The sequence below is a fragment of the Pseudomonas sp. FSL W5-0299 genome (assembly GCF_005930655.1).
Taxonomy (GTDB): Bacteria; Pseudomonadota; Gammaproteobacteria; order Pseudomonadales; family Pseudomonadaceae; genus Aquipseudomonas; species Aquipseudomonas mandelii.
The window spans coordinates 56,429-114,099 of record NZ_RXHX01000014.1; the positions used below are offsets into that span (position 1 = coordinate 56,429).

Annotated in this window: 26 protein-coding genes and 1 pseudogene (2 of these 27 running past the window's edge); 12 read left to right on the forward strand and 15 right to left on the reverse strand. The window is 62.3% G+C overall.

Annotation, left to right across the window (positions count from 1 at the left end; genetic code table 11):
- Together FHL16_RS18245 and FHL16_RS18250 are read right to left on the reverse strand one after the other, a co-directional pair.
- Positions 1 to 2,357, reverse strand: partial view of a hemagglutinin repeat-containing protein gene (locus tag FHL16_RS18245; RefSeq protein WP_077748883.1) — the 5' portion only. It extends 2,155 nt beyond the left edge of the window; 2,357 of the gene's 4,512 nt are visible here — the first part of the coding sequence; it begins with the start codon at positions 2,355 to 2,357; the stop codon falls past the left edge of the window.
- A 105-nt stretch (positions 2,358 to 2,462) separates the two neighbouring features.
- Complete coding sequence (locus FHL16_RS18250; protein ID WP_077748884.1) at positions 2,463 to 4,190, reverse strand: ShlB/FhaC/HecB family hemolysin secretion/activation protein; 1,728 nt, start codon at positions 4,188 to 4,190, stop codon at positions 2,463 to 2,465.
- Positions 4,191 to 4,442: 252 nt separating this feature from the next.
- Between FHL16_RS18250 and FHL16_RS18255 the strand changes: the two genes are divergently transcribed.
- Both FHL16_RS18255 and FHL16_RS18260 read left to right on the forward strand, forming a co-directional pair.
- Positions 4,443 to 5,564 carry an HlyD family secretion protein gene (locus FHL16_RS18255; protein WP_077748885.1) on the forward strand — a complete coding sequence of 374 codons (1,122 nt, stop codon included), beginning with the start codon at positions 4,443 to 4,445 and terminating at the stop codon, positions 5,562 to 5,564.
- Entirely contained in the window at positions 5,561 to 7,153 is a 1,593-nt protein-coding gene (locus FHL16_RS18260; RefSeq protein WP_077748886.1) for a DHA2 family efflux MFS transporter permease subunit, read from the forward strand. Before FHL16_RS18255 ends, FHL16_RS18260 begins: the two co-directional genes overlap by 4 nt.
- Here FHL16_RS18260 and FHL16_RS18265 read toward each other — a convergent pair whose 3' ends face one another.
- The 3 genes from FHL16_RS18265 to FHL16_RS18275 form a co-directional block, all read right to left on the reverse strand.
- Positions 7,154 to 7,594: a carboxymuconolactone decarboxylase family protein gene (locus FHL16_RS18265; protein ID WP_077748887.1), complete on the reverse strand. Its 441-nt coding sequence runs from the start codon at positions 7,592 to 7,594 to the stop codon at positions 7,154 to 7,156.
- Positions 7,595 to 7,767: 173 nt separating this feature from the next.
- Positions 7,768 to 9,210: a mechanosensitive ion channel domain-containing protein gene (locus tag FHL16_RS18270; protein WP_010458478.1), complete on the reverse strand. Its 1,443-nt coding sequence runs from the start codon at positions 9,208 to 9,210 to the stop codon at positions 7,768 to 7,770.
- 115 nt (positions 9,211 to 9,325) lie between these two features.
- Positions 9,326 to 10,192, reverse strand: a complete 867-nt coding sequence (locus FHL16_RS18275) for a pirin family protein (RefSeq protein WP_077748888.1) — start codon at positions 10,190 to 10,192, stop codon at positions 9,326 to 9,328.
- Between the two features lie 262 nt (positions 10,193 to 10,454).
- Between FHL16_RS18275 and FHL16_RS18280 the strand changes: the two genes are divergently transcribed.
- Entirely contained in the window at positions 10,455 to 10,994 is a 540-nt protein-coding gene (locus FHL16_RS18280; RefSeq protein ID WP_077748889.1) for a PaaI family thioesterase, read from the forward strand.
- 234 nt (positions 10,995 to 11,228) lie between these two features.
- Positions 11,229 to 12,032, forward strand: a complete 804-nt coding sequence (gene dkgB, locus FHL16_RS18285; protein WP_077748890.1) for a 2,5-didehydrogluconate reductase DkgB — start codon at positions 11,229 to 11,231, stop codon at positions 12,030 to 12,032.
- Positions 12,033 to 12,035: 3 nt separating this feature from the next.
- Here dkgB and FHL16_RS18290 read toward each other — a convergent pair whose 3' ends face one another.
- From FHL16_RS18290 to FHL16_RS18320, 6 genes and pseudogenes are all read right to left on the reverse strand, one after another.
- Entirely contained in the window at positions 12,036 to 15,218 is a 3,183-nt protein-coding gene (locus FHL16_RS18290; RefSeq protein WP_077748928.1) for a response regulator, read from the reverse strand.
- 36 nt (positions 15,219 to 15,254) lie between these two features.
- Positions 15,255 to 15,875 (reverse strand): response regulator transcription factor, encoded by a 621-nt coding sequence (locus FHL16_RS18295; RefSeq protein WP_042932214.1) that lies wholly within the window; start codon positions 15,873 to 15,875, stop codon positions 15,255 to 15,257.
- Between the two features lie 142 nt (positions 15,876 to 16,017).
- Positions 16,018 to 16,428: a chemotaxis protein CheY gene (locus FHL16_RS18300; RefSeq protein ID WP_077748891.1), complete on the reverse strand. Its 411-nt coding sequence runs from the start codon at positions 16,426 to 16,428 to the stop codon at positions 16,018 to 16,020.
- Between the two features lie 103 nt (positions 16,429 to 16,531).
- A pseudogene (locus FHL16_RS18305) lies at positions 16,532 to 16,867 on the reverse strand (cation transporting ATPase C-terminal domain-containing protein); the annotation flags it as partial.
- A gap of 378 nt (positions 16,868 to 17,245) precedes the next feature.
- Positions 17,246 to 18,583 carry a lysine N(6)-hydroxylase/L-ornithine N(5)-oxygenase family protein gene (locus FHL16_RS18315; protein WP_077748894.1) on the reverse strand — a complete coding sequence of 446 codons (1,338 nt, stop codon included), beginning with the start codon at positions 18,581 to 18,583 and terminating at the stop codon, positions 17,246 to 17,248.
- A 122-nt stretch (positions 18,584 to 18,705) separates the two neighbouring features.
- Positions 18,706 to 19,188, reverse strand: coding sequence for a sigma-70 family RNA polymerase sigma factor (locus FHL16_RS18320; protein WP_042932216.1), 483 nt, complete (start codon positions 19,186 to 19,188; stop codon positions 18,706 to 18,708).
- 323 nt (positions 19,189 to 19,511) lie between these two features.
- On the opposite strand from FHL16_RS18320, the gene FHL16_RS18325 reads away from it, so the two are divergent.
- From FHL16_RS18325 to FHL16_RS18335, 3 genes are read left to right on the forward strand one after another with little or no spacing between them, the layout of a single operon-like run.
- Positions 19,512 to 20,684 carry an efflux RND transporter periplasmic adaptor subunit gene (locus tag FHL16_RS18325; protein ID WP_077748895.1) on the forward strand — a complete coding sequence of 391 codons (1,173 nt, stop codon included), beginning with the start codon at positions 19,512 to 19,514 and terminating at the stop codon, positions 20,682 to 20,684.
- On the forward strand, positions 20,685 to 22,658 hold the full coding sequence (locus FHL16_RS18330; RefSeq protein ID WP_077748896.1) for a MacB family efflux pump subunit: 1,974 nt from the start codon (positions 20,685 to 20,687) through the stop codon (positions 22,656 to 22,658). It abuts the gene before it with no gap.
- Between the two features lie 7 nt (positions 22,659 to 22,665).
- On the forward strand, positions 22,666 to 24,060 hold the full coding sequence (locus FHL16_RS18335; RefSeq protein WP_077748897.1) for an efflux transporter outer membrane subunit: 1,395 nt from the start codon (positions 22,666 to 22,668) through the stop codon (positions 24,058 to 24,060).
- A gap of 105 nt (positions 24,061 to 24,165) precedes the next feature.
- Here FHL16_RS18335 and pvdP read toward each other — a convergent pair whose 3' ends face one another.
- Positions 24,166 to 25,794 (reverse strand): pyoverdine maturation tyrosinase PvdP, encoded by a 1,629-nt coding sequence (gene pvdP / locus FHL16_RS18340; RefSeq protein WP_077748898.1) that lies wholly within the window; start codon positions 25,792 to 25,794, stop codon positions 24,166 to 24,168.
- Between the two features lie 242 nt (positions 25,795 to 26,036).
- On the opposite strand from pvdP, the gene pvdM reads away from it, so the two are divergent.
- The 5 genes from pvdM to FHL16_RS18365 all read left to right on the forward strand — a co-directional run bounded on the left by pvdM (position 26,037) and on the right by FHL16_RS18365 (position 34,259).
- Entirely contained in the window at positions 26,037 to 27,386 is a 1,350-nt protein-coding gene (gene pvdM, locus FHL16_RS18345) for a pyoverdine-tailoring dipeptidase-like protein PvdM (RefSeq protein ID WP_010458449.1), read from the forward strand.
- Positions 27,387 to 27,416: 30 nt separating this feature from the next.
- On the forward strand, positions 27,417 to 28,697 hold the full coding sequence (gene pvdN / locus FHL16_RS18350; protein WP_077748899.1) for a pyoverdine-tailoring periplasmic protein PvdN: 1,281 nt from the start codon (positions 27,417 to 27,419) through the stop codon (positions 28,695 to 28,697).
- A 73-nt stretch (positions 28,698 to 28,770) separates the two neighbouring features.
- Complete coding sequence (gene pvdO / locus FHL16_RS18355; protein ID WP_077748900.1) at positions 28,771 to 29,649, forward strand: dihydropyoverdine dehydrogenase; 879 nt, start codon at positions 28,771 to 28,773, stop codon at positions 29,647 to 29,649.
- A 234-nt stretch (positions 29,650 to 29,883) separates the two neighbouring features.
- Positions 29,884 to 31,533, forward strand: a complete 1,650-nt coding sequence (locus FHL16_RS18360) for a cyclic peptide export ABC transporter (protein WP_077748901.1) — start codon at positions 29,884 to 29,886, stop codon at positions 31,531 to 31,533.
- 260 nt (positions 31,534 to 31,793) lie between these two features.
- Positions 31,794 to 34,259 (forward strand): TonB-dependent siderophore receptor, encoded by a 2,466-nt coding sequence (locus FHL16_RS18365; protein WP_077748902.1) that lies wholly within the window; start codon positions 31,794 to 31,796, stop codon positions 34,257 to 34,259.
- Between the two features lie 258 nt (positions 34,260 to 34,517).
- Here the strand turns inward: FHL16_RS18365 and FHL16_RS18370 are convergent, their stop codons facing one another.
- From FHL16_RS18370 to FHL16_RS18380, 3 genes are all read right to left on the reverse strand, one after another.
- Positions 34,518 to 35,474, reverse strand: coding sequence for an alpha/beta hydrolase (locus FHL16_RS18370; RefSeq protein ID WP_077748903.1), 957 nt, complete (start codon positions 35,472 to 35,474; stop codon positions 34,518 to 34,520).
- A 128-nt stretch (positions 35,475 to 35,602) separates the two neighbouring features.
- Positions 35,603 to 47,365, reverse strand: coding sequence for a non-ribosomal peptide synthetase (locus FHL16_RS18375; RefSeq protein WP_077748904.1), 11,763 nt, complete (start codon positions 47,363 to 47,365; stop codon positions 35,603 to 35,605).
- Positions 47,365 to 57,671 carry the 3' portion of a non-ribosomal peptide synthetase gene (locus FHL16_RS18380; RefSeq protein WP_077748905.1) on the reverse strand. 661 nt of this gene lie beyond the right edge of the window, so the window shows 10,307 of its 10,968 coding nt (coding positions 662-10,968); its start codon lies off the right edge, out of view; its stop codon occupies positions 47,365 to 47,367. The genes FHL16_RS18375 and FHL16_RS18380 overlap by 1 nt, the downstream gene beginning before the upstream one ends.

A 57,671-nucleotide genomic window follows, 5' to 3' on the forward strand; every position in this document is an offset into this window, starting at 1 on the left:
AAATCGATGCCACTGCCGGCGCGGTCGAGGCCGCCGGTGTAGTAGAAGCCGCCGCTGGTGCCGGTTTTATCGGTCGAGGTGCTGTGGCTGTTCTGCTCGGCCAGCAGCGAGACGTTCTTGCCGGTCAGTGTCGCGTCGCCGTGTGTGGCGTTGACCTCGGCGCCTTTGAGCGTCAGGTCGCCGCCAGCCGCCAGTTGCACAGTGCCGCCGCTGAGGCTTGAGCCCTGCTGCTTGATGTCGTTGCCGGTCACGGTTTTCTGCTTGTCTTCGTAATGCACACCGGCACGATACTGCCCGGCGTCCGGGCTGTTTTCCCTGGCGTAGGCATCGAAGCCACGCGTCTCGGTGGTTGTGCTGCTGTCGCGAGTGTCTTGCGCGGAATGCACCTTCACATCCCCCGCCGCGTCAGCACTCAGGTTGCCGCCAGCCTTGACCGTGGAACCGGCCACCTCAATGTCCTTGGCGCTCTTGAGCCTAAGGTTGCTGTCCGAGGTCAGCTCGCTGCGCACCGTGCTGCTGTCCTTGGCGTTCTGCCGGGTTTCGTCCTTGGTGATGCCGAAGAACTTGCTGTCTTTGTCGTGGCTATTGGTGTGAGAAGTGTCCTGTACGCCATCGATCACCAGCGAACCCTTGTCGCTGATGACGCTCGATTCGGTGCCGCCGCGTACCTGGCTGCCGCTGATCCGCACGTCGTCCGCCTTGACGATCAACTTGCCGGCCGCGTTGATTTTGCTGCCCTGGTTCTGGGTCTTGCCCTGATCGGCGTCGCCGGTCTTGCCAAAGAAACCGCCGCCCACCAGATCGCCCGAGTAACGGTTGTCGCTGGTGCGCTGAGTGCGGCTCGCACTGGTGATTTCCACCTGTTTTCCCGCGAGGTGGATGTCAGCGGCGCTGCTCAACTCAGCCCCTTCGGAACGCAATAACGCGGCGGTCTGCAGGGCGATGTTGCCGCCCTCCAAGTGGCTGGTGATGCTGCGCTGCTCTTCGCTGCTGGTGTTCCAATCGGCTTTCCACAAGTGTTTGCGGTGGTTGCCCTGATCGGTCTGGGTGTGGCTTTCGGTGGCGGCGCTCAGGCGTAAATCGCCGCCGCTTTGCACACTCAGATTGTTCGCCGCTTTGACCTTGGCCGCTTTCAGCTCGGTGTCGCCAGCGGACGACAAGTGCGCGTCGCGGCTGGCGAGAATCTGGCTGCCGTGCTGGCGTGAATCGCTGTCGGTCTGCGTGCGATCGTAGGTTTCCCAGGTGATGCCGATGGTGCTGTTGTTCCAGTTTTCGCGCGTCTCCTGGAGACGGCGGCTTTCGACGGTGCTCAAGGTCAAGTTGCGTCCGGCGTCGAGTTTGACGTCGCGACCGCTGACGTCGGCGGCGGCCAGGGTCAGGTCCTTGCCGCTGTGCAAGCGGACGTCACCCTGGCTGCTGCGAACGCCTGCCCGGATTACCTCAAGGCTGTCGGGGACGGCTTGGCCGCTGATGCTCAAATCCCCTGCAGAGCGAATCTGCACACCCTCGCGACCCGCGACCTGCACCGGCCCGACCCGCACGCCGGCGCCTTCAGCGGTGCTGACGATGTTGATGCGACCCGCTTGCATGGCGCCAAACAGGCTGGCGTCGATGCGGTGGTCGGTGGTGTTGCCGGCCGGGTCCACGGTTTTCACCTGGCCCGAGGCGTAATCCACTTGATTGCGGCCGACGGTGAGGTTCAGCTGATGCCGAGCGTTGAGGCTGCCCTGGCTGTCGATGCGCGGGGCGATCAGGTTGATCGAGCCCTCATGGTTTTGCAGGCCCGCGCCCTGAATCTGCAACGTCCCGGAGGCCTCACGGGTGCTCAGGGCTTGCAGCTTGCCGTCGTTCAATTCGGGATGGCCGACCACCAGATTGGCGTTCGGTGTGTTGATGAAACTGCCGCCGTTCACCGAGATGCCGTTGGGGTTGGCCAACACATAATCGGCGGCGCGGCCGAAGATTTCCTGGGCACCGTTGATGGCCGAGGCGTTGCGGCTGACCACTTCGTTGAGGATCACGCTCGCGGCCTGGCCCTGGAGCTGCGGGTTGGCGGCCAGTTGCCCGGCGAGTTGGGATTGCCCGGCCTGCAAGGCGTTGTTCAACACCAGGCCCTGGCGATCAACGTTGTAATCGAGGAACTGGTTATGCGACAGGCCCGAGCCGTTGGGTGCAACGATATTGACGATCGGCACGCCGCCCTGGGTTTGCAGTTGTGCGGTGCCGCCGGGGCCCGGTGCGACCACCACGCCACCCGCGAGGGCGTTTGGCAGATGGGCAATCAGGAACAGGCTGGCAATCGCCCAGCGCAGTTTTCCCCGAGGGGAAAGATGGAACGCAAATGTTTGTTCAGGCATAGGAACCTCTCAATAAAAGTGCGGCATCACGTTGCGCGTTGGGATGATTGCCGAGGCTGTCGCGCACAGATCCGACGGCTGAATGTGTGTCGGGTGAGTCGGTGGTCATATCTGCAACCCCATGCGCATCAGCCAGGTCTCTGGCTCATGCCTTAAACCGCTGGGGGTGTTGAGGCTGCGTTGGTAATCGACGTCCACTTGCAGGTTTTTCCAGCTCAGGTTGACCCCGGCGCTGGCCCCGCTCAGGCGTTGCCCCTGGGTGCCGTAGTCGGCCTTGATCCAGCCGTTGTCCAGCCCCAGGCGCGGAGTGACTTGCACCGGCCAATCGCTGCGCAACGGCAGGCGCAAGGTGTTGCGCCAGATCGCGCCGCTGGCACCGGACGCACTGTTGACCCGGTAACCGCGCACGGCGGAATCATCGGTGCCGAGCAGTTGTTCGATGGCCGGCAGCGGATCGGGGCTGTACTGAATGTTCAACTGGCTTTGCCACTGCCATGTCTGCTGACCAAACTGGCCGTTTCGCCATTGGCTGAGACCGGCGCGGTACTTGCGAAACTGCGCCTTGGGCAGGTCGTTGACCTGGCGCTGGGCATCGTCATCGGCACCGAACCAGCGCAGGCCCTGGGCGTAATTGACGTCCAGGTTCCACACGGCGCTGTTGAGCCAGAACAGGTTCAAACCGGCTTCGGCCACGGTCAGGGTCGGGCTCTGGATACCGAGGCGAATGTTCTCCAGATAACTGTCGACGTCCTTGTGGGCCAGTTGCAGGTTGGCGCTGAACTGATGGCTCTGATCGCGCCACAACACCCGGTCGGCGCGCACGCTGAGCTGGTCGGTGATGCCGCTGCTGTGGAATTTCAGGGTGCTGAGCTTGAACGGCGCGCGGTATTCGGCATGGCTGGCGAATATGCTGTAGGTCCAGTAACCGTAGGGAATGGCGTAATAAACGCTGGCGTTGCGGCTGTAGCGATCACCGCGATTGAGGGTGTCGCTGGCACTCACGTTGAGGGCGTCATTGAGCTCCAGCGGACTGTCGAGGCTCAGGCTCAGGGTGTCGCGATCACGCCCGGTGCTGGCGCTGCCGAGGTTGTCGACGCCCAGGCCCAACGCCCAGCGAGACTGGCCGCTGCTGCGCGAACGCAGGATGATCCGCGAGGCGCCGGGCTGCGAGCCGGGGGCTATATCGGCCGTCAGGTCAAGCGAACGCAAGCGGTTCAACTGATCCAGGCCTTGCTCAAGATCGCGCAGGTACAGCGGCTTGCCGAGCATTCCGGGGAAGGCGCCACCGAGGGACACCGGCAGGCGCTGGTCGGCCAGTTCGATGGACTCGACGTAACCTTCATCGACCACGATATCCAGCGATTGCCCGGCGACCGGAGCGCTGCGCAGGTACGGCCGACTGGCGATGTACCCCGCGTCCACATACAGGCCGGTGATGGTCGCCAGCAGATGGTTGATCTGGCCGACGCCCATGCACGACGACAGTTGCGGCTTAATCCGCTCGTCGAGGGTCTTGCTGCTGATCAGGGTGACGCCACCGACACGCGTGCCACTTAGGGGCCAGCAGCGTTCATCGGCGGGCACACTGGCGGGGACGGCCGGCGCGACCGGCGCAGGACCAAAGCTGCCGCGCTCCAGTTGCCGGCGACGCTGCTCCAGTTGCAGCTGTTGCAGATCGCGCTGTTGCTGTTGTTGCTGGCGCAGCACTTCCTGGCCTGGGGCGGAGGGCTCTGCCGCCTGGAGTGCAGAAGCACTCAGGCACAACAACGAAGCCAACAACAGCGTGCAAGGCGAGCAACAACGGCGAGGCACAACGCGAAACGAATACGGCACTCAACATCCCTGTCATCATCAAATGGCTTAATGCCACCTCATCAATGCGAGTGATAGTCAGATCGTTCCTACACAAATGCAAGACGCGTCCTACACCGCTTACATTTCTTAAACAATTGGTTTCCTTGTCGTTCCTGTTCGTTCCCGCTGTCATCGCCCTGACGACTGGCAACAGAAATCATTTGCCACAAAATATTACCTGCGTCATATTACACGCGTAATAAAGACCCGCTTCCCATAGGTATTCACTCAATGACCAGCATGCCCAGCCTCGAACCCGACGTCGCTGTCCCGGTGAGCACACCCAAGTCTCCCCTGCTCAAACGGTTGGTCTTGCTGACGGCGGCCATCGCTGCCCTGGTGTTTGCCGGGCTGTACGCGACGCATTGGTGGACCACCGGGCGTTTCATTGAAGAAACCGACGATGCCTATATCGGCGGCGACGTGACAGTGATCGGCCCGAAAGTCGCGGGGTACATCGAAGAAGTGCTGGTCACCGACAATCAGAAGGTCAAGGCCGGCGATGTGCTGATCCGCCTCGACGCCCGTGACTACCGCGCCAACCTGGCCAGGGCCGACGGCGCGGTGGCCGCCGAAGAAGCGTTGCTGGCCAACCTCGACGCCACCGAACAACTGCAACACGCGGTGATCGGCCAGGCCCGCGCCGGCATCGATGCCGCCGGCGCCGAAACCGCTCGCTCACGGGACGACAATGCGCGCTACAAAAAACTGGTTGGCAGTAATGCGGTCTCGGTGGAAAGCGCCCAACGCGCCGACGCGACGTTCAAAACGGCTCAGGCCCTCAGTTCGAGGGCCCAGGCCGAACTGCTGGCGGCGCAGCGGCAGCTCAACGTGATCGCAACGCAAAAGCAGCAGGCCCGTGCCGCGCTGATGCAGGCCCATGCCGAACGTGATCTGGCGCAACTGAACGTGGATTACACCGAACTGAAGGCCCCAGTGGACGGCGTAATCGGCAATCGTCGGGCGCGGGTCGGCGCTTATGCCCAGGCCGGTTCGCAACTGCTGTCGGTGGTACCGTCCAGTGGTCTGTGGGTCGATGCCAACTTCAAGGAAGATCAACTGGCGCGCATGAATCCGGGGCAGCGGGTGGTCATTCATGCCGACGTGCTTTCCGGGCAGGCGTTTCATGGTCATCTGGACAGCCTCGCGCCGGCCAGTGGCTCACAGTTCAGCGTGCTGCCGCCGGAAAACGCCACCGGCAACTTCACTAAAATCGTTCAGCGGGTGCCGGTGCGCATCGTGCTTGATCCGGCCGATGGCGTGCTCGGCCACCTGCGTCCGGGCCTGTCGGTCACCGCCGAAGTGGACACTCGCAAGGAACCTGCAACCCCGGCCGTGGCCCGCGCGCCATGAGCCGCGCCCTCGCCGCCCCCGCGCAACCGTTCAATGCCGCGAACATGGCGACGGCGACCAAGGTTTTCGCCTTTGCCTCCATGTGTATCGGCATGTTCATCGCGCTGCTGGATATCCAGATCGTCTCCGCTTCGCTGCGTGACATCGGCGGCGGACTCTCGGCCGGCACCGATGAAACGGCGTGGGTGCAAACCAGTTACCTGATTGCCGAAATCATCGTGATCCCGCTGTCGGGCTGGCTGTCGCGTGTGTTCTCGACGCGCTGGCTGTTTTGCGCTTCTGCGGTGGGATTCACCTTGGCCAGCCTGCTCTGCGGCGCGGCCTGGAACATCCAGAGCATGATCGCCTTCCGTGCCCTGCAAGGCTTTCTCGGTGGTTCGATGATCCCGCTGGTATTCACCACCGCGTTCTTTTTCTTCACCGGCAAACAACGGGTGATCGCGGCCGCGACCATCGGCGCAGTGGCTTCGCTGGCACCGACCCTGGGGCCGGTGATTGGTGGCTGGATCACCGACATTTCATCCTGGCACTGGCTGTTCTACATCAACCTGGTGCCGGGGATTTTCGTCGCGGTGGCGGTGCCGATGCTGGTGAAAATCGACCAGCCGGAACTGTCGCTGCTCAAGGGCGCCGACTACTTGAGCATGGTGTTCATGGCGCTGTTTCTCGGTTGCCTGGAATACACCCTCGAAGAAGGTCCGCGCTGGAACTGGTTCAGCGACAGCACCATTTTGACCACGGCATGGATCAGTGGCCTGGCCGGCCTGGCTTTCATCGGGCGAACCTTGCATGTGGCCAACCCGATCGTCGATTTGCGCGCCTTGAAGGACCGCAACTTCGCCCTCGGTTGTTTCTTCTCGTTCGTCACCGGGATCGGCCTGTTTGCCACCATTTACCTGACGCCGCTGTTCCTCGGCCGGGTGCGCGGCTACGGTGCGCTGGACATTGGTCTGGCAGTTTTCTCCACCGGAGTGTTCCAGATCATGGCGATTCCGCTGTACGCCTTTCTGGCCAATCGCATCGACCTGCGCTGGATCATGATGAGCGGCCTTGGTCTGTTCGCGCTGTCGATGTGGGATTTCAGCCCGATCACCCATGACTGGGGGGCCAAAGAACTGATGCTGCCGCAAGCCTTGCGCGGAATCGCCCAGCAATTGGCCGTGCCGCCAACGGTGACATTAACCCTCGGCGGACTGGCGCCGGCACGGCTCAAACATGCCTCGGGGCTGTTCAACCTGATGCGAAACCTGGGGGGCGCCATCGGCATTGCCGCGTGTGCGACCATCCTCAACGACCGCACCAACCTGCACTTCACCCGGTTGGCGGAAAACCTCAACAGCACCAACGAAGCGCTGAACCAATGGCTGTCCCAGGTCGGCAATAACTTCGCCGCCCTCGGCCAGAGCGGCGACGCCGGCGTCACCGCCAGCCTGCATCAACTCTGGCTGCTGACCTACCGCGAAGCCCAGACCCAGACCTACGGCGACGCCTTTCTGATGATTATGGTGTGCTTCATCATTGCCACGGCGATGGTGCCCTTGATGCGCAAGGTGCAGCCACCGGCCGCACCGTCAACAGACGCTCACTGATCAGGCTTGAGGCATTTTGCGGAAACCCACCGCCAGGCGATTCCAGGCGTTGATGGTGGTAATGGCCACGGTCAGGTCGACCAATTCCTTCGGGCTGAACTCGGACGCCGCCAGTTCGTAGTCCTCATCCGGCGCGTGAGTCTGGCTCAGCAGCGTCAGGGACTCGGTCCACGCCAGCGCCGCACGTTCACGCGGGGTGAAGAACGGCGTTTCACGCCAGGCCGACAATGTGTACAGACGGCGCTCGTCTTCACCGCCCTTGCGCGCATCGGCGCTGTGCATGTCCAGGCAGAAGGCGCAGCCGTTGATTTGCGAGGTGCGCAGCTTGACCAGTTCGATCAGGGTCTTTTCCAGCGGCAGCTTCGAAACCGCGCCTTCCAGCGCGATCATGGCTTTGAGTGCGTCAGGGGACGCGGTGTAGAAATCGAGGCGAGGTTTCATGGTGGACTCCAATACCAAATGGGGGTGGAGCCAAGTTAATCCCCCACACCCCTCTCACAAATAACCAATATCACCAAAGTCAAGGAGACCATTGGATGTGCCGATGATGGATTGGCGAGCTGAAACGCGGTTTTCCTGCTCACGAACCGCGCAGTGCTCATCCCCGAAGCCCCCTACGCCCGACTGCGCAACCAGCGCAAAAACCCTTTCTTCTCCACCACCTTCGGCACTTCCTGGGTCAGGGCCTGCGCCTTGTGCAAGCGGAAATCCAGCAACGCCGTCATCGCTTCGCTGATGTCATGACGCGCATCCAGGCACGGTTTGAGGTAGTCCTTCTCGATGCGATACAAGCTGCAGGCGGTCTTGGCGCTGAACTCCGCCGGCAGCGCGGTATCGGACAAAATCCCGCCCTCGCCGATCACCTCGCCCGGGCCCATGCGCCCGGATTCGAACTTGACCCCGCCCCGGCTCAACTGCACCGAGACCACACCCGATTCGATGATAAACAGGTGATCGCTGACCTCACCCGCCGGCAGGATCATGTCACCGGCGCGGAAGGTTTGCAGGGTCATGTTCTGGCTGAAGGTGTCTTTCTCTTCCTGACGCAGGGTCGAGAAAATGTTCGAACTGTCCAGCAACGCCCGTGGCCGTGACAGGACGGCAGGCGCGTTGGATTCGACGCTCGACAACAGGCTGACACCAGACGCCTGCAAGTGCCGGTACGCCAGGTCGAACAGCAGATTGCGCACCATGCGTTTCTGATCCATGGAGACCACGAAGCCACTGATTTCGTACTCCACGCCACTGGCGCTCGAGCCTTTCAACGCCACACTTGGTGCCGGTTTGCTCAGCAGATAACGGCAACCCTGCATCGCCCGCTCCAACGCGTCGAGCACCGTTTGCGGGCGCGCGTGCGGGCTCAGTTGCAGGCTGATCGAGACGCCGAACATATCGCTCGGCCGGCTGAAATTGATGATCTTGGCCTTGGCCGCCAGCGAGTTGGGAATCACCACCATGCTGCCCTGGGACGTTTGCAGGCGCGTGGCGCGCCAATCGATGTCGGTGACCCGGCCTTCGGTGCCGTCGATGGAGATCCAGTCATCCAGTTGATAGGGTTTGGTGGTGTTGAGGACGATCCCGGAGAACACGTCGCTGAGGGTGCTTTGCAAGGCCAGGCCGACGATGATCGCCAATGCACCGGAGGTCGCGAGCACGCCTTTGACCGGCAGTTCGAGCACATAGGCCAGGGCGGCGATGACGGCGATCAGAAAGATCACCGCACCGAGCAGATCCTGCAGCAACCGCCCCGTGTGCCCGACCCGTTGCATCATCACTGCACCGATCAACACCGTCAGGGTGCGCGCGCCGAACAGCCACCAGCCGATCTGCAACCCCGTGGCCGCCAGGTGCAGCGGTACGTTATCGGCCCAGGGTGCCGGCTCCAGCGGGTTCATGCCTTCGTTGAACAACAAGACACTGAACAGCGCAAAAATCACCAGCCGCACGACCAGTTTCCAGTTGCTGCCGTTGGCACTGATCAAGCGCCACAAGCCGAGATCAATCAGGATCAGGACCAGCGCGCTGATCAAGGGGTGATTGGTAAGCAGTGACAGCATCAAACAACTCCAGCCATGTACGGATGGGCACAGTGTAGGAGTAAATGCGGATCTGATAACACCTCAAAAAACTGCGGGATGAGTGTTGGCACAGCCCAGCGTCAAGACAATGAGCTCAATCGCTCATCTGGCCGAAACGGCCCGACTGGAAGTCAGCAAAGGCCTGATGAATCTCTTGCTCGCTGTTCATCACGAACGGGCCGTGACCGACAATCGGTTCGTCGATCGGCTCGCCGCTGAGCAGCAACACCACGGCGTCATCATTGGCTTCCAGGCTGAGCTGATGGCCATCGCGTTCGAACAACGCCAACTGCCCTTCGCGCATAAGTTCCAGGCCGTTGACCTCAACCGTGCCGCGCAACACCACCAGCGCGGTGTTACGGCCTTCATGCAGGTCGAGGGTCAACAACTTGCCGCCGTTGAGGCGCAGGTCCCAGACGTCGATCGGCGTGAACGTGCGCGCCGGACCGGTGTGCCCCTCAAACTCGCCCGCGATCAAGCGCAAGCTGCCAGCCTTGTCCTTGAGCGGGAGGTTCGGGATGTCGCCATCGAGAATCGTCTGGTAACCGGCATCGGCCATTTTGTCCCTGGCCGGCAGGTTGACCCACAGCTGCACCATTTCCAGGGTGCCGCCGGTCCTGGCGAACTCTTCGGAGTGAAATTCCTCGTGGAGAATCCCCGACGCCGCGGTCATCCATTGCACATCGCCGGGGCCAATCCTGCCGCCGCTGCCGGTGGAGTCGCGGTGCTCCACTTCGCCCTTGTAAACGATGGTCACGGTTTCGAAACCGCGGTGCGGATGCTGACCCACGCCACGACGCTCGGTGGTCGGGGTGAATTCGGTGGGGCCAGCATGATCGAGCAGCAAAAACGGGCTGATGTGTTTGGCCAGGTTGTCATAGGAAAACAGTGTGCGAACCGGGAAACCGTCGCCGACCCAGTGGGTGCGCGGGCTGGTGTAAATACCGATGATGTTTTTCATCCTGCCTCCAAATTCGTTGTTTGACGCAATGGACTCAGCTTAAGACCGAACGCTTCAATGCACTAGACGGCAAAAATCAGCCTGAGCGTTCTACCTGGAGAACGATGGCAAAGGTTTCGACAGGGCCGGTAATCGGCGAGGAATTGCGCCTGGGCGATAGCGTGTGACGACTCGACACGCGGGGCTGGCGGAGTTTTTATTTCGGACATAATATCGATCGGGATTACAACCATAATATCCGCTCTCGTTCGAGGAACTCATCATGCAAAGCCCCACCCGCGACGCCACCCTCGCCCAATGGATCGCCCAGGAACAGGCCATGCGCTCGCGTCTGGCCGGACCGGGCAGCCTGTCCATGGCTGAGGTCAGCGCGCTGTCACCCGCCGAGTTTTTCCAGGGTATCGGCGACGGCGCACTGCCTTCACCGCCCATCGGCGCCTTGATGGATTTCATCCCCATCGAATGGTCGGCCGGGCTGTTCATTTTCCAGGGCACGCCGGATTCGCGGCACTACAACCCGCTGGGCAGCGTGCATGGCGGCTACGCGGCGACCTTGCTGGATTCGTGCATGGGCTGTGCGATTCATACACAGCTCAAGAAGGGCCAGGGGTATACGACGCTGGACTTGCGCATCAGCTACGTCCGGGCGTTGACCGGCGCCAGCGGACCAGTCCGGGCCGAAGGGAAAATTGTGCATCTGGGCCGCTCCACCGCGCTGGCCGAGGGGCGGATTTATGATGTGGATGGGCGGTTGTATGCGACGGGGTCGACGACTTGCATGATTCTTGAGGCTCGGGGGTAAGTTCCGAGACCGAGTTGTGGCCATCGCGAGCAGGCTCGCGCCTACAAACGCAACGCCGCCCCTGTAGGAGCGAGGCTTGCCCGCGAAGACGGCAGACCAGACACCCTCAATCCTCCAGGCGGCCCCCCGATTCATGACTTGCGGTAAACATTGCTTTGCCCATCCAGCGGTTTTTCCCAGGGAGGCAGCCGGGGATACTCCTGTCCATTCCCACTGCAACCCTTGGAGTCATTGATGTCTATTCCCGCATTCGGTCTTGGTACCTTTCGTTTGCAAGGCCAAGTGGTCATCGATTCGGTGAGCACCGGCCTCGCGCTGGGTTACCGAGTGATCGACACCGCGCAAATCTACGAAAACGAAGCCGAGGTCGGCGAGGCCATTGCCGCCAGCGGTATCGCCCGTGAAGAATTGTTCATCACCAGTAAAATCTGGATCGCCAATTTCGCCAAAGACCGGTTGATCGACAGCCTCAAAGAGAGCCTGCGCAAACTGCAGACCGATTACCTGGACCTGACGCTGATCCACTGGCCGTCCCCGGACGATCAAGTGCCGGTCGAAGAGTTCATGGGCGCCTTGCTCGAAGCCAAGCGACTGGGCCTGACCCGGCAGATCGGCGTCTCCAACTTCACCGTCGAGCTGATGCAAAAAGCGATTGCAGCGGTCGGTGCCGAGAACATCGCGACCAACCAGATCGAGCTGCACCCGTACCTGCAAAACCGCAAGGTCGTTGAGTTTGCCCGGCGCCAGGGCATCCAGATCACGTCCTACATGACCCTGGCCTACGGCGAAGTGTTGAAAGACCCGGCCATCCAGCAAATCGCCGCTCGTCTTCAGGCTACCCCGGCCCAAGTCACGCTGGCCTGGGCCATGCAGTCGGGGTACGCGGTTATCCCCTCTTCCACCAAACGCGCCAACCTGCAAAGCAATCTGAAAGCCTGTGACCTGCAGTTGAGCGAAGCCGACATGGCGTTGATCGCCAGCCTGGATCGCGGCCATCGATTGACCAGCCCCAAAGGTATCGCGCCGCACTGGGATTAAGTGTCAGCCCGTCTCAAGGCTCTGATCGAGACTTCGCATGGCGTCCTGCAATTGATCGACGGCTTCGTCGATCGATGTCGCACGACCTTCGGCGCAGGCACGTTCCAGCGCCTTGCACCTTTCGATCAACCGTTGGGCACGGACCATGCGCGCACCGCCCTTGATACGGTGCGCCAGGTCTCGCAGCCCCGGGAGATTGTTGTCGGCGTGTGCTTGAAGCAGATGTTCGCGGTCGTTGCGATTGGTTATTGCCAGTTCACGCAGCAATTGATTGATCAACGTCCGGTCTTCTCCGACGTATTGCTCCAGCTCGCTCAAATCGATCTCGGATGATGGGGGTTGTTCGTTCGTCGTCTCTGCAAACCGGTCGGCCAACCAACTACTCAGATCCGCCAGCCGAATCGGCTTGAACAGACAATCGTCCATGCCCGCCTCCAGGCACCGGACCTTTTCCTCAGGCTGCGCATTGGCGGTAAAACCCAGGATCAGCGTCGGCAGCAGGCCATACGCGCGCTCTTCATCGCGTATCTCACCGGTCAATTCATAACCGCTGAGCTTCGGCATATTGCAGTCAGTGATGACCACATCAAACTCGTGTGTACGCCACAGTTCCAGCCCTCGCTCGCCCTCTTCGGCCTCCATCACGCGATGCCCCAGGTAGCTCAGCTGGCTTGAGAGCAACAGGCGATTGGCCGGGTAATCGTCAACCACCAGAATGGTCAGTGGCCGCGTGGGTATCGGTGATCCGCTGTCGGCTGATGCACAGGGTGGTAACGGCTTCAACGCCATCAGCGAAAGGCTGATGTCGACTTGCGAGCCTTGGCCGAGGACGCTGCGCAGCACCAGCCGCCCCCCCATCATTTCGCACAACGCCTGACTGATCACCAACCCCAGCCCGGACCCCATGCTCGCGGATTGCTGGCTGTTACCGGCCTGAACGAACGGACTGAACAAGCGTTTCTGGTCAGCTGCGCTGATGCCGATGCCGGTGTCTTCAATGCGCACATTGACCCCCAGATGCCCTGACAATCCGGGCACCACACTTAACGTCAAACTCACCTCACCCTCACGGGTGAACTTGATCGCGTTGCTCAACAGGTTGGACAGCACCTGCTTGAAGCGCGTGGGGTCGATCAGCACCTCACGGTCGCTGCGCGGGTCCAGATCGACGCGCCACGCCAAGTGCCTTTCCCGGGCAAGTCCTTCAAAGACCCGACAGATCGACGCCACCAGATCACGCAAATTGGCACGTTCGGGCATCAGCGATAAACGCCCTGACTCAATGCGCGCGATATCCAGAATGTCGCCGATCAACGCCAGCAACTGCTGAGCAGCCGTAGCGGCGACCTCAAGGGATCGGCGATCGGCAACGCCCTCTTCAGCCCGCTTCCAGGCCATTTCCAGAAACCCGATCAGGGCACTCATCGGTGTGCGGATTTCATGGCTCATGGTTGCCAAAAAAGTGGTTTTGGCACGGTTGGCATCGTCCGCAACGTCCTTGGCCTGCTGCAACTGCTGCAGCCACTGCTGGCGTTGGCGAATTTGCCGACGCTGCCAGGCGATCCATCCCAAGGCCAGCAACAACAACGCCCCGGCCGCCGCAAACCCCTGCAAAATAGCTCGCCGATGGCGCAGCCAATAACTGTCATCGACCACCGCATCACTGCTCCAGCGGGCGACCAGATCGTCCATTTCCTCGGGCGAAATGCTCAGCAAGGCCTTGTTCAAAATCGAGTTCAACACCGATTCATCACGGCCGGTTGCCATCGAGATGCGCGCCGGTTCATCGCCCACGGTACTGCTGATGCGTAAACGTCCCTGGTAATACCGAGCAATCAGGTAACGGGTCATGAACAATGAACTGAGCGCGGCATCGGCCTGTCCCTTCGCCACCGACTCCAGACCTTCGGCCGGATTTTGTACGTCCACCATCTGCACCTGCGGTGACCGCGCCTGAATGAACGCGCGCATGGGGTGACGGGGATAAATCGCCAGGCGCTTACCGGCCAGATCGCCCAGCGTCTGTGGACTACCGGAGGTGGTCGCACTGACCAGCGTGTAGGGATTGACTGCATAGGACCGGGTAAAGTGCAGCCCGGATACGCCTTCGGTCGTGGGAATGATGGCGGGCAAGATGTCAATCTCGCCGGCCTTGAGTCGCTGGATCTGCTGGTCCAGGGATTGGCCTCGCAACACGTTGAAATTCAAACCGCTGCGCTGGCTGATGAGCGTCAGCATTTGCGCCGCCAACCCGCTGAATCGGCCCTCGGGATCGTAGAACGTCAAGGGCGCAAAATTCTCCACAACCCCCACATTGACCGTCGGATGCTGATCCAGCCAGCGCTGTTCACTCTCACTCAGATCCACGCGTTGCTGTCCCGCCACTTTCGCCCTGCCGGCGCTCCAGCGCTGCTCGATGATCGAGCGCTGCTCCATGGGGATCGCCACCAGCGCCTTGTCGATGAGGTCCTTCAGCGCCAGGTTGTCCCGAGCCAGCGCGAAGCCGAACGGGTTAGCGTCGAGGCTGGCCGGCCCCATCAGTTGAATGTCATTGAGGTAGTTATTGTTGATCAGGTAATTGGCGCTGAAGATGTCTACGAGGGATACGTCAACCTGCCCATACGCCACCGCCCCGAGCGCATCGAGCGTCGAAGGATAACGTTGCAGGCTGGCCTGGGGATAGAACGATTCAACGGTCTGCGCCGGCAGGTAATCATCGGCCATGGCAATGCGCTTACCCGCCAGATCCACGGGCATGTGCTCGTCCCGTCGGGTGACCAGCATCGGCTGGTCTTCAGCATAAGCGCTGGACAGGATCAGCTCGGGGTCGGCCAGTTCAAAGTTGTTCGAAGTGCCCAGCAGATCCAGTTCGCCGAATCTAAGCGCCTCCATGGCCGCTTCTCGGGTGACATAACGCAGCACTTCGATCTGTACGTTCAGCAGTTGCGCAACGAGTATGGCGTAATCGGCGGTGATGCCTTCCAGCTCGTCGTGATTGCGCGTCACTTCGAACGGCGGGTAGTCCGGTCCGCTCACCCCGAGGCGCAACACACGCTTGTTGCGCAGCCATTGCCGGTCTTGTTCATCCAGATCGACCGCGTAGCCCTCCACCGTGGACCGCCCCAGCAACTGCAAACGCTCAGGCTCGCCGGCGATAGCCGATACCGCCGGCACGAGACACAACATGAGGCTCAGCAGCCATACACGCACGGTCAGGCGCACTCAGATCAGGTTATTGCGTATGGCGAAGTCCCGCAGATGCACTGCCGCCACAACCCCCAGTTTTATGACCAAGCGCGTTTTGTAGGTGCTCACGGTTTTGTGGCTCAGGTTCATGGCTTCGGCGATCGCTTTGTTGGAAAAGCCTCGGGCAAGGTATTGCAAGATGGTCAACTCGCGGTTGGACAGTGTATCGATCAACTTTTTTTCGCTGTGTTGCAGCGGGTTCATCGGTCTGGACAGCAACTGCGAAAAGTAGGTGTAGCCCGCCATCAACGCGTGCACAGCCTTTTGCAATTGCTCCAGGCTGTTGTTTTTTGAGACATACGCCAACGCGCCGCCGCGCATGCATCGCTCCTGGAAAAACAGTGGATCGAGCGAGGTGAACACCAGCACTACGCATTTCCAGTCGCAGGCCTTGATTCGCTCCAGCAGGTCCAGGCCGTTGCCGCCGGGCATCACCAGATCCAGGATCAGCAGATCCACTTGTTGCTCACGGAGTGTGGTCAACGCTTCCCCAACGCTGGCCGCCTCATGAATCTGCTTGAAGCCTTCCCGCCCAAGTACAAGTTTCACTGCGGCGCGAACCACCGGATGATCGTCCACAATCATCGCTCTCTTCATGGCAACTCCCTGTGCAAAAACTCAACGAATGCCCGTCGGATAACGCCGGGGCAGACGCAACGGCTGCGCCAGGACTGTTGCATGGGAGAAAGGCAGAATCTACCTGTCAGAAATGACAGTACCGACGAACGGTATGCGGCAATCACCCGGCGTACCGCTGATTACGCTCCTGCGACGATGGATCAATGATCGCCAGCAACGTCTGAATACAGCGCAGATCAGGCAGCGCCGCGTGACTCACCTGAACCTTGGGTTGCGAGTTGGCCGGGATCGTCGGCAACTGTGCCCGTTGGCCGTCGAAAATCAGTGCGTGGCGAACCTGCCGGTTATCGAGAAAATAGCTGAGCAAATCCAGTTCGCCTGCCGCCAGCGCGGCATTGACGACCACCAGGTCGAACGGCTCGCAACCGTACTCGACCAGGGTCAGCATTGAAGCAAGGTCCTGCACCGGCGCCACGCGGTAATAATCGAGCTGATTGAACAGCCGCTCGATCAGCATCCGGTGAAAGTGTTGCTCGTCGGCGATCAAGATGCGCAAGGCTTTATTCGGCATCGTAGCCTCATGTGTGAATAGCTGATTTTTGAAGCGGCGAGGCTACGGGAGGCGCACAGATGTTTCTGTAGGACTTTTCCTAAAAGACCGCAGTTTCCGGCCATTACTGCCATCCAAACCGCCGAATGTAGAAACCCTTCACCGCCTGAGTCAGCCCCATGTACGCCAGCAGAATCAGCGGCAGGAACACGAAATACAGCGACGGCAACGCCTGAAGCTTGAAGTAGTGCGCCAACGGCCCCATCGGCAGGAATATCCCCACGGCCATGATGACCCCGGTCATGACCATCAACGGCATGGCTGCGCGGCTTTGCAGGAACGGGATTTTCGGCGTGCGGATCATGTGCACGATCAAGGTCTGGGTCAGCAGCCCGACCACGAACCAGCCGGACTGGAAGAGCGTTTGATGGACCGGGGTATTGCCGTCGAACACGTACCAGGCCCAGAGCTGGCCGCGATCGGGATTTCCGCTGCTCGCTTATCGGCGAGACAACGGCAACAGGCTGCGCGTTATCTTGCCGGGAAGGTGCCGGTTATCGAAACCGGCCGACTACTGTCACTCGAACAAGTCCCCACTGAGGGTCTCCGCTATTGATGAAAACGCGCGAAGCTTACGCCCCGATTTCTGGAGAGTAAACGAAGGAACGGCGGCGGGTGGGGGAATTGCGGGGTTCTTCAGGAAGGGTTCAGCTTTCAATATTTGTGGTGTTCTTCAGGGCCCATCGCGAGCAGGCTCGCTCCCGCATCAGGCCTGCAAACACAGGTCCATTGTGGGAGCGAGCCTGCTCGCGATGACGGGTCAACAGACACAGAAAATTTAGCTGGCAGTGGCCAACAACAAATCCACCACCGACCGGCTATGCCCACGATGCTTGCCATGGTCATACAACGACCCGGCAATCTCATCCGCGCGTATCGGCAGGATCGACAACAGCGTGTCGCTCAAACCGTGGCTCGCCTGGCAGAAGCCCTGCATATAGATGCCGGCCTTGCAGCGCTCGTCGGTGATCAGCTTGTAGTTGCGATCCACCTCGAAATCACCCAGGTATTGCTCCAGCGGCGCCAGCAGTTTGCGGTGCATCTGGCGCTCGTAACCGGTGGCCAATACCACGGCATCGTACAGACGAACCGAGACTTCACCGGTGGCATTGTTGCGCACCGCCAGCTCGATGCCGCGCTCGGTGGCGGTGGCTTTTTCGATGGTGGTCAGCGTACGGAAGGTGTGACGCGCGATACCCGAGACTTTCTGGCGATAGAAGATGCCGTAGATGCGTTCGATCAGGTCAATGTCCACCACCGAATAGTTGGTGTTGTGGTACTCGTTGACCAGACGCTCACGCTCGCTGCTCGCCTGCTGGAACACCAGGTCGGTGAACTCCGGCGAGAACACTTCGTTGACGAACGGGCTGTCATCCGCCGGCTTCAGCGCCGAGCCACGCAGGATCATGTCGACCTGCACCGACGGGAAGCTGTCGTTCAAATCGATAAAGGCTTCCGCCGCGCTCTGGCCGCCGCCGATGATTGCGATGCTCATCGGTTGATTGTTCACGCAAGGCTGTTTGGCCATCTGCGCCAGGTACTGCGAGTGGTGGAACACGCGGCCGTCATCCTTGAGCGCCTTGAACGCTTCGGGAATGCGCGGCGTACCGCCGGCACTGACCACCACCGAACGGGTGGTGCGCACGTGTTGCTGCCCTTGGGTATCGCGAGAGATCACCCGCAGCGCCTCGACCTGCTGGTTGTGCAGCACCGGCTCGATGGTCAGCACTTCTTCGCCGTAGCGGCTCTGGGCTTCAAACTGGCCGGCGACCCAGCGCAGGTAGTCGTTGTACTCCATGCGGCACGGGTAGAAGGTGCCGAGGTTGATGAAGTCCACCAGACGTCCGTGATGCTTAAGGTAGTTAACGAACGAATACGGGCTGGTCGGGTTGCGCAGGGTCACCAGGTCCTTGAGGAAGGAGATCTGCAACTCGCTCTGGGTCACCAGGGTGTTGCCGTGCCAGCGATAGTCCGCCTGCTTGTCGAGAAACAGAACATCCAGCTCGCCCTGGCTCGGCCCGCGCTCTTGCAGAGCGATGGCCAGCGCCAGGTTCGAAGGGCCGAAACCGACGCCGATCAGGTCGTGAACGATGGGCGATGCAATTGCCTGTGTCATTTCCAGTGTCCTCTGGATGAACCCCTCAACAAGGGGAATAAGCCTAAGTGACCTGATGCAGGACAGCAGGTCGTCTGTTGAGTAGGAACGAGGACAATGAAAAAAAATTTAGAGAGAAGGGATCAATGGGCGTCCCACTGTCGCATCCGCACGCGGCAATGCTTCATGGCATTGACGATGTGCTTCTCCACCAGCGCGCGCGAGATACCGAGGTGCTCTGCAATTTCCGGGTGCGACAGGCCGTCGATCTTGCGCAGCAGAAAACTTTCGCGACAGAGCCGCGGCAATTCCGCCAGGGCACGCTGGAGCATTTCCAGGCGCTGGCCATGATCGAGGCAGTTGTGCGGGGACGGGGTGAAGTAGCGCTCTTCGTTGTCGAGCACGTCCAGCGATTCAACCTGGCGCAAGGCGTTGCGGCGATGATCGTCGATTACCAGGTTCAGCGCGGTGCGATAAAGGAAGGCCCGGGGCTGCTCGATCGGTGTGTCACTGGAACGCTCCAGCACCCGCAGATAAGCGTCATGCACCACATCTTCGGCCACCTGACGGTTGCCTAGCCTGGCGTTCAGGAAACACACCAGCTCGCGATAGTAGTTTTCCAACATGACTCCCGGCCGCACAGGGTGCGGTTTCTATCCTTGAGCCACTTCCGCGACCGCACAAATGGGCAATGGCAAGATGGTGGCAGTTCGAGTCGCGTAATTTATAGTAATTCTCATATAGATTTAAAGTGTTGCTTTGACTTACCTGATAAATAGTCATGCGCTACACCTGTAACGGTATGTGTGTCAGCACCTAAATTCCCCGCGACATTCCTCGTTTACAGGACAGCTCCCCGTGTCTGTCGGCCCCCCGACAGCGTTCGCCTGCCGCCGCTTTTCGTGCGCAGGATGAACGACGGGCCGATACCCATTGGCCGGAACCCTGCATGAAACGTCCCCGACAGACCCGACGCGCCCTGCTTGTAGCACTTTGTCTGATCCCCGTTATCGCCATCGCCGCCTGGCAAGTGATCCCACCGGGCCGGGATAAATTCGCCACCGTGCAAGTCAGTCGTGGCGACATTGAAAGCAGCGTCACCGCGTTGGGCACCCTGCAGCCCCGGCGTTATGTCGACGTGGGTGCGCAGGCGTCCGGGCAGATCCAGAAGATTCATGCGGAGGTCGGCGACGTGGTCAAGGAAGGCCAACTGCTGGTGGAGATCGATCCGTCCACCCAGCAGGCCAAGCTCGACGCCGGCCGGTTCTCCATCGAGAACCTCAAGGCGCAGCTCCAGGAACAACGAGCCCAGCATGAACTGGCCCGGCAGAAATTCCAGCGCCAGCAGAACCTCAAGGCCGGCGGCGCGACCCGCGAGGAAGACGTGCAAACCGCCCAGGCCGAACTGCGTGCCACCCAGGCGCGCATCGACATGTTCCAGGCGCAGATCCGTCAGGCCCAGGCCAGCCTGCGCAGCGATCAGGCCGAACTCGGTTACACGCGGATTTACGCACCGATGGCCGGCACCGTGGTCGCCCTCGACGCCCGGGTCGGCCAGACCCTCAACGCCCAGCAGCAAACACCCTTGATTCTGCGCATCGCCAAGTTGTCGCCCATGACGGTGTGGGCCGAAGTTTCGGAAGCCGACATCGGCCACGTCAAACCCGGCATGACCGCCTGGTTCACCACCCTCAGCAGCGGCAACCGGCGTTGGAGCAGCACCGTGCGGCAGATTCTGCCGGTGCCGCCCAAGCCACTGGACCAGACTAGCCAGGGCGGCGGCAGCCCGGCCAGTTCGAGCAAAAGCGGCAGCGCGCGCGTGGTGCTGTATACGGTGTTGCTGGACGTCGATAACGCCGACAACGCGCTGATGGCGGAAATGACCACCCAGGTGTTCTTCGTTTCGGATCAGGCAAAAAACACCCTGACCGCGCCGGTCGCAGCGCTGCAGGCCGGCACTGAAGCGAATAGGCAAATTGCCCAGGTCGTCGCTGAAAACGGCAGTATCCAGCAGCGCGACGTGCGCACCGGCATCAGCGATCGTCTGCGGGTGCAGATCCTCGACGGTTTGCAGGAAGGCGATCACCTGCTGATCGGCACGGCCGACGGGAGTGGCGGCTGAATGCAGACGCCTCTGATCGACCTGCAGGACATCCGCAAAGCCTACGGCGGCGGCGATTCACCGCAAGTTCACGTGTTGCGCGGCATCGACCTGTCGATTCATGCCGGGGAATTCGTGGCGATTGTCGGCGCGTCCGGCTCCGGCAAATCGACGCTGATGAACATCCTCGGTTGCCTCGACCGTCCGACCTCGGGCGAATACCGTTTCGCCGGGCAAAACGTCGCCGCCCTCGACAGCGACGAGCTGGCCTGGCTGCGCCGCGAAGCCTTTGGCTTTGTGTTCCAGGGTTATCACCTGATCCCGTCCGGCTCGGCCCAGGAAAACGTCGAGATGCCGGCCATCTACGCAGGCCTGCCCGCCGCCGAACGCCATGCCCGCGCCACCGCCCTGCTCGACCGCCTGGGCCTGGCGTCGCGCACCGGCAACCGCCCGCACCAGCTCTCCGGCGGCCAGCAACAACGGGTGTCGATTGCCCGCGCCTTGATGAACGGCGGCCACATCATCCTCGCCGACGAACCCACCGGCGCCCTCGACAGCCACAGCGGCGCCGAGGTCATGACCCTGCTCGACGAACTGGCGAGCCAGGGCCACGTGGTCATCCTCATCACCCACGACCGTGAAGTCGCGGCCCGGGCCAAGCGCATCATCGAAATCCGCGACGGGCTGATCATCAGCGACAGCGCGGTGGACAACCCTCAAGCACAAACCTCGGCCAACCCCGGTGCGCTGCAAGCGGTGGATCTGCGCAAGCGCCTGACCGAAGGCGCCGAAGCGACCGGGGCCTGGAAAGGCGAACTGATCGACGCCGTACAAGCGGCGTGGCGGGTGATGTGGATCAACCGCTTTCGCACTGCGCTGACGCTGCTCGGCATCATCATCGGCGTGGCGTCGGTGGTGGTCATGCTGGCCGTCGGCGAAGGCAGCAAACGCCAGGTCATGGCGCAAATGGGCGCCTTCGGCTCAAACATCATTTACCTCAGTGGCTCATCACCCAACCCGCGAACACCGCGGGGCATCGTCACCCTGAATGACGTCGCGGCGGTGGGAAGCCTGCCGCAGGTGACGCGGATCATGCCGGTCAACGGCCAGGAGGCCGGGGTACGTTTCGGCAACCTCGACCACTTGAGCTACGTCGGCGGCAACGACACCAATTTCCCGGCCATCTTCAACTGGCCGGTGGTGCAAGGCAGCTATTTCACCCAGGACGATGAACGTAACGCCGCCGCGGTGGCAGTGATTGGCCACAAGGTGCGGACCAAGTTGCTCAAGGACGTGGCCAACCCGATCGGCCAGTACATCCTGATCGAAAACGTGCCGTTCCAGGTGGTCGGCGTGCTCGCCGAAAAAGGCGCCAGCTCCGGCGACTCCGACAGCGACGACCGCATCGCCATCCCCTACTCCGCCGCCAGTGTGCGGCTGTTCGGCACGCATAATCCCGAATACGTGGCTATCGCCGCTGCCGACGCACGCAAGGTCAAGGAGACCGAAATCGCCATCGAGCAATTGATGCTGCGCCTGCACAACGGCAAGAAGGATTTCGAACTGACCAACAACGCCGCGATGATCCAGGCCGAAGCGCGCACGCAAAACACCTTGTCATTGATGCTGGGCTCGATTGCCGCCATCTCGCTGCTGGTCGGCGGCATCGGGGTGATGAACATCATGCTGATGACCGTGCGCGAGCGCACGCGCGAGATCGGTATCCGCATGGCCACCGGCGCCCGTCAGCGCGACATCCTGCGCCAGTTCCTGACGGAAGCGGTGATGCTTTCGGTGGTCGGCGGTCTCGCCGGGATTGCCCTGGCGCTGACCGTCGGCGGCGTGCTGATTCTCAGCGAAGTCGCGGTCGCGTTCTCTTTGATAGCGGTGCTCGGCGCCTTCGCCTGCGCCCTGGTCACCGGTGTTGTCTTCGGCTTCATGCCGGCCCGCAAAGCTGCCCGACTCGACCCGGTCACGGCTCTTACCAGTGAATGATCTCTCCATGAAGCCGCAACTGAGTTTACTGACCCTCTGCCTGTTGCTCGGCGCCTGCGGCACGCCCGCCCAGCGCCCGGACAGCGGCCTCCAGCCGCCCGACGCCTGGCAATCGCCGCACACGCAAGACGCCACCCGCAACCACCTGCAATGGTGGACGCAGTTTGGCAGCCCGCAGCTGGATCAACTGATCGAACAGGCGCGGGTCGGCAGTTACGACCTGGCCGCGGCCATCGCGCGGGTGCGCCAGGCGCAGGCCGAGACGGTGGTTGCCGGTGGCTCGCTGCTGCCGGAGGTCAAGGCTGGCCTCAACGCCAATCGGCAAAAACTGCTGCGCGGCAACGGTTACAGCCAGCTCGACGCCGACAGCGAGAACAAGGCCGTCGATTACTTCAACGCCAGCCTCAGCGCCACTTACGAAATTGATTTCTGGGGCGGTCAACGGGCCTCCCGTGACAGCGCGCAATTCGCTTTGCAGGCCAGCGAGTTTGATCAGGCCACCGTGGAATTGACGCTGCTCAGCGGCGTCGCCAACACCTACGCGCAGGCCTTGTCGCTGCGCGAGCAAAGCCGAATCGCCGAGCTGAACCTGGCCAACGCGCAGAACGTATTGAAACTGGTGCAGACGCGATTCGATTCAGGCTCCGCAACGGCACTTGAGCTGGCGCAGCAGAAGAGCCTGGTGGCCGCGCAACAACGGCAGTTGCCGCTGGTGCAGCAACAGGCTCAAGACGCGCTGATCGGTCTGGCCGCCCTGCTCGGCCGGCCGGTTCAGCAACTGGCGCTGGGGCAGGAGGGCTTTGATCAGCTGTCATGGCCGACCATCGCGGCCGGCGCCCCCAGCGAACTGCTCACCCGCCGCCCGGACATCGCCCGCGCCGAAGCGCAACTGGCCGCCGCGCAAGCCGACGTCACCGTCGCCCGCGCGGCGATGCTGCCGAAGGTGACGTTGAGTGCCGAACTGGGGTCGGGAGCGAACCGGGCGGCAGATATTCTGCGCAGTCCATTCTACAACCTCACCGCCGGATTGCTTGCGCCGATCTTCAACAATGGTCGCTTGGGCGCCGAGCGCGACAAAGCCACGGCCCGCCAGGAAGAGCTGCTGGGAACCTATCGCGGGGCGATCATCAACGGCTTCGCCGACGTGGAAAAAGCCCTCAACAGCATTCGCGGGCTGGATGCACAGCGACAGTGGCAAAGCGAGGAACTGAGCCAGGCGCAGACCGCCTTCAATTTCGCGCAAAGCCGTTATCAGGCCGGAGCCGAGGATTTGCTGACCGTGCTGGAGACCCAGCGCACGCTGTATGCGGCGCAGGATCTGAATGTGCAGCTGCGGTTGTCGCGGTTGCAGGCGAGTATTGCGCTGTACAAGGCGTTGGGTGGCGGGTGGCAGGTTCTGTGATTTGAGATGCCAGTGAGGGCCTCTTCGCGGGCAAGCCTCGCTCCTACATGATGCCCTTGTAGGAGCGAGGCTTGCCCGCGAAGAACGATAACCCGGTCTATCGGTTTAGCTGGTAATCGGCTTGGCCTTCAAATGCCGCGCATACCAAGGCCGCTGCGGCACTTTGCGGAACAGGTCCGCCAGCTTTTTATCGTCTTCACCAAAGGTGATGCGCAACGCCAGTTTCATGGTTTCCGGGTCCATCTCGACCGACTTGCCCATCTGCAACCCCGGCGTCGTGCTGCAACCATGGGTGCTCGGCCCCAGCCACGGATCAGCCACCTCGACCCAGCGCCCCGGCGCAAACCACGCCACACCGTTGACCTCCAGCCGACTCACCTCCCCCGGATGAAAACGCTCGTGGGCGCGAAACCAGTCTTCCAGGCGATCGTCGATCCAGCCGTGAAAATGCCAGAACACCGGGTTCACGTGGGATGAAAACGGGTCGCCGAGGAAGTCGTTTTCCGGCGCATACCAGCGCGCGGAAAAGTCCGCCGGATCCCTCGCGAACGGCACCGGCTGGCCATTGGACGGATCACGCGGCACCGACGCCCAGCGCATGTGCAGCCAGTCGTGCAGCCCCAGCTCGACCTCTGAACCGAACTGCCCAAGGGTGAGTTTCGACAGATAACGCGGATCCCGATAGCGCGACTCCCAGACCTGGAAGTTGCTGTGATACGTCTCAGCGGTCTTGATGTCGCTGACCCATTGCGAATATTCGGCATCGTCGTCGGCCTGCCAGGTCGGTGGCAATGCGGTGCCGTCATGGTTGTCGCAGTAATTGGCGAAACCGATGCGATCCCGGGCCAGTTCCGGCTGCGGCAGTGGAAAATGCTGCCATGACGGCAAATCCTGCATCGAACGCGCCGTGCCCAGCATGTGCCGGTGCATGAAGAAAAAGTCCACGCCCGAACCATTGCGATCCTTTCGCGTGCCACGGGCATCGCGCTCCTTGTCCCGCGGGCCGGGCTGCCAGCCAATACCGCGCAGGGCGTTGCGCTTGTCTTCGGAGAGGGTGTGCCACTTGTCCCGGGAGGCATGCCAGAGCTGGTGAAACAGCCGATGTTCGGCGGACACCAGCCACGCCAGCAGCGGCGCGTTGAGACCGGTTCGCTCGCGAGCTTCGGGAAACACCCGCTTGACCGCGATGAAGCGATTGTCTTGTGCGGTCATCATCAACGGGCGATCGAGGTTCAACACCCGGCCACTGAGGGTGCCGCTGCCTGCGTTGCCGAAACCGGCCCAGACTTCGTCCAGCGACATGCTGAATTCGTAATCTGGCGTGCCACTGGCGGCGGTGGCACTGACCAGCCGCCAGCTCAGCTCGGCCGGTTTGGCGTCTGCCAGATCGCCCAGCACCCGGTAGCGCGGCTCATCGCTGGAGCGTAAACGCTGGGCGGTGTCGAGGAATCCGATCAGGCCGCGACCTTTGTGGCCGACGTCGAGAAACACTTCCAGCCCGTCCCGTGGCAAGCCTTCGATACCGGCGTCACGCCCTTCGAAACGAATCTGCCAGACGCCACGCAAGGTGTTCGCCAACTGCTGGCCGGCGACATCCGGCACATCGAATGAAGCTTCGCCGGGGGTGATCGTCGGATCCGGTTTCGTCCATTCGCGATGCCCATAAAAAGCCGCAGGCACGGCGGCGCCGGTGAGCGCCAGGCCTGCCATGAACCATCGTCGAGAAATCGTCATTGCCCTACCTGTGTCAGCCATGAAGCAGGCTTTATCCAAGCTAGAACGTTTGTTGCCTGCAAAAATTTAAAAGCTTCGCGGGCGAGCCTCGCTCCTACAGGTCCTGCATCAACCCGTAGGAGCGAGGCTTGCCCGCGAAGAGGCCATCAGTCCCACTAAATTTCCAACCGGGCCACTCGTTCTTCCCAGATAGCAAAGGCCCCTGCGCCCGCACCGGGGCGACGAACCTGACTGAGACGGCAATGACAAAACCACGTTCGAAAAAGGCTCTCTATATCGGCCTGCCGCTGGCCCTGGCGATCAGTGCCGGGGCAGGCTATGCAGCCTGGGATTACTGGTTCAAGGACAATCCAGGCTACCCGGCCAAGGTGATGAAACAGGCCGATGAGTTGCAAGAGCGCATCCTCTCGTTCGACAGCCACGTCACCGTACCGCTGGACTTCGGCACCGCCGGCAATGAAGCGGACAAGGACGGCACCGGGCAATTCGACCTGGTCAAGACCGGCCGCGGTCGCTTGTCCGGCGCGGCCCTGACGATTTTCGGCTGGCCGGAAATCTGGAACGGCGCCAACGCCCCGCATCGCCCCACCGCCGGCTTCGTCGACGAAGCCCGGTTCGAGCAGGAAACCCGCTACAAAATCATCAGCACGATGGTTCGCGACTTCCCCAACCAGGTTGCCATTGCCTACACCCCGGACGATTTCCGTCGCCTGCACGGCGAAGGCAAGTTCGCGATCTTCATGAGCATGCTCAACGCCTACCCGCTGGGCAACGACCTGACCGCGCTGGACACCTGGGCCGCTCGTGGCATGCGCATGTTCGGTTTCAGTTACGTGGGTAACAACGCCTGGGCGGATTCGTCCCGACCGCTGCCGTTCTTCAATGATTCGCGCGACGCCCTTGGGGGCCTGTCGGAGATCGGCAAACAAGCGGTGCATCGTCTCAACGATCTGGGCGTGATCATCGACGTGTCGCAGATGTCGACCAAAGCCCTGGAGCAAGTCGCCCAGTTGAGCCGCACGCCGATGGTCGCCTCGCACTCGGCACCCCGCGCCCTGGTGGACATCCCGCGCAACCTCAGCGACCAGGAAATGCAGCTGATCAAGAACAGCGGCGGCGTGGTGCAGATTGTCGGCTTCCCGACCTACATCCGTCCGCTGAGCCAGGCCACCCAAGACAAACTCAACGCCCTGCGTGCACGCTTCGACCTGCAACCGCTGCAAGGCCTGGAGATGGCGCTGATGCCGGGCGACCCGGTGATCACCGTCTGGTCCGAACAACGTTTCGGCGAGTACGCCAGCCAGCTCTACGCCATCGTCGACGAAGAACCGAAAGCCACCCTCAAGGACTACGGCGACGCGATTGATTACGCGGTAAAAAAAATCGGTATCGACCACGTCGGCATCAGTTCCGATTTCAACGACGGCGGCGGTCTGGAGGGCTGGAAGGATGTCAGCGAAGCTCGCAACGTGACGGCCGAGCTGATCAGTCGCGGCTACAGCGAGGCCGATATCGCCAAGCTTTGGGGCGGGAATTTCCTGCGGGTCTGGGACCAGGTGCAGAAGTCGTCCAGACCGGTGGCAAAAAACTGATGTCCTCTTTTGCAAAAGCGAACCGAGCTCATGACTAACCGCCGTTCATTTCTCAAGCAGGCCGGTATTCTCGCGGCTGGCCTGCCCCTGAGTGCTGCCGTGAATCTGCCGGCACTGGCTGCCAATCCACCGCCGCTGTCCAAGGACAAATGGGCGCAATTGCGTTCGTTGTTCGACCAGGATCCGGACTACCTGCACTTCGCCAATTTCCTGGTGACGTCCCACCCACGTCCGGTGCGTGAGGCGATTGAACGCCACCGCGCCAACCTCGACCGCAACCCGGGGCTGGCAATGGATTGGGACTTGGGCGAAACCGAAAAACGCGAGCACGCGGTGCGCGTCTGGGCCGCTCATTACCTCAAGGCCAAGCCTGAGCAAATCGCACTGACCGGCAGCACCACGCAAGGCCTGTCGCTGATCTACGGCGGTATCCATGTGCGCCCGGATCAGGAAATCCTCACCAGCGAGCACGAACACTACGCCACCAATTACGCTCTGGGCTATCGCCAGCAAAAGGACGGGGTCAAGGTGCGCAAGCTCAAGCTGTTCGAGAACAGCCAAACCGTGTCGGCGGATGAGGTGCTGGGTTCGATTGCCAAAGGCATTCGCCCTGAGACCCGCGTGCTGGGAATGACCTGGGTGCAGTCCGGCAGCGGCGTGAAGCTGCCGATTGGTGAGATCGGCAAGCTGGTGGCGGAGCGCAATCGCAATCGTGAGGAAAAGGACCGCATCCTGTATGTGGTCGATGGCGTGCACGGTTTCGGCGTCGAAGAGCTCGACTTCCCAGACATGCACTGCGACTTTTTCATCGCCGGCACCCACAAATGGATGTTCGGCCCGCGTGGCACCGGGATCATCTGCGCCCGTTCGGCCGAGCTCAAGGATGTGACGCCGACGATTCCGACCTTCTCCGAAGCGACCACGTTCTCGACCATCATGACCCCCGGCGGTTATCACAGCTTCGAACATCGCTGGGCCCTGGACGAGGCGTTCAAGCTGCACCTGGAACTGGGCAAGGCCGAGGTCCAGGCGCGCATTCACGCCCTCAATACCTATGCGAAAAACCGGCTGTTGGAACACCCGCAGATTGAATTGGTCACGCCCAGGAGCCCGGACCTGTCGGCCGGGTTCACCTTCTTCCGGGTCAAGGACCGCGACTGCGAAAAAATCGCAGCCCAGTTGATGAAAAACCGCGTGGTTTGCGACTCGGTGGACCGCGACGTCGGCCCGGTCATCCGCATCGCGCCCGGCCTGCTCAACACCGAAAACCATATCGACCGCGTCATGGCCTTGCTGAGCAAAACCGTCTGATGCGGCCCCTTGTGGCGAGGGAGCTTGCTCCCTCGCCACAGAGACGCCAGTTTTCTTTGAATCGAGACGACAAATGAACCGAGATCTATTAACCGTGCCTCTCAAGGCCCTCGCCTTGTCCGCCCTCCTCGCCGGTCTGCTGCCAACCACCGCCCAGGCGGCCACCACCCCGCAACCCGGCAAAGTATTCAAGGACTGCCGCGATTGCCCGGAAATGGTCGTGCTGCCCGCCGGTACGTTCACCATGGGTACGCCGGACGATGAAGTCGGTCGCGAGCCCGACGAAAGCCCGATGCACGAGGTGACCTTCGCCAAACCCTTCGCCATGAGCCGCTTCCAGGTCACCGCCGGTGAATGGGACAGCTACGTGCGCGAGAGTGGCGTGACCATCGCCAATGGCGATACCCGGCCGGGTCGCGAGTGCGTCGCCAGCAAACCGCGTTACCCGCAAGGCCCGCGTCAGCCGGCGGTGTGCATGAATTTCGATGACGTGAAGAACTACGTCGCCTGGCTCTCGAAGAAGACCGGGCAGAAATACCACATGGTCAGCGAAGCTCAACGCGAATACGCCGCGCGCGGCGGCACCAAGGGTCCGTTCCCCTTCCCGTTCGATGAAGGCAAGGAATACAGCATCAGCCAACACGCCAACACCTACGGCCCGGCGGACGGTTACAGCTACAGCTCGCCGGTCGGCAGCTATGCACCGAATGCGTTCGGCCTGTACGACATGCACGGCAATGTCTACGAATGGGTCGAAGACTGCGAACACCCCAACTACGTCGGCGCGCCCACCGATGGCAGTGCGTGGGTAGAACCCAACTGCGAAGCGGTGCGCATTCGCGGCAACGACTGGGGTGAAGCGCCAGTGTTCTCCCGCTCCGGCAACCGCAACAGCCAGTACCCGCAAGAGCGTGGCGACTGGATAGGTTTCCGTATCGTGCGTGATCTCTAAACCATAATCCCGATCCTGTGGGAGCGAGCCTGCTCGCGAAAGCTGTTTAACAGTCGACATGGATGTCGGCTGACTCACCGCTTTCGCGAGCAGGCTCGCTCCCACAAGGTTTAGTGTGGTGTCAGGTATTTTCGCTATGCCCGGCGAACGCCGCCAGTCGGCGACCCTGTAAATTAACCCTTCGATCAGACGTTCTACTGGGTATCTGCCTTTACACCCAAGGAACTGTCTTCCATGACCCAGCCTCCCCGTGGCGCCATCGGCGAGTTGTTCGCCCTGTTGAAACCGTTTCGACTCATCGTCGCCGCGTCCATTTTCCTGGGCATGGTCGGCGGCTTGAGTGTCACGGTACTGCTGGCGACCATCAACAACGCCCTGCATTCGGACACCGGCCTGACCCAAGGCGTAGTCGCCTTGTTTGCCGGCCTGTGCCTGCTGGCGCTGCTGAGCTCGATCTGCTCGGACATCGGCACCAACTACGTCGGCCAGCACATCATTGCCAGGCTGCGCAAACAGCTCGGTGAAAAAGTCCTGTCGGCACCCATCGAGCAGATCGAACGCTATCGCAGCCACCGCTTGATTCCGGTCCTGACCCACGACGTCGATACCATCAGCGACTTCGCCTTCGCCTTCGCCCCCCTGGCGATTTCCCTCACCGTGACCCTCGGTTGCATGGGTTACCTGGCCATCCTGTCGTGGCCGATGTTCCTGATCATGGTCGCCGCGATCCTGATCGGCACCGCGATCCAGGCTTACGCCCAGAGCAAGGGTGTGCAGGGTTTCATGGCCGCCCGTGACGCTGAAGACGAGCTGCAAAAGCACTACAACGCGATTGCCGATGGCGCCAAGGAACTGCGAATCCACCGCCCGCGTCGCCAACGCATGTTCGTGTCGGGGATCAAGGCGACAGCCGATTTCATCTGCAAGACCCAGGTGCGCTCGGTCAACACCTTCGTGATCGCCAAGACCTTCGGCTCGATGCTGTTCTTCGTGGTCATCGGCCTGGTGCTGGCGCTGCAATCCTTCTGGCCAAACGCCGACAAGACCGTGATGAGCGGCTTCGTGCTGGTGCTGTTGTATATGAAAGGCCCGCTGGAGCATTTGATCAGCACGTTGCCGATTGTCAGCCGTGCGCAGATCGCCTTCCGCCGGATCGCCGAGTTGTCCGAGCAGTTTTCCACCCCTGAGCCGCACTTGCTGCTCAGCGATCAGGGCAACGTCAAGCAAGCCGTGCACGAACTGAAACTGGCCGATGTGCGTTTCGCCTTCCCGGCTGTCGAAGGCGCTGCACCCTTCCAGTTGGGCCCGGTCAACCTGACGATCAAGCAAGGCGACATCACGTTTATTGTCGGTGAGAACGGTTGCGGCAAGACCACGCTGATCAAGTTACTGCTGGGCTTGTACACGCCGCAACAGGGCGAGATCCGGGTCAACGGCGAGGCGATTGATGCGCAAAATCGTGATGACTATCGCCAGTTGTTCACCACGATCTTCGCTGATTATTACCTGTTCGATGACGTGGTCCAGGGCGACACGCACATCCCCGAAGACGCCAACAAATACCTGCAACGCCTGGAAATCGCGCACAAGGTCAGCGTCAAGGACGGCAATTTCACCACCACCGACCTTTCCACCGGCCAGCGCAAGCGCCTGGCGCTGGTCAATGCCTGGCTCGAAGAACGCCCGGTACTGGTGTTCGATGAATGGGCGGCCGACCAGGACCCGACCTTCCGCCGGATTTTCTACACCGAGCTGCTGCCGGACCTCAAGCGCCTGGGCAAAACCATCATCGTGATCTCCCACGATGACCGTTACTTCGACGTGGCCGACCAGTTGGTGCGCATGGAGAGCGGCCGGGTCGTCACCGAGCTGGCACCGGCCTGACCCTGCGGGAGCGAGCCTGCTCGCGATAGCGGTGGATCAGTCACCTTCAATGGTGAATGAAATACCCCCATCGCGAGCAGGCTCGCCCCCACCGTTGTTTCTCTTAACTGGCCGACATTTGGGCGAACCCCTCGCCACGGTTTCTTCTTTCTGAAAATTAATTGACGTCTTTCTTTCCGGTTTTTGCTTCGCGCCGCGTCTAATAATCATTCTTATTAACAAAAACTCTGCACCCCACTTTTCAGGAGCTCAGGTAAGTAATGCGACCTCTACCACGCCGCACACCTCTCGCGCTGGCCGTACAGCGCCCGACATTGCATCGCACCCTGTTTACCAGCGTGCTGCTGACCGCCACCTTGCTGGGGAGCTCGATGGCCAATGCTGCACCTGTAAAAGTGAACATTGCCGTCCAGCCGCTTTCCAACGCGCTGACCGAGCTGGGCATGCAGACCAACCTGCAGATCCTCTACAGCCCGGATCAGGTGGCGGGTATCAAGTCCCGTGCAGTGTCAGGTTCGCTGGAGCCGTCCGAAGCCCTGAGTGCCCTGCTCAAAGGCACCGGCATTTCGTTCCAGATCAACGGCAACAGCGTCACGCTGGTCTCCGGCGGCGGGTCGGGCCTGCAACTGGGCGCGACCACGATTTCCGGCCAGGCCCTGGGCCTGACCACTGAAGACACCGGTTCCTATACCACCGGCGCCACCACCACCGCGACCAAGCTGCCGCTGACCCTTCGCGAAACGCCGCAATCGGTGACCGTGGTCACCCGCCAGCAGATGGACGATCGCGGCGTCACCAGCGTTGCCGACGCCTTGCGCAATACCCCCGGCATCACGTCGCAGAAGTACGACAGTGACCGTACCGAATTTTCCGCCCGTGGCCAGGCCATCACCAACTTCCAGTACGATGGCGTCAACACTATCTACGACGGTGTGTACGGTGAAAACCCGAACAACAGCGACGACTCGGCCAGCCTCGACCACATCGAAGTCATCAAAGGCGCTACCGGCCTGATGACCGGCACCGGCGATCCGTCCGCCACGGTCAACCTGATCCGCAAGAAGCCGACCAAGGAATTCAAGGCCTCGGTCAGCGCCACCGCCGGCCGCTGGGACAAGTACCGTGCTGAAGGTGATATTTCCGGTTCGCTGACCGATTCCGGCAACGTCCGCGGTCGCTTCGTCACCACATACCAGGACGCCAACTCCTACCTGGATCACTACAGCCAGAAGAAAGACCTGTTTTACGGCGTACTCGAAGCCGACCTGACCGACGACACCCTGCTGACCTTCGGCATCGACAAATCCAGCGCCACCCCGCGCGGTTCGTCGTGGACCGGTAACCCGACATATTTCGCCGATGGCGGCCGTACCGAGTTCCCGCGTCACTTCAACCCGGCGGCCGACTGGAGCCGTCGTGATTTCGACAGCACCACCTACTTTGCATCGCTGGAGCAAGCGCTGGCCAATGACTGGAAACTCAAAGTCAGCCTGGACCAGAAAACCACCGACCATGACACCCAACTGGCCTCGGCCAGCGGCGGCAACCCGGACCGCGCCACCGGTGAAGGCATGTTCCTTTACTGGGGTCGCTGGGAAGGTCATCGCGTGCAGAACACCGCTGACGTGAACGTCTCCGGCCCCTTCAGCCTGGGCGGTCGCGAGCACGAACTGGTCGCCGGTGTCATGGCGTCCCACTCGCGCCAGACCGGTTCGACTTACGACACCAGTGCGTTCTCCCAAGTGCCCGGCAGCATCTATGACTGGAACGGCGAACTGCCGAAACAGGAATTCCCGAAAAACGGCAAATACGAACGTACCCAGAGCCAGAACGGCGTTTACCTGGCCACGCGCCTGCGCCCGACCGATGACCTGTCGTTCATCCTCGGCACCCGCCTGAGCACCTTCAAGTACAACGAAGACTACAACTACAACCCGGGCGCCAACCAGACCGACACCCACGCCAGCTACAAGGAACACGGCGTCGTCACCCCGTATGCCGGTGTGGTTTACGACCTCAACGACACGTACTCCGCGTACGCCAGCTACACCAATATCTACCAGCCGCAAATCTACAAGGACGCCAACGGCTCGACCCTGCAGCCGGTTGAAGGCAACGCCTACGAGACCGGTCTGAAAGCGGCCTACTTCGAAGGCAAGCTGAACGCCAGCCTGGCCTTCTTCCGCATCGAACAGGACAACGTCGCTGAATCGATCGGCACCAACCCGGTCACCAACGAAGGTATCTACAAAGCCATCGACGGCGCGACCACCAAGGGTGTGGAGCTGGAAATGGCCGGTGAACTGGCCGAGGGCTGGAACCTGTCCGCGGGCTACACCTACGCCCGGACCCGTGACCAGGACGAGCAACGGATCTTCGGCTACCCGCTGTCCACCACCCGTCCTGAACACGTTGTGCGTACCTTCACCACCTACCGTCTGCCGGGCGTGATGAACCAGTTCACCGTCGGTGGCGGCGTGAGCTGGCAGAGCGCGTTCTACGGCAAGATCTACAGCGCCAGCGCGGGCGACTACACCCAGATCAAGCAAGGTGGCTACACCCTCGTGGACCTGATGACCCGTTACCAGTACGACGACCATCTGAGCTTCACCGTCAATGCCAACAACGTATTCGACAAGAACTACCTGACGGGCCTGGGCAACTTCGACACCACGTTCTACGGCGAGCCGCGTAACGTGCAGGTCACCGCGAAGTATGATTTCTGAGTCGTGAGCTGAAATGAAAAATGCCCGTGTCGTCAGATGCGGGCATTTTTTTTGGCCAGGGATTTTGTGGTGAATGGGAGTCCGCCTTCGCGGGCAAGCCTCGCTCCTACAGGTTGGCACCATGCCACAACTCGACGCCAACCTGTAGGAGCGAGGCTTGCCCGCGAAGGCAATTGTCGCCCCACCAGAAATCCCCTGAACCGGACACAAAAAAACCGCCACCCCTGATCCAGGCATGGCGGTTTTTTTCATGGCAATTCAGATCCGCGAACGCACCCACCCCGCCACTTCCGAGTGAATCCCTTCCACTTCCCCCAGCAACCCCGCCATGCGCATGAAGTCATGGGTCATCCCCGGCTGTTCCAGCAATGTCACTTCATTCCCCGCCGCACGCAACCGCTCGGCATACGCCAGCCCTTCATCATGCAGCGGATCGTGCCCGGCCAAGTACACCAGCGCCGGTGCCAAGCCTGATAAATCCGCCGCCAGCAACGGCGAGCAACGCCAATCCGCCAGGTCATCCGGCGTGCGCCCGTAATGCGCATAGAACCAGTCCAGCGTCGGCGTCTCCAGCAAATAGCCCTCGGCAAAATCCCGGTGCGAGGCGCGTTTCGTCGTCGCATCCGTCACCGGATACAGCAACACCTGGGCCTTGGGTTTCAGCGCCAGTTCCTCAGGTTCACGCACTGCCATGATCGACAACACCGTGGCCAATGTTGCGCCCACGCTGTCACCGACCAGCGCCACCCGGTTCGCATCCAGCCCACGCGCAGCGCCCTCGCGCACCAGCCAGTTGCCCGCATCGCAAGCGTCCTGCACCGGCGTCGGGAAACGCCATTGCGGCGCCAGTCGGTAATCCACGGTCAACAACGCAAACCCGCCTTGCGAGGCCAGTCGCCGGCACAGCGCATCATGGGAATCGAGGCTGCCGACCACATAGCCGCCGCCATGAAAATACAGCAACACCGGCTGCAAGCCGTCGACCGCTTGCGCATCGCGATACACCCTTGCCGACAGACTGTGGCCATCCCGCGCGGCAATGGTGAAGTCCTCGCAGGCCACGCTGTCCAGCGGCACATCGAGAAACCCCGAGGAGGCTTCAAAATCGATCCGTGCCTGTTGCGGAGTCTGTTCATGCATCGCGCGACTTTTACCGGTCATCCGGCCCAACTCGGCGAGTTCGAGAAATGCTTCAAGTTCTGGCAATACGGCCATGGGACGAATCCTTTAAATAAACAAGTAAAAAAATGCGAGAAAAGCCGTGATCTGTAGGAGCGAGGCTTGCCCGCGAAGGCGTCCTTGAGATCGCCTTCGCGGGCAAGCCTCGCTCCTACAAAAATGAGTTACGCAATGGCCAAACGGCGTTCCAGTAAGTCCTCAAGCTCATCAAGCAACTCATCACCACGCAACAACTCGTAGTGCCCGCCGGCCAACAGGCGATCAACGCCATGACTGCCGACCTGGCCCTCGAACACCCGACGTTCGTCGTCGCGCCCGGCCACCCACCAACGATGGGCCGAGGCCTTGATCGTCGGCAGTTGCCGATGCGCCAGCGCCAGTTGCTTGAGGCGTGAGCCGGTGGCAAAGATCTGCGTGAGCTCCCCCGCGCCCAATGCGGCTTGTTCATTGGAACCGTGCAAGGCGGCTTCAATCACGGCGGTGGAGCCCTCGCGTTCACTCAAGCCAGCGGCTTTGCGCGCAATCAACGCCTGAGCCTCATCGGCGGGCAAACCGAGCACAAACTTCAGGAAATCACCGAGGTCCTCGCGCCAGTCCCCCGCCTCTGCGGTGCCGGCCACGTAGCTGTCGACCAACCCGGCAAACGCCACGGTTTCACCTTGGCCTTCCAATTCGTGGGCAACCAACTGCGTCAACGCGCCGCCCAACGACCAGCCCAGCAAGTAATACGGTCCTTTGGCCTGTTGACTGCGAATCCGCTGCGCATAGGCTTGCGCCATGGCGAGCAGCGATTCGTCCTGCCAGTGCGGGTCAAGCAGCATGCGGCATTGCACGCCGTACACCGTGCGCCGTCCTTCCAGACGCCGGGCCAACGGTTCGTAGTCGAACACCGTGCCGAAACCGGCGTGCAGGCAGAACAGCGCCGGCACATTCGGGATCCGCGCATTCAGCGCCAGCAAAGGGTCCGGCGCAGACGTGGGTTCGGTCACCTGATAACCACTGAGTTCGGCAATGCACGGTTTCTGCATCAGATCCCGCAGCTTCAACTCGAAGCCCAGTTGCGGCTGACTGCGCACCCGCGAGATGACTTTGAGCACCTGCAACGAGTCGCCGCCCAGTTCGAAGAAGTTGTCGTCGATGCCCACTTGCGGCACGCCGAGCACCTCTTGCCAGATCGCGGTCAGCGCCTTTTCCAGATCGTTGCGTGGCGCGCGATAACCACCGAGCGCCCATTCAGGCATTGGCAGTGCGCGACGGTCGAGCTTGCCGTTGGCCGACAGCGGAAAGCGTTCCAGCACCAGGATCCGTGGCGGCACCATGTAGTCAGGCAGTTGCGCTTGCAGCTCAGATTTCAAGCGACGATCCAGCCCTACAGCACCGGCCGCCACCACATAACCGACCAATTGCTTGCCGGTCGGCGTGTCGTGTACCACCACGGCGGCATCCTGCACCCCAACGCATTCGCGCAGACGCGCTTCGATCTCGCCCGGCTCGATGCGGAAACCACGGATCTTCACTTGCTGGTCAAGACGCCCCAGATAGTCGATCAACCCGCACTCGCGCTGGCGCACCAGGTCGCCGGTGCGGTACATGCGGCCACCGGCCTCGAACGGATCGGGGATGAAACGCTCGGCGCTCATGCCGGGATGCTGGTGGTAACCGCGCGCCAGGCATTCGCCGCCCAGGTACAACTCGCCGCTGACACCGACCGGCAGCGGATTGAGGTCGGCGTCCAGCACATACACACCACGCCCGGCCACGCCACGCCCAATCGGCGCATACGCCGCGTCGCAGGTTTCGCTGGCCTCGGCACGCCACAGCAGCGGCGTGACCACGGTTTCGGTCGGGCCATAACCGTTGACCAGACGCTGCGGACGCAAGGCGCGCTTGACCTGCTCGAAGCTCGCCTCCGGCACCGCATCACCGCCAAAGCAATACACCTCGACCGCCGGTGGATTGCCAAGGCGTTCGGCCACTTCGGCCATCTGTTGCAAGTAGGCCGGCGGGAAGCAGGCGACGGTGACGCCATGACGCTGCATCACTTCGAGGGTTTGCTCCGGGGTCCATAAACTGTCCTCGCGGATCACCAGGCTGCCACCGGCCAGCATCACACTCAGCCAACGCTCCTGCGCACCGTCGAAGGCGAACGACATGAAGTGCAGCTCACGGCTGCGCGGTGCCAGTTCGTAGAGCTCGATGATGCCGCGGCAATGCCGGGCAATCGGCCCACGTGCCACCGCCACGCCTTTGGGCTGGCCCGTGGAACCGGAGGTGTAAATCAAATACGCCAAGTGCCCAGGCAACGGCTGGGAAACCGGGCATTCAGCGTGGTCGGTAACGCTCAACTGGTCGAGCAGCAGACGCGGCGGGCTGTCGGCCAGGGTCAGTCGATCCCCCAGATTGCTGTCACAGAGCAACAGGCTGGCCGCCGAATCGCTCAACATATATGCCAGCCGCTCGGCCGGGTACGCGAGGTCCAAAGGCAGATACGCCGCCCCTGCTTTAAGCACCGCGAGGAACGCAACGATGGTGCGCTCGGAACGCGGCAACGCCACCGCCACCAGACTTTCCGGGCCGATGCCGCGACCGATCAGTTGCTGCGCCAACCCATTGGCCTGCGCCTCAAGCTGTGCATAACTGACGTGCCGACCTTCGCAGATCAAGGCGATTTTCTGCGGCTGCGCTTTGACGTGTTGATTAAACGCGTGAAGCAAATCAGCGCTGTCATCTGACACCTGCGGCAGACTCAAACGCGCCTCAGGCAAGCCAATATTGCCAAGCAGACGCGTAGCATCCTCCGGCAACGCACGCAGCAATCCTTCCAACTGCGCACGAATCCGCTCGACTTCCACGTCACTGAAGCGATCACGCAGGAACAGGTACTCAACTTCCAGGCCTTCTTCGTTGGCGCTGACCATCAAGTCCATCGGGAAGTTGGTCACCCCGCCACTGCCGACTTCGGCAAAGCGCAGCTCGCCTTCCTCACCGCCTTTCAGGGCGCGGTCCACCGGATGGTTTTCGAACACGATGATGCTGTCGAACAAACCCTGGCCACCCTGCCCGGCCCAGCGCTGAATGTCCGACAACGGCGTGTGTTCGTAGTCACGCACCATCAGGTTGTAATCCTGCAAGTCGCGCAGCCACTCGCCCACCGGCTGTTGCGGATCAAGGGTCTGAATCACCGGCAAGGTGTTGATGAACAGACCGAGCATGTCCTGCGCACCGGCCAACCCGGTCGGGCGCCCCGCCACCGTGGCGCCGAACGCGACACTGCGCTGGCCGCTGTGGCGTTGCAGCAGCAACAGCCACGCGCCTTGCACCAGCGTGTTCAGTGTCACGCGTTGACGCTTGGCGAAGCTGTGCAGTTTGCGCGTCGCCTCGGCGTCGAGGTGGCTGTACATCACGCCGTGGCCGGAACCTTCGGCACCGGAAGCTTTGGCCAGAATGGTCGGTTCTTCGAGCAGCGCCAGGCGCTCACGCCAGAAGCCTTCGGCTTGCGCGCCGTCCTGGCGTTGCAGCCAGGCGATGTAGTCGGCGTAGCGCCCGGTCAGGGTCGGCAGGCTGTCGTTGTGGTACAGGCGCAGCATGTCGCCCAACAGACGCGAAGCGCTCCAGCCGTCGAGCAAGAGGTGATGGTAGATCCAGATCATCTGGTAACGGTCATCACCCAGGCGCACCAGGATGAAACGCATCAACGGCGGGCAACTCAGGTCGAAGCCCTTGGCCTGTTCCGCTGCGGCCAGTTCGCCCAGCGCCTGCTCGGTGTCGGAGCGGTCACGCCAGTCGAGTTCTTCGATCGGCAACTCGACGTCGGCGAACACCGCTTGCAGCGGATCGGCCAAGCCATCGCGCCAGCGGAACGCGGCGCGCAGCACTTCATGCCGCTCGACCAGCGTCTGCCAGGCCGCGCGGAAACGCGGCACCTGCAAGCCGTCGACCGCCACGCTCAACTGGTTGACGTAGGGGTTGAGCTCCGGTGAATCCAGGCAATGGAACAGCATGCCTTGCTGCATCGGCGACAGCGGATACAAGTCTTGCAGACCTTCACGGGCAGCGATGTCGATGTGCGGCACCAGTGAGAAAGCTTCGACGTTTGGCGCTTCGATCAATCTTGCTTCACGGCTGCTGGCCACGGAGGCCAAAGCACGAATGGTCTGCTGCTCGAACAGCTGCTTCGGACTGAACACCAGCCCACGCTGCCCGGCACGGCTCACCGCTTGCAGCGAAATGATCGAATCACCGCCCAGCTCAAAGAAGTTCTCGGTGACGCCCACCGACTCCAGCCCCAGCAGTTCCTGCCAGATCTCAACCAGCAACACTTCGGCCGGTGTTGCGGCGGCCACGTGATCGTGGTTCTGCCGAGTGGCTTCCGGCGCCGGCAGGCCTTGGCGATCAAGCTTACCGTTCGGCGTCAGCGGCAACGCGGCCAGGCACATCAAGTGCGCCGGCAACATGTGCGCCGGCAATCGGCTGCGCAGATGAGCCGTCAGCGCTTCACGCAGAGCCTGCTCATCGGCAAGCGGATCGCGGGGCACCACGTAACCGACCAACTGGCGGCTCACCGGACCTTCACGGTCGATCACGAACGATTCACGCACACCTTCGTGTTCCAACAGGCAGGCTTCGATTTCGCCGAGTTCGATACGGAACCCGCGAATCTTCACTTGCTGGTCGATACGGCCGAGGTATTCAACGACGCCATCAGCGCGGAACCGTGCGAGGTCGCCGCTGCGGTACAAACGCGCACCCGGCACGAATGGATCCGGCACGAAGCGTTCAGCGGTCAGGTCCGGACGTTGATGGTAACCCCGGGCGACGCCCTCGCCGCCCAGGTACAACTCGCCCGCGACGCCAACCGGCAGCGGTTGCAAGCCGCCATCCAGAATGTAGGCGCTGCGGTTGCCCACCGGCCGGCCAATCGGCATGAACGCCGAGTCGAACCCGGTATCCGGGTACGCCAGCCAGATCAGCGGCGTGATCACCGTTTCGGTCGGGCCGTAGCCGTTGATCAAGCGCTTGGGTTGCAGCACTTGCTGGACTTCATCGAACGCGTGCTTGGCCATGCCCTCGCCGCACGGGGTGTACGAACGGATCGGCAAATCACGCCCCGCTTCGCCCATGAAGTCGGCGATCTGCGACAGATAAGTCGGGGTAAAACAGGCAATGGTGATGCCGTGTTTTTCGATCTCGGCGCAGGTGCGTTCCACGCTCCACAACTCGTCATCGCGGGGCATGACTGCCGAACCGAACACCAGCGGCGTCAGCCAGCGTTCGTGGGCGCCGTCGAAACTGATCGAGGCGAATTGCAACTCGCGATCGTCCGGGGTCATGCCGTACAACTCGCCGATCGACAGGCAATGCATGGCCAGCGGACCGTGGGCCACACTGACGCCTTTGGGCCACCCGGTGGAGCCTGAGGTGTAAATCAGGTACGCGAGGTTTTCGCCGCAGGTCAGGTTGACCGGGTTAGTGTCCGCCATGGCCTCCATCGGCTCGCGGTCGATTTCCAGCACCGGCAGGCCTTCGGGCAACGGCAGTTTTTCCCGCAGCCACGACTGGCTGATCATCAGCGAAATGCCACTGTCTTCCATCAGGTAACGCAGGCGTTCCGTCGGGTAAGCCGGGTCCAGCGGCACGTAGGCGCCGCCGGCCTTGAGGATCGCCAGCAGGCCGACGATCATTTCCGGTGAGCGCTGCATCGCCAGGCCAACCCGCACTTCCGGACCAATGCCCAGTGCGCGAAGACGATGGGCCAATTGGTTGGCGCGACGGTTGAGCTGATCGAAGCTCAATTGCAGATCGTTGAAGATCAGCGCGGTGGCGTCCGGGCGAATGACCGCTTGGGCCTCGATCAACTGATGCACACAGAGCGGGTTTTGCGCGGCCGTGAATGCCGGGTTCCATTCGACCAACTGTTGCGCGCGTTCCGGCGCGGTCAGCAGGTCCAGTTCACTCAATGCCGCGTTTGGCGCGGCGACCATCGCCGCCAGCAGCGCGGCCAGATGCTCGCTCATCCGAACAATCGCTTCGCCGCTGAAATGGGCGCACTGGTAACTCCAGTTCAGGCTCAACTGGCTTTCGGCGGTGGCCGCCAGGGTCAGCGGGAAGTTAGTGCGTTCATGGTTCTGCGGAACCGAGAAGCTCAAACCGGCCGGCGCGCCTTGTTGCAGCGCTTCGGCCACCGGGAAGTTTTCGAACACCAGCAGGCTGTCGAACAGCGGCTCACCGGCACGCCCGGCCCAGCGCTGAATGTCCCCCAATGCGGTGAATTCATGCTCACGCAGTTCGAGGTTTTGTGCCTGCAAACGGGTCAGCCACTGGCCGACGCTTTCCACCGCGTCCGGGCTGCTGATCACCGGCAAGGTGTTAATAAAGAGGCCGAGCTGGCTTTCGGCACCCGGCAAATCCACCGGCCGCCCCGCCACAGTCGCGCCGAACGCGACACTGCGCTGGCCGCTGTAGCGTTGCAGCAACAGTGCCCAGGCGCCTTGCACCAAGGTGTTGAGGGTGACTTTTTGCTGACGGGCAAACTCGCTGAAACGCTGGCTGGTGGCGACATCGAAGGTCTGGCGATGGTCGGCAAATTCTACGGCCAACTGATTTTTACCGTCGCCATGGGCCAGGCTCTGCGCCAGTAACGTCGGGTTGTCGAGGGTCGCCAGCTGCTCGCGCCAGAAGACCTCGTCGGCGTGGGCATCCTGACGTTGCAGCCAGCCGATGTAATCGGCGAAACGCCCGGTCGGCGCCTGCACATCCTGCCCGGCATAACGCTGCAAGACTTCGCTCAGCAGCAGCGAATTACTCCAGCCATCCAGCAACAGGTGATGGTGGGTGTAGATCAATTGCTGACGCTCATCGTCCAGCCGCACCAGGGTCAGGCGCATCAATGGCGCCCGGGTCGAATCGAGTTGCAGGCGCTCGTTGTCGATCAGTTCAATCAATGCGTCGGCCTGATCGCTGCGGCCACGCCAGTCCAGACACGTCATCGGCAGTTGCAGATGACGATGGACCACTTGCACCGGCGCTTCGAAACCGTCGGGGAAGTGGAAGCTGCTGCGCAGGATCGGATGGGTGTCGAGCACCGCTTGCCAGGCGCGGCCAAGACGCTCGGCGTCGAGGCCACGGGCTTGGACGCTGAGCTGATTGACGTAGGCGCCAGACGCCGATTCATAGAGGCTGTGAAACAACAGACCGGCCTGCATCGGCGACAGCGGATACAGGTCTTCGATCTGCGCCGGCGGCACCGGCAAGCCATCGAGTTGCGCCTGGGTCAGGCGCGCCAGCGGGAAGTCCGCCGGGGTCACGCCACCCGCACCGTCGCTCAGGCAATGGGCGATCAGCGCCAGCAATTCACGTTGGTAATCGGCGGCCAGCGCTTCGATTTCACGTGTGTCGAAGCATTCGCGGCTGAAGGTCCAGTCGAGTTTCAGTTCGCCGCCATACACCTGGCCGTCCACCGACAGCCAGTTCGGCAACGGTGCGTCCGCCGATTGCGCGGCGCCGCTGGACTCCTTGGCCGGGGTGAACAGGGCGTCTTCGGCGAAGCTCTGGTCGAACTGCCCGAGGTAGTTGAACGTCACGCGTGCTTGCGGCAAACCGGCCAACGCCGCTTGGGTCGAGGCATCGCCCAGGTAGCGCAGCAGGCCGTAGCCCAGGCCTTTTCCGGGGATTTCGCGCAGTTGCTGCTTGATGGCCTTGATCGAGCCCCCCAGGTCGGCGGTCGGCGTCAGGCGCACCGGAAACAGACTGGAGAACCAGCCGACGGTGCGGGTCAGGTCGATGTCGTCGAACAGCTCTTCGCGACCATGGCCTTCGAGTTGAATCAGCGCCGAAGCGTCACCGGTCCAGCGGCTGAGGGTTCGGGCCAGCGCGGTCAGCAGCAGGTCGTTGACCTGTGTGCGGTAAATGGCTGGCACCTGTTGCAGCAGCCTGGTGGTTTGATCGCGGTCCAGGCCGATGCTCACGCCTTGGCGCAGATGCCCGGCCTGACTGGCTTGGGCATTGGCGGCGGGCAGCGAATCATTGGCGACGCTCAGCTGCGCTTGCCACCAGTCCAGTTCGCTGGCAGCGGCTTCGGAGCGGGCGTAGGCGTCAAGTTTGTCGGCCCAGGCCTGGAAAGCGCTGGTCTTCGGTGGCAGGTCTTGCCCTTGATAAGCGGCTTGCAAATCTTCCAGCAACACCCGCCACGACACCCCGTCCACCGCCAGGTGATGGATCACCAACAGCAACCGTTGCGAACCATCCGCCTGAGCGATCAACGCGATGCGCAGCAGCGGACCGTCTTGCAGACTGAGGCTGCGCTGCGCCTCGTCGCACACCGATTCCAGCGAAGCATCGTTGGCCACGCGGGCGGTCCAGAGCATGTCGATCACATCGCAGCTGTCGGCCCCGACATAACGCGCCGACCATTGGCCATCGACCTGACTGAAGCGCAGACGCAGGGCATCATGCTGCTTGAGCAAACGTTGCAGCGCGGCTTGCAGGCGTGGCAATTCAAGGGTTTCGCGTGGCGTCAGCAGCACCGCCTGGTTCCAGTGCGCGCGTTGCGGGATCGGCTCGTCGAAGAACCAGCGCTGGATCGGCGTGAGTGTTTGCACACCTTCCACCGGCCCTTGCTGCGCCAGCGGGGCGGCCTGTTCCTTGACCACGGCGGCCAGGGCTTGCAAGGTTTGCTGCTGGAACAGGTCGCGGGGTTGCAGGCTCAGGCCGGCGCGGCGCGCACGGCTGACCACCTGGATCGAAATGATCGAGTCGCCGCCCAGTTCAAAGAAATTGTCCTGACGCCCGACCTGCTCCACGCCCAGCACGTCCTGCCAGATCTGCGCCAGCACCTGTTCATGTTCGCTGCGTGGCGCTTCGAAGGCGCGTTGGCTGACCTGTGCGGTCGGCGCGGGCAGGCGTTTGCGCTCGAGTTTGCCGTTGGGGCTCAGGGGCATTTGCTCGATCAGCACGGTCTGCGCCGGTACCATGTAATCCGGCAGGCTCGCCAGCAAATGGCTTTTCAGGGTTTCACGCCACGCGCCTTGTTGCTCGGCATCGGCGCTGACCAAGGCTCGGTCCTGCGGCACGATGTACGCGACCAACTGCTTGCCGCCCGGGCCATCGAGGGCCAACACTACGGCCTCCTGCACGTCTGCATGTTCTTGCAGGCGCGCTTCGATTTCGCCGAGCTCGATGCGCAAACCGCGAATCTTCACTTGGTGGTCGATGCGCCCGCAGTAGTCGATGGCGCCGTCCGTGCGATAGCGTGCCAGGTCACCGGTGCGGTACAGACGCTCGCCGCTGCCAAACGGGTCGACCACGAAACGCTCGGCGGTCAGCGCGCCACGACGGTGGTAACCGCGCGCCAGGCCGACGCCGCCCAGGTACAACTCGCCCACCGCGCCCAGTGGCAACGGTTGCAGTTCGCTGTCGAGGATGCAGGTGCGCAAGTTGGCAATCGGCCGGCCAATCGGCACGCTGTCACGCCCTTCTTCCACGCAGGTCCAGTGGGTCACGTCGATGGCCGCTTCGGTCGGACCATAGAGGTTGTAGAGATTGGCTTGCGGCAGGCTGCGCAAGGTCTGGCGTTGCAGTTCCATCGGCAGCGCTTCACCGCTGCAAATGATCCGCTGCAACGAGGTGCAGGCCAGCGCTTCGTCGGCAGCGATGAACGCCGAGAGCATCGACGGCACGAAGTGCAGCGTGGTGATCGCCTGCTCGACGATCAACGCGGCCAGGCGTTGCGGATCACGGTGCTCGCCCGGCGCGGCGATCACCAGGGTGGCGCCCTTCATCAGCGGCCAGAAAAACTCCCACACCGACACGTCGAAACTGAACGGCGTCTTGTGCAGCACGCGGTCGCTCGGCTGCAAGTTGTAGGCTTGCTGCATCCACGCCAGACGGTTATGCAGCGCCACATGGCGGTTACCGGCGCCCTTGGGTTTGCCGGTGGAGCCGGAGGTGTAAATCACATAAGCGAGGTTTTCCGCGACCGCAAGGTTGGGCAGGTCAGTGCCCGGCAAGTCGTTCAGCCAATCGGTGTCGGCGTGCAGGCACAAGGTGCGCACGTTGTCCGGGGTCGGCAGTTGCGTCAGCAGATATTCCTGGGTCAGCAACAACGTAATGCCGCTGTCTTCGATCATGTAGCTCAAGCGATCAACCGGGTATTCCGGGTCCAGCGGCACGTACGCACCGCCCGCCTTGAGAATCGCCAGCAGGCCGACAACCATTTCAAACGAACGGTCGCAGGCAATCCCCACCAGCACGTCCGGGCCGACACCCTGGGCACGCAAGTGGTGGGCCAAACGGTTGGCGCGCCGGTTAAGCTCGGCGTAACTCAGGGATTGGCCCTGGAACACCAGCGCCGTCGCCTCTGGGTGTTCAACTACGCGTTCTTCGAAATGGCGCTGCACGCAGACTTCGCCCGGATAAGCCTGAACGGTGTCGTTGAGCTCATTGAGGATGCGCAGACGCTCATCGGCGTCGAGCAACGGCAACTCGGCGAGCGGGCATTGCGGGTTGGCCAGAACACCGGCCAACAAATTGCGCCAGTGCCGCGCGAGGTGCTCGATGCGTTCAGCGTCGAACAGATCGGTGGCGTAAGTCAGGCTGGCGAACAGTTTGTCGCCCTCCTCCTGGGTGTCCAGTTGCAGGTCGAACTGGGTGGTGTGCGCCGTGGCGTTCAATGCCTCGACGCGCAGGCCGGCGAGCAAGCCGCTGACCGCCGCGGGTTTGGCTTGCTGGTGGTTGAACATCACCTGGAACAGCGGGCTGTGACTGAGGCTGCGTTCACCTTGCAGCGCCTGCACCAGACGCTCGAACGGCAAGTCCTGATAATCCTGGGCGTCCAGCGAGGCGGCGCGGGTCTGGTCGAGCAATTGGCTGAACGGCAGACGTCCGTCCAGTTCCGCGCGCATCACCTGGGTGTTGACGAAGAACCCGATCAAGCCACGGGTTTCCGCGCGATTACGGTTGGCAATCGGCACACCGACACGCACGTCGGCCTGGCCGCTGTAGCGATAGAGCAACGCCTGGAAGCTCGCCAGCAACAGCATGAACGGCGTGACACCGCGCTGCTTGGCCAGGCTCATCAGACCGCTGGCCAACGTGGCATCGAGGGCGAAATCCAGACGCGCACCGCGCTGGCTCGGTTGCGCCGGGCGCGGACGGTCGGTCGGTAATTCGAGCAGCGGTTGTTCGCTGCCCAGGCGGTCGCGCCACCAGTTGAGTTGACGTTCGAGTTCGCCCGCTTCCATCCAGCGGCGTTGCCACATCGCATAGTCTGAATACTGGATCGGCAGTGCCTCCAGCACCGTGTTCTGACCTTGGCAATGCGCGGCGTAGAGCCGGGAAAACTCTTCCACCAGCACGCCCATCGACCAGCCATCGGTGACGATGTGGTGCAAGGTCAGCAACAGCACGTGGTCTTCGGCATCGAGTTGCAACAGGCTGACCCGCAACAGCGGACCGTGTTGCAGATCGAACGGCCGGGCGATGTCCTGTTCGACGCTGTTCATCGCCTGATCGAAGCGCTGATCCTGAGGTTCGCCGCGCAGGTCGATCTGCTCGATGGGCAGCGAGGTGAACTCGGCCAGCGTCTGCACCACATGCCCGTCATCCTCGACGAACCGGCTGCGCAAACTCTGATGCCGCTCCAGCAGCCCATCGAAACTCTGCTGCAACGCAGCAACGTTCAGCGGCCCGTGCAAACGCAGCGCGGCCGGAATGTTGTACGCCGAACTGTGTGGATCAAGTTGCCAGAGGAACCATTGGCGCTGCTGCGCGTATGACAATTCAAACGTTGCTTGCGGCTCGGCAGCCGGCGGAATCGGCAGCTGGCCGAAGCTCACGCCCTGCTCTTGCATGCGTTGCAGAAACTCGCGGCGCTTATCAGCCGGCAGGCCGGCGAAGCGGCTGGCGATGCGCTGGGCAGTGGTGTGTTCCATCAGTTGATCTCCATCTCGTCGAGAAGCGACTCAAGCGCATCAAGACGTGCATCGTTGTCAGCCGGGGCGTGTTGCCCGGCCATGGCGGCATAAGCCTGAAGGTCGGTGGATTCGAACAGCGCGCGCAGCGGCAGCTCGATGCCCAGTTCCAGTTCCACGCGGGCACTGGCCTGGGCCGCGAGCAATGAATGCCCGCCCAATTCAAAGAAGTTGTCGCGTCGGCCTATCTGCACCACGCCCAGCACGTCGGCCCAGATCGCGGCCAGTTGCTGTTCGAGGTCGCCCTCGGGGGCTTCGAACGGCCGTTGCCATTCCTGGGCATCGGGCACCGGCAGCGCCTTGCGATCGAGCTTGCCGTTGCCGGTCAATGGCAAGGCATCCAGCAGCAACCAGTGGCTCGGCACCATGTAGTCCGGCAGATCCACCTTGAGCGCGGTGCGCAGGTTGTCGCGCCAGGCGATCGGGTCATGCGGGGTTTGCTCGGCCACGACGTAGGCGCACAGCTGCGGCCCGCCGTCGCCGGCATGCACGCTCAGCACCGCTTGGCGCACGCCCGGTTGGGCCAGCAGCGCGGCTTCGATTTCACCCAATTCGATGCGGAAACCGCGGATTTTTACTTGCTGATCGATCCGGCCGAGGTAGTCGATGCTGCCATCGGCACGCTGACGCGCCAGGTCGCCGCTGCGATAAAGACGCTGCGAAGCCTCGAACGGGCTCGGCACAAAACGCTCGGCGGTCAGACCGAAACGGCCGTGATAACCCCGCGCCAGACCGGCGCCGGCGATGTACAACTCGCCCGCCACACCCACCGGCACCGGTTGCAGCTGATTGTCGAGCAAATACCAGCGCAGGTCGCGGATCGGCAGGCCGATCGGGCTTTGGGCCTTGCCGTCGAGGTCGGCCAGGCGGATCGCACGGTAGGTCACGTGCACCGTGGTTTCGGTGATGCCGTACATGTTGACCAGGGTTGGCTGTTGGTCGCCGAAGCGTTCGAACCACGGACGCAGGCTCGCGACTTCGAGGGCTTCGCCACCGAAAATCACCTGACGCAACGCCATGCTTCTTGGGCTGGCACAGGCAATCGGCAACAACTGGCGGAACGCGCTCGGCGTCTGGTTCAACACCGTCACGCCCTCATCACAGATCAAGCGATGGAATTGCTGCGGCTCGCGGCTGATGTCATACGGCACGATCACCAGACGCCCGCCGGTGCACAGCGAACCAAACAGCTCCCACACCGAGAAGTCGAAGGCGTAGGAGTGGAACAGCGTCCAGACATCGTCCGGACCGAAGCCAAACTCGCCAGCCGTGGCCGTGAGCAGACGCCCGACGTTGCCATGGCTGAGCAATGCGCCTTTAGGACGACCGGTGGAACCTGAGGTGTAGATCACGTAGGCGAGGTTGTCCGGGGTCGCCAGCGCTGGCAGGTTGGCGTCACTGACCCCATCCAGCTGCAACGATTCCAGGCTCAGCACCTGCACGCCGTCTCGGGCTGGCAGACTGTCGATCAAGTGTTGCTGGGTCAGTAGCAGCGTGACGCCACTGTCTTCGATCATGTAGCTCAGGCGTTCGGCCGGGTAATGCGGGTCGAGGGGCACGTAGGCGCCGCCGGCCTTGAGAATCGCCAGCAAGCCGATCACCAATGGCACCGCCCGCTCGGCGGCGATGCCTACCCGCACTTCAGGCCCGACGCCCTGCTCGCGCAGTGTGCGCGCCAAGCGGTTGGCCTGGGCGTTGAGTGCGGCGTAGGTCAATTGCTCGCCTTCGTAGACCAGCGCGACGGCATTCGGCCGTTGTGCGGCTTGCGCTTCGAACAACTGATGCAAGGTCGGCGACGTCGGTTGCGCCTGGAATGCGGGGTTCCAGTGCTGCACCAAAGCCTCTTGCTGCGACCCGTCAATCAGGGGCAGTTCGGCGACGCGTTGCTGCGGATCGCTGACCACCGCGCGCAGCAGGTTCAGCCACTGCTCGCCAAGGCGCTGCATCGACGCTTCGTCATACACATCCGTGGCGTAGGTCAGGCTGGCATCCAGTGCTTCGCCCTGCTCCTGAGTATCGAGGACCAGATCGAACTGCGTGGTGTGTTGCTGCCAGTGCAGACGCTCGACGTTCAGGTCGGCAACCGTGCGTTCGACACTCGCGCCCAACGGCTGCTGATGGTTGTAGAGCACCTGGAACAACGGGCTGTGATTGAGGCTGCGGTCCGGTTGCAAGGCGTCGACCAGCTGCTCGAACGGCAAGTCCTGATTCGCTTGCGCGCCCAATGCAACCTGTTTGACCTGTTGCAACAAGGTGCTGAACGGCTGCTGCCCATCGATCTCGGCACGCAGCACCTGGGTGTTGATGAAGAAGCCGATCAGGCCTTCGGTTTCGAGACGCGAACGACCGGCGCTCGGCACACCAACGTTGATGCGCGACTGCCCGCTCTGGCGATACAGCAAGGTCTGGAAACTCGCCAGCAACAGCATGAACAATGTCACTTGCTGTTCCTGGGCACGTTGACGTAAACCGGCGAGCAACTCGCGATCCACGTTGAGCATCAGGCTGGCACCGCGCTCGCTGCGGCGGGCCGGACGGGTCAGTTCGCTGGGCAATTCCAGCGGCGCCTGGCTGCCGGCCAGTTGCTCACGCCACCACGTCAGTTGGCGTGCCCCCTCGCCCGCTTCCAGCCAGTCGCGCTGCCAGCGGGCGTAGTCGCTGTAGTTCACCGGCAGGTCAGCCAAACCGGCGACGCGACCGCAGGCGGCCGCCTGATACAAGGAGCTGAACTCATCGACCATGACCTGCATCGACCAGCCGTCGGCAGCGATGTGATGGACGGTGAGGACCAGCACGTGTTCGTCGGTGTTCACTTGCAGCAGCAACATGCGCCATAGCGGACCGTTGCGCAGGTCGAACGGACGGGCGATTTCTTCGGCCACGGCCGTGTCGACCGACACCTGATCGAGTGTGCGTTCCTCCAGTTGCAACGCCAGATTGTCGTGCAGCACCGGACGTGCCTGCAGACCATCTTGTTCGAAGGTCGTGCGCAGGGTCTGGTGACGGTCCTGCAACCGGGCGAAGGCTTCGCGCAGGGCTTCGCGGTTCAGCGGGCCTATGAGGCGCAGTGCGGCAGGAATGTTGTAGGCCGGGCTTTGCGGGTCCAGTTGCCAGAGAATCCATTGGCGCTGTTGGGCAAAAGACAAAACCTGCGGCTGATCGATCACGGCACGTTGTAGCAAAGGTTGACCGCTGATATTTGCCAGCGCGGCACGCCCGGCAAATTCCGCCAGGTTCGCGGCGGAGAACAGGCTGCTCACCGACAGTTCGAGCTGCAACTGCTGCCGCACCCGCGAGATCACCTGAAGCACCAGCAACGAGTGCCCGCCGAGCGCGAAGAAGTTGTCGTTGCGGCCAACTTGCCCGACCTGCAACACGTCCTGCCAGATCAGCGCGAGTTGCGTTTCCAGCCCTTCGACCGGGGCCACGAAGTCACGCTGTGCATCGCTGGCCTCGGCGCGTGGCAAGGCTTTGCGATCCAGTTTGCCGTTGTTGTTGAGCGGCAGCTTCGGCAGCAGGACCAAGTGATTCGGCACCATGTATTCCGGCAGCGACTGATGCAGAGCGGCTTTCAAGCGTTCCAGATAATCAACTTCGGACGACAGCGAATCGCCGGCCACGATGTACGCCACCAGTTGCGTGCCGTCCTGGGCGATGACCGCCGCTTCACGCACGTCTTCACGGGCATGCAGGCAGGCTTCGATCTCGCCCATTTCGATGCGGAAACCGCGGATCTTCACTTGATGGTCGATGCGGCCGACGTATTCCAGCTGCCCTTGAGCGTTGTAGCGCGCCAGATCGCCGCTGCGGTACAGACGCGCGCCCGGTTCACGGGCAAACGGGTCCGGCAGGAAACGTTCAGCGGTCAGCGCCGGACGATTGAAGTAGCTTTGCGCGAGGCAGGCCGGGGCGCCGATGCACAGTTCGCCGACACCGCCGGACGGCAGCAACTGACCCGCCGCATCCAGCACATACAGCGCACGACCGGCGATGGCACGACCAATCGGAATGCCAAACGCATCGCTGGCATCGTCGAGACGGCACTCATGCACGCTGGACACCACGGTCGCTTCGGTCGGGCCGTAGGTGTTGAGCAGTCGCATGTGGCTCAATCCGGCCTGATGCCACAGGCGCAAACCTTCGACCGACATCGCTTCGCCACCGACGTGGACCTGGCGCAAAGCACCGAGACCGCTGACCACGCCGCTCGCGCATTCGCGAGCGAGCAAGTACCAGTAAGCGGCCGGCAAGTCCGCCACGGTCACGCCGTGCTGGACGATTTCGGCGGCGAGGCGACCGGCGTCCCACACGTCATCGCCGCGCATGATCAACGCCGCGCCGACGCACAACGCCGGGAAACATTGCTCGACGAAACCGTCGAAGCTGAAGGTCGCGAATTGCAACACCCGGTCCGACGCCGACAGCACCGAATAGTCGGCGGCGCTCTGGCAGAACTCGCGCAACGCGGCATGGGCAATGGCCACGCCTTTGGGTTGGCCGGTGGAGCCGGAGGTATAGATGATGTAGGCCAGATCATCGGCGACCGCGTGGTGGTGCGGATTGCTGTCGGGGTAGTCGGTGCCGTCCTCAAGGCTGAGACGGCGCACGCCCGGCACCTCCTCCAGCAGACCGGATTCGCACAGCAGCACGTCGAGACGGCTGTCATCGATCATGTAGGCCAGACGTTCGTTCGGGTATTTCGGATCGAGCGGCACGTAGGCGGCGCCACTTTTGAGCACCGCCAGCAGGCTGACGATCAGCTGCGGACCACGGTGCAGCGCCAGGCCGACACGCTTGCCCGGACCGGCACCGTTGGCCATCAGACGATGGGCCAGACGGTTGGTCTGGGTGTTCAATTGCGCGTAGCTCAGGGACTGGCCGTCAACCTGCAACGCCAGCGCGTCCGGGGTCGCGGCGGCCTGCGCGGCGATCTGCTCGTGGGCCAGAAGTGTTGTGGACAACTCGATTGTCGGCGGTTGGCTGATCGCGAGCAGCGCGTTTTTGCCGTCGACGTCGAGCAGTTCCAGCGCGCCAAGTGCGGCGTCCGGCTGGGTGACAAGCTGCATCAGCAGGTGCTGCAAATTGGCCGACAACCCGGCAACTTGCGCCGCGCTGAAACGCGCGGCGTCGTAGCTGAAGTCCAGGCTCAGGCCTTCGCCCAGCTCGATGCCCAACGTCAGCGGATAGTGGGTGCGCTCGTGATTGTGCAAATTGCCGAACGACAACCCGGCCGGTGCGCCCTGTTTCAACGCTTCGGCCACCGGGAAGTTTTCGAACACCAGCAGGCTGTCGAACAGCGCCGAACCCTGTTGTCCCGCCCAGCCCTGAATGTCGTAAAGCGGCACGTGCTCGAACTCGCGCATGGCCAGGTTCAGCCCTTGCAGCTCGCCCAGCCATTGGCTGACGGTGCAATCCGGCTTCATCGCACAGACCAGCGGCAGCGTGTTGATGAATAAGCCGAGTTGCGCTTCGATCCCCGGCAACGGCGCCGAACGCCCGGCAACCGTGGCCCCAAACACCACGCAATCCTGGCCGGTGCAACGATGCAGCAACAGGCTCCACGCCCCTTGCAGCACGGTGTTGAGAGTGACTTTCTGCTGGCGGGCGAACTCGATCAGACGCTGGGTGGCGCGGCTATCAAGGGCGACGCGGTATTCCGCGCTGCCCTCGGCGCCCACTGGCGGGCGCAAGGATTCGGCCAGCAAGGTCGGCGCTTCCAGCGGTGCCAAAACGGCTTTCCAGAACTGCTCGCCTTCGGCAGCCGATTGCTGCTGCAACCAGCCCATATAATCACGGTATTGCCCGGTCGGTGCCGGCAGCGCCTTGCCAGTGGCGTAATGCTGGATCACTTCGGCGAGCAACTGCGCGTTGCTCCAGCCGTCCATCAAAATATGGTGGCTGGTGTAGATCAGGTGCCAGTCATTGGCGCCCATGCGCACCAGCTTCAAGCGAAACAGCGGCGCACTGCCCAATTCAAAACCTTGGGCACGTTCGGCGTCGGCCAGCGTATCGGTGTCGGTGGCGTCCAGCATTTCAAGCGGCAACGCGACGTGGCGGACAATCGCCTGATGCGCGGTGTCGAGGCCTTGCCAGTGGAAGCGGCTGCGCAGGATGTCGTGACGCTCCAGCGCGGTTTGCCAGGCCTGAGCGAATCGCTGCGGATCGAGGCCCTGGATGTCCAGACGTAACTGACTGATGTAGGCGCCGACTTGCGGTTCGTACAGCGTGTGGAACAGCATGCCCTGCTGCATTGGCGACAGGGGATACAGGTCTTTAAGGGTCGCGACCGACAATTCGTCGAGTTGCACCTGACTGAGGCGCGCCAACGGGAAATCCGACGGCGTGGCCTGAGGCACTTCAACGCCGCAGCAGTGTTCGATCAGCGCGTTGAGTTCTTGGGCGTAATCGTCCGCCAGACGCTGGATGGTCGCGGTGTTGAACATCTCGCGACTGAAACCCCAGCTCAGCGCCAACTCGCCACCGTAGACCTGGCCTTCGACCGTCAGCCAGTTGCCCAGCGGCGCCGACGGATCCTGGGCCACGCCGTTGCCTTCGGTGGACGGCACGAACAGCGCGGCGTCGTCGAACTGGCGGTCGAACTGCCCGAGGTAGTTAAAGGTGATGCGCGGTTGCGGCAACGCGGCCAGTTCGGCGCGCATCGCCGGGTCGCCGAGGTAACGCAGCGCGCCGTAGCCGAGGCCTTTGTCCGGCACGGCACGCAGTTGCTCCTTGATGGTCTTGATCGACGCACCGAGGTCACTCGACGGCATCAGGTTGACCGGGAACAGGCTGGTGAACCAGCCGACGGTGCGGGTCAGGTCGATGTCGTCAAACAGGTCTTCACGACCATGGCCTTCGAGCTGAATCAGCGTGCTGCCCTGCCCGTTCCAGCGGCACACCACCCGTGCCAGCGCGGTCAGCAGCAGGTCGTTGACCTGGGTGCGATACGCCGCCGGAGCCTGTTGCAGCAGTTTGCGGGTTTGCTCGGCGTCGAGTTTGATTTCGAGTTTGTGCTCGAAGCGGTTTTGCAGCGCGCCGTTCGGACGGTCACACGGCAAATCGGTCGGTGCGTCGCGCAGCTGGGCCTGCCAGTGACCGAGGCTGTTTTCAAACGCTGGCAAATGATCTTGCAGACGGGCGACCCAGCGTTGATACGTGCTGGTTTTCGCCCTCTTCACGGCGCTGCCGCTGTAGAACTGTTGCAGATCGTCCAACAGCACGCGCCAGGAAACACCGTCCACCGCCAGGTGATGGATGACCAGCAGCAAACGCTGAGAACCGTCCGCCATCGCCACCAGCAGCGCCCGGATCAACGGGCCATTTTGCAGATCGAGGCTGCGCTGGACTTCGTCGCACAGCGCATTGAGTGCTTCGACCGATTGCGCCTGACGCTGCCACAACACTGACTCGGTGGTCGGCGCCGCGTAGGCTTGCTGCCAGCCTTCAGCGGTCTGCTCGTAACGCAGGCGCAAGCTGTCGTGATGGGTCAGCAACTGCTCAAGCGCGCGGTCCAGCGCCTCGACGTTCAACGCCTCGCGCGGCACCAGCAACAGCGACTGGTTCCAGTGCTGACGCTCGGGAATTGCTTGCTCGAAGAACCCCTGTTGCACCGGCGCCAGCGCGACCGCGCCAGTCGCCGGACCTTGATCGATCAACGCGTGCTCGCCGCTGCGGGCAGCCTGGGCCAGGCTGCGGACGGTCTGGTGCTGGAACAGGTCCTTGGGGCTCAACACGATCCCGGCCTGGCGCGCACGGCTGACCACTTGCATCGAGACGATGGAGTCGCCGCCCAGTTCAAAGAAGTTGTCTTCAAGGCCGACGTTGTCGATGGCCAGCACGTCCTGCCAGATCGCGGCGAGGGCTTTTTCCATCGTTGTGCGCGGAGCGACGTGCTCGCGCTGTTGCTGCGCGCCGTCAATCGCCGGCAAGGCCTTGCGGTCGAGTTTGCCGTTGGGGGTCAGCGGCAGCTGCGCGAGGAACAGCAGGAACGCCGGGACCATGTAGTCCGGCAGGTGTTGGCGCAATGCCGCTTTCAGGGTTTCACGCAGGGTGGCTTGCGCATCGGCGTCATCGACCAACGCCGGATCGGTCGGCACGATGTAGGCCACCAGTTGCTGCCCGTTGACGCCGTCCTGCGCCAACACAGCCAGTTCACGCACGTCCGCTTGCTGCAAAAGCCGTGCTTCGATTTCGCCCAGCTCGATACGGAAGCCACGGACCTTGACCTGATGGTCGATGCGCCCGACGTATTGCAGCGAACCGTCGACCTGATAACGGGTCAAGTCGCCAGTGCGGTACAAGCGCTCGCCGTTGCTGGCGAACGGGTTCGGCACGTATTTTTCGGCAGTCATGCCTGGGCGTGTGAGGTAACCGCGGGTGATGCCGGCGCCCGCCAGGTACAGCTCGGCGGACACGCCTTGGGGCACCGGTTGCAGGTCGGCGTCCAGCAAATAGCTGGCGGTGTGCTTGAGGGGACGGCCGATGTTCGCGCGACCGCCCGCTGCACGGCGGGTCCAGGTCGAATAGGTGGTGTCCTCCGACGGCCCGTACAGATCGTAGACGTGTGCGACGGTCGACTGCTCATACAACGCGTCCACCAGGCTCTGCTTCAGCGGCTCGCCGGCGAGGTTGATGATGCGCACGCTCGGCGGGATCTGTCCGTCGCGCTGCAAGGCGTTGATTGCCGACGGCACGGTGTTGATCAGGCGCACCTGATCCCGGGCCGGCAGTTGCGGCAACTCCAGGGCGTTGCGGGCGATGATCACCGAGCCGCCGTTGGCCAGGGTCACAAACAGCTCCCATACCGACAGGTCGAAGCACACCGAGGTCGAGGCCAGCACGCCCTGGATGTCTTCGCGGCTGTACACCGATTTAGACCAGTCGATCAGCGCCAGCACGTTGCGATGGGCGATGGCCACGCCCTTGGGTTTTCCGGTGGAGCCGGAGGTGTAAATCACGTAGGCCAGGTTGTCCGGCGTGACGCGGGTGACCGGCGCGCTGCTCGGGTAAGCGGCCCAGGTCATATCGTCCATCAGCAACACCTGGGTATCGGCTGCCACGGCCAATGTCGCGGCGACCGAATGCTCGGTCAGCAGCACCAGGGCGCGGCTGTCTTCGAGCATGTAGGCGACGCGTTCGGCCGGGTAATCCGGGTCCAGTGGCACGTAGGCGCCACCGGCCTTGAGGACGGCAAGCAGCGCGACCAGCAAGTTGTCGGAACGCTGCATCGCCACGCCGACCCGGACTTCCGGGCCGACACCCAGTTCGATCAGCCGGTGGGCCAGGCGATTGGCCTGAGCGTCGAGTTCGGCGTAGGTCAGATGCTGGGTGGCGAAGGTCACCGCCAACGCGTCCGGGCTGGCCGCGACTTGCTGGCTGATCAGTTCATGAATGCACAAATCCTGCGCGAAGCTTTCGTCAGCGCGATTCCAGTCATGCACGATGCGCTGGTATTCAGTGCTTTCCAGCAGCGGCAGATCGCTGATGCGCTGCTGCGAATCGCTGACCATGCCCTGCAATAGATGCGTCCAGTGCTGCGCCATGCGCGCGATGGTCGCGGCGTCGAACAGGTCGTTGGCGTAGGTCAGCGCCGCGTGCAGTTTGCCGCCCTTTTCATACGTATCGAGGGTCAGGTCGAACTGCGTGGTGCGCCCTTCCCACTCGATTACGCCCAGCGCCAGGCCGGAGGCGGTGCTGACCGTGGAAATGTCCGCGACCTGCGGCTGGTGGTTGTACATCACTTGGAACAGCGGCGTGTGGCTGAGGCTGCGTTCCAGTTTCAGCGCCTCGACCAGGCGCTCGAATGGCAGGTCCTGATGGGCCTGGGCGCCAAGGGCGGTTTCCTTGATGGCGCGCAGCAACTCGTCGACGCGGGTCTGACCATCGAGCTTCGTGCGCAACACCTGGGTGTTGACGAAGAAGCCGATCAGGCCTTCGATCTCGGCGCGGTTACGGTTGGCAATCGGCACGCCGACGCGGATGTCGGTCTGCCCGGTATAGCGATGCAGCAGCGCGTTGAAGGCGCCGAGCAACAGCATGAACAGGGTGACGCTGTGTTTCTGCGCCGTGGCCCGCAGTTGCTCGGCCAGTTGCGGGTCGACCGCAAACTCGTAACGGGTGCCGCGATAGCTCGGCATCGCCGGGCGCGGGTGATCGGTGGGCAATTCCAGCACCGGGTGCTCATCACCCAGTTGCGCTTGCCAGTAGTCGAGTTGACGCGCCTGTTCGCCCGCCTCGAGCCAGCGGCGTTGCCACAACGCGTAGTCGC

Coding starts and splice junctions, on each gene's coding strand:
- pvdO (WP_077748900.1), top strand. CDS start 28,771: ATGAACCGAGATCTATTAACCGTGCCTCTCAAGGCCCTCGCCTTGTCC.
- FHL16_RS18295 (WP_042932214.1), bottom strand. CDS start 15,875: ATGAAGAGAGCGATGATTGTGGACGATCATCCGGTGGTTCGCGCCGCA.
- FHL16_RS18265 (WP_077748887.1), bottom strand. CDS start 7,594: ATGAAACCTCGCCTCGATTTCTACACCGCGTCCCCTGACGCACTCAAA.
- FHL16_RS18365 (WP_077748902.1), top strand. CDS start 31,794: ATGCGACCTCTACCACGCCGCACACCTCTCGCGCTGGCCGTACAGCGC.
- FHL16_RS18280 (WP_077748889.1), top strand. CDS start 10,455: ATGCAAAGCCCCACCCGCGACGCCACCCTCGCCCAATGGATCGCCCAG.
- FHL16_RS18300 (WP_077748891.1), bottom strand. CDS start 16,428: ATGCCGAATAAAGCCTTGCGCATCTTGATCGCCGACGAGCAACACTTT.
- FHL16_RS18260 (WP_077748886.1), top strand. CDS start 5,561: ATGAGCCGCGCCCTCGCCGCCCCCGCGCAACCGTTCAATGCCGCGAAC.
- FHL16_RS18320 (WP_042932216.1), bottom strand. CDS start 19,188: ATGTTGGAAAACTACTATCGCGAGCTGGTGTGTTTCCTGAACGCCAGG.
- FHL16_RS18335 (WP_077748897.1), top strand. CDS start 22,666: ATGAAGCCGCAACTGAGTTTACTGACCCTCTGCCTGTTGCTCGGCGCC.
- dkgB (WP_077748890.1), top strand. CDS start 11,229: ATGTCTATTCCCGCATTCGGTCTTGGTACCTTTCGTTTGCAAGGCCAA.
- FHL16_RS18375 (WP_077748904.1), bottom strand. CDS start 47,365: ATGGAACACACCACTGCCCAGCGCATCGCCAGCCGCTTCGCCGGCCTG.
- FHL16_RS18275 (WP_077748888.1), bottom strand. CDS start 10,192: ATGAAAAACATCATCGGTATTTACACCAGCCCGCGCACCCACTGGGTC.
- FHL16_RS18270 (WP_010458478.1), bottom strand. CDS start 9,210: ATGCTGTCACTGCTTACCAATCACCCCTTGATCAGCGCGCTGGTCCTG.
- pvdP (WP_077748898.1), bottom strand. CDS start 25,794: ATGACGATTTCTCGACGATGGTTCATGGCAGGCCTGGCGCTCACCGGC.
- FHL16_RS18360 (WP_077748901.1), top strand. CDS start 29,884: ATGACCCAGCCTCCCCGTGGCGCCATCGGCGAGTTGTTCGCCCTGTTG.
- FHL16_RS18315 (WP_077748894.1), bottom strand. CDS start 18,583: ATGACACAGGCAATTGCATCGCCCATCGTTCACGACCTGATCGGCGTC.
- FHL16_RS18370 (WP_077748903.1), bottom strand. CDS start 35,474: ATGGCCGTATTGCCAGAACTTGAAGCATTTCTCGAACTCGCCGAGTTG.
- FHL16_RS18330 (WP_077748896.1), top strand. CDS start 20,685: ATGCAGACGCCTCTGATCGACCTGCAGGACATCCGCAAAGCCTACGGC.
- pvdM (WP_010458449.1), top strand. CDS start 26,037: ATGACAAAACCACGTTCGAAAAAGGCTCTCTATATCGGCCTGCCGCTG.
- pvdN (WP_077748899.1), top strand. CDS start 27,417: ATGACTAACCGCCGTTCATTTCTCAAGCAGGCCGGTATTCTCGCGGCT.
- FHL16_RS18290 (WP_077748928.1), bottom strand. CDS start 15,218: ATGTTGTGTCTCGTGCCGGCGGTATCGGCTATCGCCGGCGAGCCTGAG.
- FHL16_RS18255 (WP_077748885.1), top strand. CDS start 4,443: ATGACCAGCATGCCCAGCCTCGAACCCGACGTCGCTGTCCCGGTGAGC.
- FHL16_RS18325 (WP_077748895.1), top strand. CDS start 19,512: ATGAAACGTCCCCGACAGACCCGACGCGCCCTGCTTGTAGCACTTTGT.